At 59.5% G+C, this 57671-nt stretch carries 49 protein-coding genes, 1 tRNA gene and 3 pseudogenes; 31 read left to right on the top strand and 22 right to left on the bottom strand.

Annotation, left to right across the window (positions count from 1 at the left end):
• The 3 genes from AWB69_RS48860 to AWB69_RS48125 all read left to right on the top strand — a co-directional run.
• A partial coding sequence (locus AWB69_RS48860; protein WP_197500374.1) for a hypothetical protein occupies positions 1-373 on the top strand: 373 nt, incomplete at its 5' end.
• A gap of 16 nt (positions 374-389) precedes the next feature.
• Positions 390-3218, top strand: a complete 2829-nt coding sequence (locus AWB69_RS49765; RefSeq protein ID WP_062090966.1) for a DNA translocase FtsK — start codon at positions 390-392, stop codon at positions 3216-3218.
• 11 nt (positions 3219-3229) lie between these two features.
• Entirely contained in the window at positions 3230-3370 is a 141-nt protein-coding gene (locus tag AWB69_RS48125; RefSeq protein ID WP_156529039.1) for a hypothetical protein, read from the top strand.
• Positions 3371-3566: 196 nt separating this feature from the next.
• Here AWB69_RS48125 and AWB69_RS32705 read toward each other — a convergent pair whose 3' ends face one another.
• Positions 3567-4787, bottom strand: a complete 1221-nt coding sequence (locus AWB69_RS32705; protein WP_082913683.1) for a lactonase family protein — start codon at positions 4785-4787, stop codon at positions 3567-3569.
• Between the two features lie 284 nt (positions 4788-5071).
• Between AWB69_RS32705 and AWB69_RS46240 the strand changes: the two genes are divergently transcribed.
• Complete coding sequence (locus AWB69_RS46240; RefSeq protein ID WP_075583384.1) at positions 5072-5224, top strand: DUF3096 domain-containing protein; 153 nt, start codon at positions 5072-5074, stop codon at positions 5222-5224.
• A 183-nt stretch (positions 5225-5407) separates the two neighbouring features.
• Here AWB69_RS46240 and AWB69_RS32710 read toward each other — a convergent pair whose 3' ends face one another.
• Positions 5408-5656: a hypothetical protein gene (locus tag AWB69_RS32710; RefSeq protein ID WP_062090967.1), complete on the bottom strand. Its 249-nt coding sequence runs from the start codon at positions 5654-5656 to the stop codon at positions 5408-5410.
• Positions 5657-6039: 383 nt separating this feature from the next.
• Here AWB69_RS32710 and AWB69_RS32720 point away from each other — a divergent pair, with 383 nt between their 5' ends.
• The 3 genes from AWB69_RS32720 to AWB69_RS32730 all read left to right on the top strand — a co-directional run bounded on the left by AWB69_RS32720 (position 6040) and on the right by AWB69_RS32730 (position 9665).
• On the top strand, positions 6040-7905 hold the full coding sequence (locus tag AWB69_RS32720; RefSeq protein ID WP_062090969.1) for a glycoside hydrolase family 15 protein: 1866 nt from the start codon (positions 6040-6042) through the stop codon (positions 7903-7905).
• A gap of 279 nt (positions 7906-8184) precedes the next feature.
• A complete protein-coding gene (locus tag AWB69_RS50465; RefSeq protein WP_269447513.1) occupies positions 8185-8319 on the top strand; it encodes a hypothetical protein in 135 nt (44 codons plus the stop codon).
• A 74-nt stretch (positions 8320-8393) separates the two neighbouring features.
• Positions 8394-9665 carry a polyhydroxyalkanoate depolymerase gene (locus AWB69_RS32730; RefSeq protein ID WP_062090971.1) on the top strand — a complete coding sequence of 424 codons (1272 nt, stop codon included), beginning with the start codon at positions 8394-8396 and terminating at the stop codon, positions 9663-9665.
• Positions 9666-9800: 135 nt separating this feature from the next.
• Here the strand turns inward: AWB69_RS32730 and AWB69_RS32735 are convergent, their stop codons facing one another.
• Positions 9801-10433 carry a TetR/AcrR family transcriptional regulator gene (locus AWB69_RS32735; protein ID WP_062091008.1) on the bottom strand — a complete coding sequence of 211 codons (633 nt, stop codon included), beginning with the start codon at positions 10431-10433 and terminating at the stop codon, positions 9801-9803.
• 506 nt (positions 10434-10939) lie between these two features.
• Here AWB69_RS32735 and rsxB point away from each other — a divergent pair.
• From rsxB to AWB69_RS32755, 3 genes are all read left to right on the top strand, one after another.
• The gene (rsxB, locus tag AWB69_RS32745) at positions 10940-11857 is read left to right on the top strand and encodes an electron transport complex subunit RsxB (RefSeq protein ID WP_062091009.1); all 918 of its coding nucleotides are present in this window, start codon (positions 10940-10942) and stop codon (positions 11855-11857) included.
• 5 nt (positions 11858-11862) lie between these two features.
• Entirely contained in the window at positions 11863-12507 is a 645-nt protein-coding gene (nth, locus tag AWB69_RS32750; protein ID WP_062090973.1) for an endonuclease III, read from the top strand.
• Positions 12508-12585: 78 nt separating this feature from the next.
• Positions 12586-13017 carry a DUF1841 family protein gene (locus AWB69_RS32755; RefSeq protein ID WP_062090974.1) on the top strand — a complete coding sequence of 144 codons (432 nt, stop codon included), beginning with the start codon at positions 12586-12588 and terminating at the stop codon, positions 13015-13017.
• A gap of 107 nt (positions 13018-13124) precedes the next feature.
• Here AWB69_RS32755 and AWB69_RS32760 read toward each other — a convergent pair whose 3' ends face one another.
• Both AWB69_RS32760 and AWB69_RS32765 read right to left on the bottom strand, forming a co-directional pair.
• Positions 13125-13505 (bottom strand): c-type cytochrome, encoded by a 381-nt coding sequence (locus tag AWB69_RS32760; RefSeq protein ID WP_062090975.1) that lies wholly within the window; start codon positions 13503-13505, stop codon positions 13125-13127.
• Between the two features lie 79 nt (positions 13506-13584).
• Positions 13585-13950: a c-type cytochrome gene (locus tag AWB69_RS32765; protein WP_062090976.1), complete on the bottom strand. Its 366-nt coding sequence runs from the start codon at positions 13948-13950 to the stop codon at positions 13585-13587.
• A 418-nt stretch (positions 13951-14368) separates the two neighbouring features.
• Between AWB69_RS32765 and AWB69_RS32770 the strand changes: the two genes are divergently transcribed.
• The 5 genes from AWB69_RS32770 to AWB69_RS32790 all read left to right on the top strand — a co-directional run bounded on the left by AWB69_RS32770 (position 14369) and on the right by AWB69_RS32790 (position 19080).
• Positions 14369-15211, top strand: a complete 843-nt coding sequence (locus tag AWB69_RS32770) for an AAA family ATPase (RefSeq protein ID WP_062090977.1) — start codon at positions 14369-14371, stop codon at positions 15209-15211.
• A gap of 13 nt (positions 15212-15224) precedes the next feature.
• Positions 15225-15860: a GNAT family N-acetyltransferase gene (locus tag AWB69_RS32775; RefSeq protein ID WP_062090978.1), complete on the top strand. Its 636-nt coding sequence runs from the start codon at positions 15225-15227 to the stop codon at positions 15858-15860.
• A gap of 18 nt (positions 15861-15878) precedes the next feature.
• Positions 15879-17054 carry a vWA domain-containing protein gene (locus AWB69_RS32780; protein WP_062090979.1) on the top strand — a complete coding sequence of 392 codons (1176 nt, stop codon included), beginning with the start codon at positions 15879-15881 and terminating at the stop codon, positions 17052-17054.
• A gap of 486 nt (positions 17055-17540) precedes the next feature.
• Positions 17541-18494 (top strand): transaldolase, encoded by a 954-nt coding sequence (gene tal / locus AWB69_RS32785; protein WP_062090980.1) that lies wholly within the window; start codon positions 17541-17543, stop codon positions 18492-18494.
• Between the two features lie 169 nt (positions 18495-18663).
• Positions 18664-19080, top strand: a complete 417-nt coding sequence (locus tag AWB69_RS32790; RefSeq protein WP_062090981.1) for a VOC family protein — start codon at positions 18664-18666, stop codon at positions 19078-19080.
• A gap of 22 nt (positions 19081-19102) precedes the next feature.
• Here the strand turns inward: AWB69_RS32790 and AWB69_RS32795 are convergent, their stop codons facing one another.
• The 6 genes and pseudogenes from AWB69_RS32795 to AWB69_RS32820 form a co-directional block, all read right to left on the bottom strand.
• Complete coding sequence (locus AWB69_RS32795; RefSeq protein WP_062090982.1) at positions 19103-20212, bottom strand: FUSC family protein; 1110 nt, start codon at positions 20210-20212, stop codon at positions 19103-19105.
• 141 nt (positions 20213-20353) lie between these two features.
• Positions 20354-21904, bottom strand: coding sequence for a monocarboxylate uptake permease MctP (gene mctP, locus AWB69_RS32800; protein ID WP_062091010.1), 1551 nt, complete (start codon positions 21902-21904; stop codon positions 20354-20356).
• Positions 21904-22158, bottom strand: coding sequence for a DUF3311 domain-containing protein (locus AWB69_RS32805; RefSeq protein WP_062090983.1), 255 nt, complete (start codon positions 22156-22158; stop codon positions 21904-21906). The genes mctP and AWB69_RS32805 overlap by 1 nt, the downstream gene beginning before the upstream one ends.
• A gap of 226 nt (positions 22159-22384) precedes the next feature.
• Positions 22385-23308 carry a class I SAM-dependent methyltransferase gene (locus AWB69_RS32810; protein ID WP_062090984.1) on the bottom strand — a complete coding sequence of 308 codons (924 nt, stop codon included), beginning with the start codon at positions 23306-23308 and terminating at the stop codon, positions 22385-22387.
• Positions 23305-23778: a DNA-deoxyinosine glycosylase gene (locus AWB69_RS32815; protein ID WP_062090985.1), complete on the bottom strand. Its 474-nt coding sequence runs from the start codon at positions 23776-23778 to the stop codon at positions 23305-23307. Before AWB69_RS32815 ends, AWB69_RS32810 begins: the two co-directional genes overlap by 4 nt.
• Positions 23779-23789: 11 nt before the next feature.
• A pseudogene (locus AWB69_RS32820) lies at positions 23790-24341 on the bottom strand (chorismate--pyruvate lyase family protein); the annotation flags it as partial.
• Between the two features lie 148 nt (positions 24342-24489).
• Here AWB69_RS32820 and AWB69_RS32825 point away from each other — a divergent pair.
• Positions 24490-24747 carry a hypothetical protein gene (locus tag AWB69_RS32825; protein WP_062090986.1) on the top strand — a complete coding sequence of 86 codons (258 nt, stop codon included), beginning with the start codon at positions 24490-24492 and terminating at the stop codon, positions 24745-24747.
• Between the two features lie 96 nt (positions 24748-24843).
• Here the strand turns inward: AWB69_RS32825 and htpG are convergent, their stop codons facing one another.
• Positions 24844-26748: a molecular chaperone HtpG gene (gene htpG / locus AWB69_RS32830; protein WP_062091011.1), complete on the bottom strand. Its 1905-nt coding sequence runs from the start codon at positions 26746-26748 to the stop codon at positions 24844-24846.
• 214 nt (positions 26749-26962) lie between these two features.
• Positions 26963-28405, bottom strand: coding sequence for an aminotransferase-like domain-containing protein (locus AWB69_RS32835; protein ID WP_062090987.1), 1443 nt, complete (start codon positions 28403-28405; stop codon positions 26963-26965).
• A 323-nt stretch (positions 28406-28728) separates the two neighbouring features.
• Between AWB69_RS32835 and AWB69_RS32840 the strand changes: the two are divergent.
• From AWB69_RS32840 to AWB69_RS32855, 4 genes and pseudogenes are all read left to right on the top strand, one after another.
• A pseudogene (locus tag AWB69_RS32840) lies at positions 28729-29391 on the top strand (VOC family protein); the annotation flags it as partial.
• 395 nt (positions 29392-29786) lie between these two features.
• The gene (locus AWB69_RS32845; RefSeq protein WP_062090988.1) at positions 29787-30983 is read left to right on the top strand and encodes an aminotransferase-like domain-containing protein; all 1197 of its coding nucleotides are present in this window, start codon (positions 29787-29789) and stop codon (positions 30981-30983) included.
• Between the two features lie 85 nt (positions 30984-31068).
• On the top strand, positions 31069-31533 hold the full coding sequence (locus AWB69_RS32850) for a RidA family protein (protein ID WP_062090989.1): 465 nt from the start codon (positions 31069-31071) through the stop codon (positions 31531-31533).
• 586 nt (positions 31534-32119) lie between these two features.
• The gene (locus AWB69_RS32855; protein ID WP_082913680.1) at positions 32120-34525 is read left to right on the top strand and encodes a putative bifunctional diguanylate cyclase/phosphodiesterase; all 2406 of its coding nucleotides are present in this window, start codon (positions 32120-32122) and stop codon (positions 34523-34525) included.
• Positions 34526-34665: 140 nt separating this feature from the next.
• On the opposite strand, the gene AWB69_RS32860 is transcribed toward AWB69_RS32855, so the two are convergent.
• The 5 genes from AWB69_RS32860 to AWB69_RS32880 form a co-directional block, all read right to left on the bottom strand.
• Positions 34666-35124: a CopD family protein gene (locus tag AWB69_RS32860; RefSeq protein WP_062090990.1), complete on the bottom strand. Its 459-nt coding sequence runs from the start codon at positions 35122-35124 to the stop codon at positions 34666-34668.
• Between the two features lie 234 nt (positions 35125-35358).
• A complete protein-coding gene (gene parC, locus AWB69_RS32865) occupies positions 35359-37671 on the bottom strand; it encodes a DNA topoisomerase IV subunit A (RefSeq protein WP_062090991.1) in 2313 nt (770 codons plus the stop codon).
• Between the two features lie 49 nt (positions 37672-37720).
• Entirely contained in the window at positions 37721-39736 is a 2016-nt protein-coding gene (locus tag AWB69_RS32870; RefSeq protein ID WP_062090992.1) for a DNA topoisomerase IV subunit B, read from the bottom strand.
• Positions 39737-40046: 310 nt separating this feature from the next.
• Positions 40047-41981, bottom strand: coding sequence for an ATP-binding cassette domain-containing protein (locus tag AWB69_RS32875; protein ID WP_062090993.1), 1935 nt, complete (start codon positions 41979-41981; stop codon positions 40047-40049).
• A 189-nt stretch (positions 41982-42170) separates the two neighbouring features.
• On the bottom strand, positions 42171-42578 hold the full coding sequence (locus AWB69_RS32880) for a DUF4399 domain-containing protein (protein WP_062090994.1): 408 nt from the start codon (positions 42576-42578) through the stop codon (positions 42171-42173).
• 362 nt (positions 42579-42940) lie between these two features.
• Here AWB69_RS32880 and AWB69_RS46245 point away from each other — a divergent pair, with 362 nt between their 5' ends.
• Entirely contained in the window at positions 42941-43123 is a 183-nt protein-coding gene (locus AWB69_RS46245; protein WP_075644035.1) for a rubredoxin, read from the top strand.
• Between the two features lie 55 nt (positions 43124-43178).
• Here AWB69_RS46245 and AWB69_RS32885 read toward each other — a convergent pair whose 3' ends face one another.
• Together AWB69_RS32885 and AWB69_RS32890 are read right to left on the bottom strand one after the other, a co-directional pair.
• Positions 43179-43913, bottom strand: a complete 735-nt coding sequence (locus AWB69_RS32885) for a class I SAM-dependent methyltransferase (RefSeq protein WP_062090995.1) — start codon at positions 43911-43913, stop codon at positions 43179-43181.
• A 42-nt stretch (positions 43914-43955) separates the two neighbouring features.
• Positions 43956-44759 carry a bestrophin-like domain gene (locus tag AWB69_RS32890; protein ID WP_062090996.1) on the bottom strand — a complete coding sequence of 268 codons (804 nt, stop codon included), beginning with the start codon at positions 44757-44759 and terminating at the stop codon, positions 43956-43958.
• Between the two features lie 135 nt (positions 44760-44894).
• On the opposite strand from AWB69_RS32890, the gene AWB69_RS32895 reads away from it, so the two are divergent.
• The 3 genes from AWB69_RS32895 (at position 44895) to AWB69_RS32905 (ending at position 48905) form a co-directional block, all read left to right on the top strand.
• Positions 44895-45179: a hypothetical protein gene (locus AWB69_RS32895; RefSeq protein ID WP_062090997.1), complete on the top strand. Its 285-nt coding sequence runs from the start codon at positions 44895-44897 to the stop codon at positions 45177-45179.
• A gap of 463 nt (positions 45180-45642) precedes the next feature.
• Positions 45643-46842 (top strand): GGDEF domain-containing protein, encoded by a 1200-nt coding sequence (locus AWB69_RS32900; RefSeq protein WP_062090998.1) that lies wholly within the window; start codon positions 45643-45645, stop codon positions 46840-46842.
• A 755-nt stretch (positions 46843-47597) separates the two neighbouring features.
• Positions 47598-48905 carry an MFS transporter gene (locus tag AWB69_RS32905; protein WP_062090999.1) on the top strand — a complete coding sequence of 436 codons (1308 nt, stop codon included), beginning with the start codon at positions 47598-47600 and terminating at the stop codon, positions 48903-48905.
• Positions 48906-48941: 36 nt separating this feature from the next.
• Here AWB69_RS32905 and AWB69_RS32910 read toward each other — a convergent pair whose 3' ends face one another.
• A complete protein-coding gene (locus tag AWB69_RS32910) occupies positions 48942-49229 on the bottom strand; it encodes a helix-turn-helix transcriptional regulator (protein ID WP_082913681.1) in 288 nt (95 codons plus the stop codon).
• Positions 49230-49939: 710 nt separating this feature from the next.
• Between AWB69_RS32910 and AWB69_RS32915 the strand changes: the two genes are divergently transcribed.
• A complete protein-coding gene (locus AWB69_RS32915; protein WP_075644033.1) occupies positions 49940-51133 on the top strand; it encodes an acyltransferase family protein in 1194 nt (397 codons plus the stop codon).
• Between the two features lie 540 nt (positions 51134-51673).
• The gene (locus AWB69_RS32920; RefSeq protein ID WP_156529040.1) at positions 51674-52834 is read left to right on the top strand and encodes an FG-GAP repeat domain-containing protein; all 1161 of its coding nucleotides are present in this window, start codon (positions 51674-51676) and stop codon (positions 52832-52834) included.
• Positions 52835-53611: 777 nt separating this feature from the next.
• On the opposite strand, the pseudogene AWB69_RS50930 reads toward AWB69_RS32920, so the two are convergent.
• A pseudogene (locus AWB69_RS50930) lies at positions 53612-54099 on the bottom strand (site-specific integrase); the annotation flags it as partial.
• 229 nt (positions 54100-54328) lie between these two features.
• On the opposite strand from AWB69_RS50930, the gene AWB69_RS32935 reads away from it, so the two are divergent.
• The 5 genes from AWB69_RS32935 (at position 54329) to AWB69_RS46250 (ending at position 57438) form a co-directional block, all read left to right on the top strand.
• Positions 54329-54403, top strand: a tRNA-Arg gene (locus tag AWB69_RS32935).
• 169 nt (positions 54404-54572) lie between these two features.
• Positions 54573-55784: a tyrosine-type recombinase/integrase gene (locus AWB69_RS32940; protein ID WP_062091004.1), complete on the top strand. Its 1212-nt coding sequence runs from the start codon at positions 54573-54575 to the stop codon at positions 55782-55784.
• A gap of 252 nt (positions 55785-56036) precedes the next feature.
• Positions 56037-56717, top strand: a complete 681-nt coding sequence (locus AWB69_RS32945; RefSeq protein ID WP_231937313.1) for a hypothetical protein — start codon at positions 56037-56039, stop codon at positions 56715-56717.
• Positions 56718-56820: 103 nt separating this feature from the next.
• Positions 56821-56961, top strand: a complete 141-nt coding sequence (locus AWB69_RS48870; RefSeq protein WP_197500376.1) for a hypothetical protein — start codon at positions 56821-56823, stop codon at positions 56959-56961.
• 207 nt (positions 56962-57168) lie between these two features.
• Positions 57169-57438, top strand: a complete 270-nt coding sequence (locus tag AWB69_RS46250) for a helix-turn-helix transcriptional regulator (RefSeq protein ID WP_075644034.1) — start codon at positions 57169-57171, stop codon at positions 57436-57438.
• The last annotated feature ends 233 nt before the right edge of the window (positions 57439-57671 follow it).

The following is a 57671-nucleotide window of genomic DNA, read 5'->3' on the forward strand; positions in this document are numbered from 1 at the left end:
CGGGTTCGGCGGGTTCGGCGGGTTCGGCGGGTTCGGCGGGTTCGGCGGGTTCGGCGGGTTCGGCGGGTTCGGCGGGTACCGTACCGCCCAGTGTCGCTCCGACATCGACAACACGAGCAACCGGCCGCTCTGTCGATTCTGGCGTGCCACAGCGTTCAGATGTATCGCGTTCGTCACTGAACCAGAGCGCACCGGGCGCTGTCCGTTCGTCAGGTTCCTCCAGCGTTTCTCACGCCGCTTCGCACACTACATCGATGAACCCGGCCCGCGGCAAAGCAGTTCCTCCGGTGGTGTCGAGCGAATCTTTTTTTGCTTCGACAACATCGTCGGCGGCCGTTCCGGCCAAGCCCGCCGGTCCGCCGCCAGCACCTGAACATATCAAGGAAACGTTGCGCTCCATCGAGCAAAGCACGGCGCAATGGACCACGCGCGGAGGCGGTGTCGATGCCGCGCCGGAAGCGGGAGCGGTGCCTGACGCGAGTGGTGCTAACAACAGGCAAGGCGCGGCGGCGTTGAATGCTGCGGGTGCTTCGGGTGCTTCGGGTGCTTCGGGTGCTTCGGGTGCTTCGGGTGCGCTGGCCGCTTCGGCCAATTCTGCGGGCTCCGTTTTACCAGCGTCCGCGCCGATTACTACGTCAGTTGCATCGCCGGCGTCAGCGCTTGCACCGTCTGCCGTCTCGGCATCTTCGGTTGGCGTTGATCCCGTGAATCACGCAACCTCAAGCACGCCGATGCCGGGTGCATCGGATCTTGCGAAAAGCGCTATCGCCTCCGATTCGCCCCTGACACCGAACACAAACACGCCGTCACCGACAACACCAAGCCAGCCCGCCGCCTCGGCAAGCACGACGCAAAACGCGATCGCGCCCTCGCCGGTTGCGTCGACGGCCGCCCTGCCCGACCCCGCTTTGCCAACAGCGCACGACAACGGGGCCCAACAAGCGAGCGCAACCAACCCGGTCGCGGCGCACGTCGATGCCCGCTCGAACCCTGCATCGAACCCTGCATCGAACCAGCCGATGCTGCACGTCGATAACAACCGGCCTGCAGATCAAACGCCGAATCCCACGTGGCCGGCCAGCATTGATGGAACTGCTCCCCTGACCGCTTCCGGTGTGCCGAGCAATCCGTCGAACGGTTCATTTGCGCACCAGGAACCGGCAGCGCCGGAAGCATCGACGTCGCCACAAACGGCAGCAACGACGCCAACACCAACGCACACATCAACCCATCTCGCCGATCTGCCGCCTTGGGCTATTCGCGCGGGTCAAACGCACCCCGTGCAGACGGCGCGAGACATCGCTGCAACGACACCGTCATCGCCGGTATCGGCAAGCGCTGAAACGCCGTCCGCAGGTCAGGTCCAAACGCCGCCATGGCAAGCCGAGGCTGGCGCCGCGCGTCCGCCGTTCAGAGTCGTCGATACATACACCGCGCCGGACGAAGCCGAAGCAGAATCCGAGGCCGAAACCAACGTCGATGCCCACTCCAGCACCGGCACCGCGAACGGATACGCGACGCACGCCCAAACGCAAACGCCATGGCAAACCGCGCCCGAAGCACAACACGAACCCGAGCCGAGCCCGGACCACGCCTCGAACGTCGTCCACTTCCCGCGCGCGGGTTCGACCCTTACCCCTATCCCTGCCCCTGAAACCACCCCGCCGCAACCCGATCCCCGCCCGCCGGTGCGCGGTTTCATCGCGACCGAATTCGAGTTCCACGCGCCTGCGGCGTCGGCCGTCGATCTCCCCGGCCTCGATCTCCTCGAACCCGCGTCCGACGAAGTCGAACCCGTCTCCGAACAACATCTCGCTGAAACGGGCCAGTTGATCGAACAGCGCCTGCAGGAATTCAAGGTGCCGGTCACGGTGGTCGGTGCATCGGCGGGACCGGTCATCACGCGCTTCGAAGTCGAGCCGGCGCTCGGCGTGCGCGGCAGCCAGATCGTCGGCCTGATGAAGGACCTGTCGCGCGGGCTCGGACTCACGTCCATCCGCGTGGTCGAAACCATTCCCGGCAAGACCTGCATGGGGCTCGAACTGCCGAACGCCAAACGGCAGATGATCCGGCTCTCCGAAATCCTGGAAGCCGATGTCTATCGCGACTCGAAGTCGTTCCTCACGATCGCGATGGGCAAGGACATCATCGGCAATCCGGTCGTGACCGACCTCGCGCGCGCGCCGCACATGCTGGTGGCGGGCACGACGGGTTCCGGCAAATCCGTCGCCATCAACGCAATGATCCTGTCGCTGCTCTTCAAGGCGAAACCGGAAGATGTGCGCCTGATCATGATCGACCCGAAGATGCTGGAACTGTCTGTGTACGAAGGCATCCCGCATTTGCTCGCGCCGGTGGTCACCGACATGAAGCTGGCCGCGAACGCGCTGAACTGGTGTGTCGGGGAAATGGAGAAACGCTACAAGCTGATGTCGGCGGTGGGCGTGCGTAACCTGCAGGGTTTCAACCAGAAAATTCGCAATGCCGAAGCTGCCGGCAAGAAGCTGACGAACCCGTTTTCGCTCACGCCCGACGCCCCCGAACCACTCGCCAAACTGCCGATGATCGTGGTCGTGATCGACGAGCTTGCCGACCTGATGATGGTTGCCGGCAAGCAGATCGAGCAGTTGATCGCGCGGCTGGCGCAAAAGGCGCGCGCGGCCGGCATTCACCTGATTCTCGCGACGCAGCGGCCGTCGGTGGACGTGATCACCGGCCTGATCAAGGCGAACATTCCGACGCGAGTGGCGTTTCAGGTGTCTTCGAAGATTGATTCGCGCACGATCCTCGACCAGATGGGCGCGGAGTCCCTGCTCGGCGCCGGCGACATGTTGTTCCTGCCGCCCGGCACCGGTTATCCGCAACGCGTGCATGGCGCGTTTGTCGCGGACGAGGAAGTGCACAGTGTCGTGGAGTATCTGAAGCAATTCGGCGAACCGGAGTACGAGGAAGGGATCTTGTCAGGACCGACGCCCGAAGGCGGTACGCCGGACCTGTTCGGCGATACGCCGGATGCCGAAGCCGATCCGCTCTATGACGAAGCGGTATCGTTTGTGTTGCGCACGCGCCGGGCTTCGATTTCGTCGGTGCAGCGGCAATTGCGCATTGGCTATAACCGCGCGGCGCGGTTGGTCGAACAGATGGAAACAGCGGGCCTGGTTTCACCGATGGGCACAAACGGGAACCGCGAAGTGCTCGCACCGGGACCGGCAGACTAAGCGATTATCAGATGACCGATGCTCAGGCGGGGTTGCAAAACCAAGCCTGGACATCGACCGCACTACGTCACCACAACCGCAAGCGCCGCAACAAATACAGCGTGAAGCCCGCACAAATGACCATCACGCCCATCACGATCAAGAACGAATAGTGGTACAGGCGCGTCCTGCTGCGTACTGACGGCGGTGGAATCAGACTCGCTGCTTAATGCAGACGTCATGTTCAACGTTGAATTCCTTCCATACCGGGACGATCCCGGCCTTACCAATTAGACCAACACCGTGATACTTAAGGAAACTGTGCGGGCCGCGAACCACTGACGGCCTGCACAGTTGCGGAAACCATCTTCAGGATGGCGAAACGAACTTGAAATCGACCGGTGAACCGATCTCCAGGCGCTTCGGATCGGACGCGAGTTCGCCCGTGTCCGGATTGCGCCGGAAAAAGTAGACGCTGTCGCTGTCCTGATTGCCGACGATCAACCAGCGTCCGGTCGGATCGATGGCGAATTCGCGCGGCGTCTTGCCGAGCGTCGAGTTGCGGGCGAGCAGCTTGAGGTGACCATTCGACGGATCCACGGCGTAGGTCAGGATTTCGTTCGCATCGCCGCGATTGGTGGCATACAGGAAGCGGCCATCCGGCGACAGATGGATCGCGCCGCCGCCCACCTTGCCTTTGAAGCCGGGCTTGGTCATGGGCAGGGTTTGTCTTAGCGTGAGCTTGCCGTCGTCATAGTCATACACCGACACCGACGCATTCATTTCGGTCGTGAGATAGGCATGTTTGCCGGCCTGATCGAAGATCAGGTGGCGCGGCCCGGAACCCGGTTTCACGAGCGTATAACGCGACTCGGTAGGCCCGAATAACCCGCGGCTGCCGTCCGGGGTGTACCGGTACGAATAGATCTTGTCGGCCCCCAGGTCCTGCGTGAACAGGTAACGGCCATCGGGCGAAAACACCGTGGAATGCACGTGCGAATTGTCCTGGCGCCCTTTCACGGGGCCACCGCCGTCGTGATGCACGGTAAGCACGGACGGATCGACGCGATCGCCTTCCAGCGGAAACACGGCGAAGCTGCCGCCCGGATTCGATGCCACCGAGTAGTTCGCGGTCAGCAGATAACGGCCATCCGGCGATAGGGCGAGATACGCTGGATCGTTGCCATCGGAGGAGACACGGTTCACGAAGGTGAGTTGTCCGCTCGGCGGATCGAAGCGGAATGCGCTGATGCCGCCACGTTGCGAAGCAGGACCGTTGTCCCCCGGCAGTTCGTTGACCGCGTAGACATGCTGCCGATCGTGGCTCACCACGAGATACGACGGATTCACCGCCTGTGCGGATGAAAGGCGCGTGATCGCACCGGTGCCCGCATCGAACCGGTACACATAAATACCCTCGCTCTTGCCGCTGCCGGTGTACGTGCCCACGAGCAAGTCGAATACGCCGTTACCGGATGCACCGGAAGCATTCGTCGACGCCCCCGCAGCCGCGCCCGCACCTTGCGCGAAGGCCTGAACAGCCGCGAGCGACAACACGGCAGCAACGCCCGCTGCAGCACCTTTTGACATCAATCGCGACCGCCGGGACGGCTTGAAATGATCTGACGCGATGGGGCGGCACGATGTTTGCGTGGGTGCAAGGCTCCGGATACGGAGCGTGGAAGTCAACCGCGCAAAACTCGTCACACGAGGGAAATGAGTGAAATCCGTCAAATGCATACCGCCTCCTGATCATTCGTTATTACGGCTTGTTTCAGGTCATGTGAGACGTGGGCAGCGCCCGATTGTCGCCTGTCACTGCTTCGGCGCATGATGCAGACCCATTCCCATCAAAATACCAACAAGGAGTCACCATGAATATCCATCTGAGCCTCGGACCGCTGGTCGCGCTGATAGCAGGCATTCTGATCCTGATTGTGCCGCGCCTGCTCAACTTCATTGTCGCGATTTACCTGATCATCATCGGACTGATCGGCGTGTTCGGACTGAGCGCGACACATTTCTGACAGCCGTCGAGCGCGGCGCATCCCTCGGCCCCTCCGGCCATCCGGGATGCGTTTCGTAAGACGCGGCTATTGGAGTGAGGTTCCGAAAGACGAGCAAGCGCCGAACGCGGGGCCGCGATTCACGTTTCCCGCGTTCCAGGAATGCTCTGAAGTCTGACGAAGGCGCGGCGAGCTGCGGCGCAATCAGTTATTGGCGAGCTGGTCGAGCCGCATGCGGCCCTGCAGCGACAAGCCGCCTACAGCGGTATGTCCGTCGGCCTCGCGATACCGCGTGAAACAGGCGCGTTCGATCAGGAACGACGCAGCGGTTTCCATCCCGTTGCGGGACAAGCCGAGATTCTTGTAATTGAGATCCAGGAACGTGTTTTGATCGGCGATACGGCTCGCAGCCGACAGGATGGCGATGCAATCGGCTCTCGACGGATTCAGCATGGCTTTCACTTTCGATGTCCTCGAAACGTTAAGCAAGCAGGAAGCGCGTGACGTGCATCAACAGGTCCTGTGCCGGGAACCCGCATGGCTATCTTGGGTGAATCGAATCGTCAGGCGCGAAGTTTCATTCTATGCATTTGTCACACGTTTTTTCAACCTTCATTCGATTGCCGTTTTTGCAAGGCGCCCCGGGTTCGGCGTGAAGCGTTGAAACGTGGGGCTGAACGTGGAGCTGAAACGGCGGACAGACATGCATGCAAGACGCGGAACACGAATGCGCTTCATAATCGAACGCTCGAACGCCCGAAGGACCGGAACAGCCTGGCCTCCCCCAACCACGCGGCGCCTGCACTGCGGCCGCATCGACATCATTTCCCTAGCCTATGCCCGCATTGATTGAGGACTACGCCCTGGTCGGCGACGGCCACACCGCCGCCCTGATTTCGAAAGAAGGTTCCATCGACTGGCTGTGCTGGCCGCGCTTCGATTCAGGCGCGTGTTTTGCCGCCCTGCTGGGCACGCCCGAAAACGGCCGCTGGCTGATCACGCCCGACCTGCCCGACGGCGCAGCGCCCCCTGTGATCACCCGCCGGTATCGTGGCGACACGCTGATCCTGGAAACCGATTTCGAAACGCCCGACGGCCGGGTTTCGCTCATCGACTTCATGCCGGTCCGGGACAGCGCGTCCGACCTCGTGCGGATCGTGGTCGGACGACGCGGCGCCGTGAAGATGAAAATGGAACTGGTGCTGCGCTTCGATTACGGCTCATCCATTCCCTGGGTCAGCCGCCTCCCCGACGACAGCGGCATCCGCGCAATAGCCGGTCCCGATCTGTGCGTGTTGCGCACGCCTATCGAGCTCACCGGCGAGAACATGCGCACCGTCGGCGAATTCACCGTGAGCGAAGGCGAGCGCGTGCCCTTCTCGCTCGTGTATTCGCAATCGCACTTGCGCCTGCCTCCCGCGCTCGATCCCCATACGCAGTTCGCACGCACCGAGAACTTCTGGCTGGAATGGTCGGGACGCAGCAAGCTTGACGGCCGCTGGGGTCCGGCCATCCGCCGCTCGCTGATTACGCTCAAGGCGCTCGCCTACGAACCGACGGGCGGTATTGTCGCCGCGCCGACCACGTCGTTACCGGAGCAGCTCGGAGGTACGCGCAACTGGGATTACCGTTACTGCTGGTTGCGCGACGCCACCATCACCCTGCTCGCATTGATGCGCAGCGGTTACTACGATGAAGCGCGTGCATGGCGCGCATGGCTCGGCCGCGTGATGGCCGGGTCGCCGGATCAGGTGCAGATCATGTACGGCATTGCGGGCGAGCGGCGCTTGCCGGAATGGGAGGTCGAATGGCTGGCGGGTTATGAAAACTCGAAGCCCGTGCGGATTGGCAACGGCGCGGTCAACCAGTTGCAACTCGATGTCTACGGCGAAGTGATGAACGCGCTGCATCTCGCTCGCGTGGGCGGCCTGCAAGGCGATGACACCGTGTGGTCGATCCAGCGCGCCATGCTCAATCATCTCGACACCGTCTGGCAGGAAGCCGACGAAGGCATCTGGGAAACGCGCGGCGGGCGTCAGCAATTCACGTTTTCGAAGGTCATGGCCTGGGTGGCCTACGACCGCGCGATCAAATCGGCGGAACAGTTCGACCTCGAAGGCCCGCTCGACCACTGGCGCAACATGCGCACCACCATTCACGCGGACGTGTGCGAGAAAAGCTGGAATCCGTCGATGAACTCGTTCGTCCAGACCTACGGTGGCGACGATCTCGACGCCAGCTTGCTGCTGATTCCGCTGCTCGGCTTTCTTCCGCCGGAAGATCCGCGGGTGATTGCAACGGTCCACGCCATCGAGCGCGATCTCACGCATGACGGGCTGGTCAAGCGCTACCACACGGCGGAAGTATCGGATGGCCTGCCACCTGGGGAGGGCACGTTCCTCGCCTGCAGCTTCTGGCTGGTCGACAACCTGGCGTTGCAAGGCCGCCACGATGAAGCGTATGCCATGTTCGAGCGTCTGCTCGGTCTCGCGAACGACGTCGGCCTGCTGGCCGAGGAATATGACACGGTCGCGAAACGTCTGGTTGGTAACTTCCCGCAGGCGTTTTCGCATGTCGCGCTGGTTCATACCGGCATGAACCTGATGCGCCACGAACAAGGCATGGCGAAGGTGACGGGCCAGCCTGCGTCGCCTCAGGACAAACCCTCGGACGCAATGTTAACAAAAGAAAGCGAAACGTAATGTTATTCGCACGATTGACGGGGATTACCGATTTTTTAGCAAAATTCACGCTGAATAGCGGTAAAGAGCACGTATGTTGCGTTGCACAAAAGCCTATTCTTGGCTATGATCAAAGAGGCTTTCCCGACCGGTCGTTCGGCGAATTGAAATTGTGAATGGGGTCTGGTTTCACGGCTTAGCCGGCATGTGTTTCGTGTGCTGTTCCATGTTCAGCCCAGAAGGCGCAACGCCGGCTTTGCCCACCCTGCCCCCATTCCCCGTGAACGCTTGTGACCGCTCATGACCGCCCGTGAAGCAAATAAGCAACAACCAGACAGCGAAGTAGCTACGAATAACTGCCAGCACCAGCATTGCGGTGCAATCGACGAACTGCACGCCGAGCCGGGAACCAGCGAAATCCTGACCCCGGCATGACGCCACCGCCGATAGAGGCCAACCGCCGGACACGCTCACTAACGTGGGCGGAACCGGTTTTACACAGGTCAGACATGCTCTATCAATTCCACGAATTTCAGCGGGCCATGTTGAGCCCCCTTACGGCATGGGCAGAGGCGGCGTCGAAGTCGTTCACGAATCCTTCCAGTCCCCTCGCGTATGTACCCGGTTCCACCCGGCTCGCCGCCGGCTACGAATTGATGTATCGCCTCGGCAAGGACTACGAAAAGCCCGAGTTCGAGCTGCATCAGATCGAGAAGAACGGTCATGCCATTCCTATCGTCGAGCAGATCGTGCTGGAAAAGCCCTTCTGCCGGCTGATCCGCTTCAAGCGTTTCTCGGATGACAGCGCTACCGTCACCGAACTCAAGACCGAACCTATCGTGCTGGTCTGCGCCCCGCTGTCGGGCCACCACTCCACGCTGCTGCGCGACACGGTGAAAACGTTGCTGCACGATCACAAGGTCTACCTGACCGACTGGCTCGACGCCCGCATGGTGCCGCTGGAAGACGGCTCGTTCCATCTCGACGACTACGTGGAGTACATCCAGGAATTCATCCGCCATATTGGCGCGAAGGATCTGCACGTGATCTCGGTGTGCCAGCCCACCGTGCCGGTGCTCGCCGCCATCTCGCTGATGGCCAGCCGCGGCGAAGACACGCCCCGCACCATGACCATGATGGGCGGGCCTATTGATGCGCGCCGCAGCCCCACGTCGGTCAACTCGCTCGCCAGCGAACATTCATACGAATGGTTCGAGAACAACGTGATCTACACGGTGCCGGCGAACTATCCGGGTGTAGGCCGCAAGGTGTATCCGGGCTTTCTGCAGCATGCCGGTTTTGTCGCCATGAACCCGGAGCGGCACGTGACGGCTCATTGGGACTTCTATCAGAACCTGATGCGCGGCGACGACGAAGATGCGGAACAACATCGCCGTTTCTACGACGAATACAACGCCGTGCTCGACATGGACGCTGATTACTACCTCGAAACGATTCGCATTGTGTTTCAGGAGTTCCGCTTGGCCGAAGGCACGTGGGACGTCAATGGCGAACGCGTGCGTCCACAGGATATCCAGGACACGGCTCTGCTGACCATTGAAGGCGAACTCGACGACATTTCCGGCAGCGGCCAGACCCGCGCGGCGCATGACCTGTGCACCGGTATTCCGGCGAAGAACAAACGCCACTACATGGCGGAGAAAGCCGGCCACTACGGCATTTTCTCGGGACGCCGCTGGCGCACGATGGTGTATCCGCAACTGCGCGAATTCATTCTCGCGCACGACAAGGCGCCGAAGAAGGAAGCTGTCCCGGCTTGATCACGGTCTGATCCGGATAGCGCCTGAAATTAATTGGCATGACAAAACACGCTGCGTTTTACGCGGCGTGTTTCATTTGCGGGCTCCTCTGCGGCAAGGAAGCTGCGGGGAGGCCGCAAGGAGGCCGGACAACCGTCAGCGCCGCAGCAAATACGCGAGCAGCAGTTCCGTATTCATCTTGATGATTTCATCGCGTTCGGCGTCGCGGCTGAAGTCGAGTCCGAACGTGGCTTCGAGCGTGAATCGATTCGATACGATGTAATAGCCAAGGCCCGACAAGGTCACGTAAAAGCGCAGCGGGTCGACGTTATTGCGAAATAGTCCGGCGTGCTGACCACGTTCGAGAATCTTCGCGAGCGTGGCGACCACCGGCGATATCAACTCCCGAATACGCGTGGAACCCTTTATATAGCGGGCTTCGTGCAGATTTTCGTTATTGATGAGCCGCAAGAGTTCGGGATGCTCACGATAATAATTCCAGATGAAATGCGCCAGCTGCGTCATGGCTTCGACGGGCGCAACACCGTCGAGGTCCAGCGTCTTTTCGGCGTCCGTGAGCGCGGCGAATGCATGTTCGAGCACGGCGGTGAACAACTGCTCCTTGCTGCCGAAATAATAGTAGAGCATTCGCTCGTTGGTTTCGGCACGGCGTGCAATTTGGTCGACACGTGCGCCGAACAAGCCACCCGCAGCAAATTCCTCTGCGGCGGCCAGCAGGATGCGACGGCGTGTACCCTCGGGATCTCTTTTGATTTTTGGCTGGTTCATGGTGGCTTTGTGATCGACAAACCGCGTTATCTGGATAGCGTCACGCGTTCCCGTGTCCTCAGGAAGCATGCGATGGATCGGTTACGCCAACGTGAGTGGGGAATACCGTCCTGCAGTCAATCGAAAGCGATTTGATTATGTGCACATCGTTGGCATGTTGGCAATTGGGAATGATTGGGAACAGATTGAAATTCAGCGATAATGCCGCTTCCCGTGCAACGGTCGGAAACGCTCGAACGTGACGTCAAAAATGAGCGCGAACCTGAGCGGTCGACATGTCCCCACGTGCCGTCGCCGAAGGTCACCGCGGTCGCCGCGGTCACCCACGGTCGCCGAATGCGGATCGTACGGATAGCGCCCAATGGTCAAGCGTCTGTTTGCCTGACCCGCGGGCCCGGCCAAGGCCGGATGAGCGGCCCGTTCGTGTTGCATGCATTCGCGCCTGGCTTGTGAGCCGGTTCGCGCCGCCCTCCCCACGCTGTTAGCAAGCCGTTAATGTGACCGTAGTGACTGCAACCTCTTCCAAGACTCTCGCCGACCAGATCGAAGACCGGCTGCCCCAGACGCAATGCACCAAATGCGGCTATCCCGCATGCCGGCCGTATGCGGAAGCAATTGCCGCAGGCGATGCAAACATCAACCAGTGCCCGCCGGGTGGCCAGGAAGGCGTGGTTCGCCTGGCCACCTTGCTAGGCATGCCCGTCATTCCGTTGAACCCGGATAACGGTGTGGAACGGCCACGGCCGCTTGCGATCATCGATGAAAATCTTTGCATCGGCTGCACGCTTTGCATACAGGCATGTCCGGTCGATGCAATAGTTGGTGCAGCGAAGCAGATGCACACGATCATCCCCGAGCTCTGCACCGGCTGCGACCTGTGCGTGCCGCCCTGCCCGGTCGATTGCATCGCGATGGTCCCGGTCACCGGCCACCAGACCGGCTGGGACGCGTGGAGCCAGCAGGAAGCCGACGCGGCGCGCAAACGGCACGACCGGCGCCTGGCGCGCCTCGCGCGTGAACGCGACGCGGCCGAAGCGCGCAAGGCGGCGCGCGTGGCCGGGTCGTCGGCTACTGAACCTGGTACTGAGCCTGGCAACGAGTCCGGTACTCAGTCGTCTAGTCAACCGGATAGATCGGTTGAATCAGGAACGGAGCAACCCGCCGCCGCGGTCGACGACGCGCAGGCAAAAAAGCGCGCCATCATCCAGGCCGCGATGGACCGTGCGCGCCAGAAGAAAGAAGAGCTGGCCAGACTCGGCGCAGGACCGAAAAACACCGACGCGGTCAGCCCGGAGGTTCAGGCACAGATCGATGCCGCCGAAGCCCGGCGACGCCGTCTCGGCATGACTAGCACAGGTGAAGAGAAAAGTTCGACGCCTGCCATTGACCCCGACCGTGAACCTGGTAGCGATAACAAGACCTGAACACGATGAACCCTAAAAAACGCCATGCGATCTTCGAGACGCTGCAAAGCCTGAATCCGCATCCGACCACCGAACTCGAGCATGAATCGCCGTTCGAATTGCTGATCTCGGTGATGCTGTCGGCACAAGCCACCGATGTCTCAGTGAACAAGGCCATGCGGCGCATGTACCCGGTCGCGAACACGCCGGCCAAGGTACTGGCGCTCGGCGAAGAAGGCGTGACGGAGTACATCAAGACCATCGGATTGTTCCGGACGAAGGCGAAGAACGTGATTGCCACGTGCAGGATCCTGGTGGAGCAATACGGAGGCGAGGTGCCGGACGATCGCGAGGCGCTCGAAGCGCTGCCGGGCGTGGGACGCAAGACGGCCAACGTGATCCTGAACACGGCGTTCGGCCATCCGACCATCGCTGTGGACACGCATATCTTCCGGGTGTCGAATCGCACCGGGCTTGCGCCGGGCAAGGACGTGCGCGCAGTCGAAACGGCGCTGGAAAAATTCGTCCCCGACGAATTCAAACAGGACGCGCATCACTGGCTGATCCTCCACGGCCGTTATGTATGCCGGGCGCGCGTGCCGGAATGCTGGCATTGCGCGATCGAGCCGCTGTGCGAGTACCGGCCGAAGACGCCGGCGCCTATCGAGTAAAAGCGGCGGCCGGAACGCAAGCAGGCGAGAGACGCCGATGCAGCTTAAAATGGCCCTCTGAAAACGACCGCTACAACCATGTTCAACCCCAGCCGCGACGAAGTTCGCCAATTTTTCACCGACACCTGGCGCAAGCAGCGCGAGGGCGGCGTCCTGACACCGCTTGAGAGCATTGCCGCGGATTGGATCGGCGAGCATCCTGAATACCAGCAAGAACTCGCCGATCCCGACGTGACCCATGCAGACTATTCGCCGGATCAGGGCAAGAGCAACCCGTTCCTGCATTTATCGATGCATCTCGCCATTACCGAGCAACTGTCCATCGATCAACCGCCCGGCATCCGGCGCGCGCATGAGCGGCTGGTCGGACGCCTGGGTTCGACGCACGACGCTCAGCACGCGATCATGGAATGCCTTGGGCAGATCATCTGGGAATCACAGCGCAACAACACGCCGCCGGACACCGACGCGTACCTTGCGCTGATCGAACAGCGGGCATCACGAGACTGAAGGATTAAAGGCTGAGTCAAAAACGAAAACACCCCGCGGGTAGCCACCGGCGGGGTGTTTTTTTAGCGCACACAAGACAGCGGCAGACAACCGCAATCGGGCGATGCTTACTTCTTCACGACCAGATCGCCTTGCAACGATTCGATATAGGCCGAGATATCCTTCAGGTCGCTTTGCGACAAGCTTTGCACCTGCGCGGCCATGATCGGGTTATTGCGCCCGAAATTCGGATTGCCGTTGCCCATCTGGTACTGGCGCAGCGCCCAGTAGAGATAGTCGGCGTGCTGGCCTGCGAGCTTCGGATATTCCGCGCTCACCGGCTTGTTCAGGTTCGGGCCGTGGCAGGCCGCGCAATTGTGGGCCTCGGTGAGCACCTTGCCATTGCTTGCATCGGCTGCATGCGCCGGCTGCATGGCCAGAACGCCGATCGCGCCGATCAGCGCGGCTGCCGTGCATGCTGTCTTCAACACTGTGTCGAGTGCCTTCATGAATTCTCCTATCCGCGATTAGTGATTACCGGGTGATGGGCGCCTAAGATCCGCCAACCAGATGCAGGCGCAACGCGGATCACTTGTCGGGATTGTTCTTCGAAGAGGGGGTTTGCGCGGCGTAATACGCAGCAATGTCTGCTATATCCTGATCGGACAGCGTGGCCGCTATGCCATGCATCGTCTCGAAATGGCGGTCGCCCTTCTTGTAGGCATGCAACGCGTTCTCGATATAACGCGCGCTCTGGCCGCCGAGCATGGGAACCCGGTACACCTCGGGATACGCGGTGCGGTAACCGGGAATGCCGTGGCACCCGATACACATCGCAACTTTGCCCTGGGCTGCCTTCGCGTTGCCCACGACATCGGCGGATGCCTGTGTCGCGAAGCCGGCAAGCCCCGACAGCGCTGCGATCACGGCACATTTGCCGACGAATTTATTCATAGCTTCTAACCTGGCATGAGGGGAAATCCGGCACCTTGGACGCCTGGCGTTCCGGGACTTTCTCGGGACTGGTCAAACGAACGCGCTCTGAATCGTACCTTGGAGCACTGCTCCGCGCGGATTCTCGCAGATTCGCGCGAGTTCGTTCACCAGCCACGCGGGCCAAAAAAATCGCGCTAATTGTACCGCGCGACCTACCCTGCGTCCACCGGCCGCAGCGGGGCCGGCCCCATTGCGCAAGGCCGCCGCGCCTGGGGTCCCGGGAGACTGCGACAATCTGTCCGATAGACATTTGCTTCTTCCTCGGCAGCAATGGCCCGGTCGAGCGCGGGATGCGTGCGATCGGGCGTTCCCGGGGCGCCGCCGCCAAAACTCTTCTGACTTATACTGCAATTTTTCCTTCTCCGAGGGACGCGTCATGCGTTTTGAAGGTTCATCGCAGTATGTCGCCACCGACGATCTCAAGCTCGCCGTCAACGCCGCCATCACCCTGCAGCGCCCGCTCCTGATCAAGGGCGAGCCCGGCACCGGCAAGACCATGCTGGCCGAGGAAGTCGCCGCCGCGCTCGGCATGCCGCTCCTGCAATGGCACATCAAGTCGACCACGAAGGCCCAGCAAGGCCTCTACGAGTACGACGCGGTGTCGCGCCTGCGCGATTCCCAGCTCGGCGACGAACGCGTGAAGGACATCCGCAATTACATCGTCAAGGGTGTGCTGTGGCAGGCATTCGACGCCGATGAACCCGGTGTGCTGCTGATCGACGAAATCGACAAAGCGGACATCGAATTCCCGAACGACCTGCTGCGCGAACTCGACCGGATGGAGTTCTACGTCTACGAGACCCACGAACTGGTGAAGGCGAAACACCGGCCGCTGGTGATCATCACGTCGAACAACGAGAAAGAGCTGCCCGACGCGTTCCTGCGCCGCTGCTTTTTCCACTACATCAAATTCCCCGAACCCACGACGATGAAGCAGATCGTCGAGGTGCACTTCCCCGGCATCAAGCAGGAACTGCTCGCCGCCGCGATGCAAAGTTTCTTCGAGTTGCGCAACGTGTCGGGCCTGAAGAAGAAACCGTCGACATCGGAACTGCTCGACTGGCTGAAGCTGCTGCTGGCCGAGGACATTGGTCCGGAGGCGCTGCGTTCCACCGACCAGAAACAGGTCATTCCACCGCTGCACGGCGCATTGCTCAAGAACGAACAGGACCTGAGCCTGTTCGAGCGCCTGCTGTTCATGAACCGCAACAACCGCTGAAAGGGCTGCCCGCATGAGCTGCTGGATCGAACCGGTTACGCTCGAAGGCACGTATGTGAGACTCGTGCCGCTCGAGCGTGAGCACCAGGACGCACTTGCCGACGCCGCCGCGGACGGCGAGTTGTGGAAGCTCTGGTACACGAGCGTGCCCTCGCCCGACACCATCTCCGCATGGATGGACACGGCGCTTGCCATGCGCGATTCACAAGGCGCGCAACCGTTCACGATCATCGACGTGACGACGGGTGACGTAGTCGGCAGCACGCGTTATATGAATGTTGAACCGGCGCATCGGCGGCTTGAAATCGGCAACACCTGGTATGCAAAACGCGTGCAGCGCACCGCAATCAACACCGAAGCCAAGCTGCTCTTGCTCTCGCATGCGTTCGACACGCTGAAGACCATCGCCGTCGAGTTCCGGACCCACTTCATGAATCGTCAATCGCGAGCGGCTATTGCGCGGCTGGGGGCGAAGGAAGACGGGATCCTGCGCAATCACCAGATCGGCCGGGACGGCATTTACCGCGACACGGTGGTGTTTTCGATTATTGAGTCCGAATGGCCAGCCGTGCGCGCAAATCTGCGTGCCAAACTTGAAACGCGGCACGAATCCCGGCTCGAATCCCGGCTCATTACGCGGCTCGACTGATTGGGCAAGGAGCCCGGCATGCTGATCGACTTTTTCTACTCCCTGCGCAGTGCCAAGCTACCCGTTTCAGTGAAGGAATACCTGACACTGCTTGAAGCGCTCAAGGCCCAGGTAATCGGACCGTCTATCGACGAGTTCTATTTTCTCGCGCGCATGACGCTGATCAAGGACGAAAAATATTTCGATAAATTCGATCAGGCGTTCGGCACGTATTTCCACGGTATCGCAGCGCTCGATGAAGACGCGTTCGACGTACCGCTCGAATGGCTCAAGAAACGACTGGAACGGGATTTCACGCCCGAGGAAAAACGCCAGATAGAAGCGCTTGGTGGTATCGATAAATTGATGGAACGCCTGAAGCAGCTTCTCGATGAACAAAAGGAGCGGCACGAAGGCGGCAGCAAGTGGATCGGGTCAGGTGGCACGTCGCCGTTCGGCAACGGCGGTTTTAACCCGGAAGGGATTCGGATTGGCGGAGATTCCGCCGGGAATAGAACAGCCGTTAAGGTTTGGGACGAGCGCGCCTATAAGGATTACGACGACCAGGTCGAGATCGGGACACGCAATATCAAAGTGGCATTGCGCCGCTTGCGGCGTTTCGCGCGTGAAGGCGCTGCTGAAGAACTCGATCTTCCGGACACCATTCGCAGCACCGCCGCCAATGCGGGCTGGCTGGATCTGAAGATGGTGCCGGAGCGCCACAACAACGTGAAAGTGCTGATGCTGCTGGATGTAGGCGGATCAATGGACGACCACATCAAGCGCGTTGAAGAGCTGTTTTCCGCGGCGAAATCAGAGTTCAAACATCTGGAGTTTTATTACTTCCACAACTGCGTCTATGACTATCTGTGGAAGAATAATCGGCGGCGACATGGCGAGCGCACCGCCACGTTTGATGTGCTGCACAAATTTTCGCCGGATACGAAGCTGATATTTGTCGGCGATGCCACCATGAGTCCGTATGAAGTCGTTCAACCAGGCGGCTCCGTTGAATATAACAATGCCGAGGCCGGCGCGGTTTGGTTAAGGCGGCTCGCCGATCAGTTTCCCCATTTTGCGTGGCTCAACCCCGAGCCGGAAAGGCTGTGGGAATACCGGCAATCGGTATCGATCATTCGTCAGGTGCTCGGCGGGCGAATGTTCGGGCTGACGCTTGGCGGGCTCGAAAGCGCAATGCGGGCGCTGTCTAAATAATCGGCGCGTGGGCTCGTGGCGAGTGTCGTCACACAGATTGTGCTCAACGGGCGGCGGGCGTAGATTGATTGCATCGACGCGAAATGTTCACGCGAAAAACGTGTAATGGACGGGTTGACGCTGCGCACAGGTGTCGTAACACGTATCGCGATAGGCATCAGGATTGCGCCGGATGTCTGCCTATCCGTGCAGCGAACACCCGCCGTCGCGGCGAACCGCTCAACGGGTGAACTCTCGACGCCACCCTCCGTCGAAACGAACTGCACACCGTATGCAATGCAGCAGTTCCGCGGCCGGGCGCAGGAAACGCGACCGCGAACCATGCCGTACCCTGCGCCAAATGGCGTGGCAGGAATAGAATGGCAAACTAGGGCGAGCCGCTCGCTAGCAGCTTTGGCGCAGCATCGGCACCGGCGGCCTCGCAAAACCTTTCACCCGCGGGCACTCCGCATCTTTGACAACGGCACAACGCGCCGAAAACCAGATATGACCTCCGCTCTCGACCAGCTCAAGCAATACACGACCGTTGTCGCCGACACCGGCAACTTCCAGCAACTCGACGAGTTCAAACCGCAAGACGCGACCACGAACCCCTCGTTGATCCTGAAGGCCGTCCAGAATGACTCTTACAAGCCGCTGCTCGAGAAGACCGTCAAGGACCACGCAAGCAAGCCGATGAGCCAGATCATCGACCAGTTGCTGATCGCGTTCGGCAAGGAAATCCTGAAGATCGTCCCGGGTCGTGTCTCAACGGAAGTCGACGCCCGCCTGTCGTTCGACATCAAGGGTTCGATCGCCAAGGGCCGCGACATCATCAAGCTGTATGAAGACTCGGGCATTGACCGCAAGCGCATCCTGGTCAAGCTGGCGTCAACGTGGGAAGGCATCCGGGCAATGGAAACGCTGCAGAAGGAAGGCATCCACTGCAACATGACGCTGCTGTTCTCGACCGCGCAAGCCGCAGCCGCAGCGGACGCCGGTGCGCAGTTGATCTCCCCGTTCGTGGGCCGGATCTACGACTGGTACAAGAAGTCGGCCGGTGCGGATTGGGACGAAGTCAAGATGGGCGGCGCAAACGATCCGGGCGTCCAGTCGGTGCGCAAGATCTATGCGTACTACAAGAAGTTCGGCTACAAGACCGAAGTGATGGGCGCGAGCTTCCGTACGGTCAACCAGATCACGGAACTGGCCGGCTGCGACCTGCTCACCATCAGCCCGGACCTGCTGAAAAAGCTCGCCGATAGCAACGACAAGGTCGAGCGCAAGCTGTCGCCGGAAGCGGTCGCGAACGACCCGGTGAGCAAGATCGAAATCGATGAGTCGAGCTTCCGCTTCCTCGTCAACGACGACGCCATGGCAACCGAAAAACTCGCTGAAGGCATCCGTGCGTTCGCGGCCGACGCCGTCAAGCTCGAAAAACTGATCGAAGCGCTGAAATAATTTCGCGTTCGCAACATCTGCATTGCGCGTCTGAAAACGGGCGTCGGCGTTATTGCGCCGACGCCTTTTTTTATGCGGATCGAGGCTGCGGGATGCGTTTTTAGCCCCCGGGCGTGGGCTAGACTTTTGGCACGGGCGGCGGGGCTGCCCGATAAACCAGGAGTTGCCAATGCGTCTCGAACCCTATTTGTTCTTCAACGGCCGCACCGAAGAAGCACTCGCGTTCTACCAAAAAGCGCTAGGCGCGCAAACACTGTCCGTCCTGCATTTCAAGGACTCTCCCGAAGGCGTCACCACCACGCCCGAATGGCTGGACAAGGTCATGCACGCCACCTTCCGGATAGGGTCGAGCGTCATCATGGCGTCCGACGGCGTGAACGCTGCTCCCCAGGTTTTTTCAGGTTTCAGTATTTCGATAGTCGCCGACGACGTCGCTGCGGGCCAAAGAATGTTTGACGCATTGAGCGTGGGCGGCGAAGTGCGGATGCCCTGGCAACCGACGTTCTGGAGCAGCGGTTTTGGCATGGTCTCCGATAAATTCGGCATGCCTTGGATGGTGACCGTGATGGGCGACATGGAGGGCTGACGCCGCCTTCGCCTGCATCGCTTTATCGATGAAACGGCTGCGCGCCCTCGATGTTCCATTGCCGCTCGATCTCGATCAGCCGCACGCGCAGCCGGTCGACCTGTTCCGCCAGCCGTTGCGCGAGCCAGTAGGGTCCCTGCAGGTCAGGTGCAAGGCCCGCCGCGACATTCGCCGTCTGTTCAAGTCGCGCCGCTGCTGCGGCAGACCCCGTCGCGGCATGCAGCAAACCCACACGCCCAAAACGCAACGCGCGGGCGATCAGCAGCAACGTGTGCCGAACCGCGCGCTCGTCCGTGTGAGCGCTCCCGGTGAATCCGGGCGCGCCGGGCGGCATGGCCGCCGCCATCATTTCGAGCGCGGTGAGAAGCGAGCGGTGCTGGCGCTGGATGTCGTCGAGTACGGCAGCCGGCACATTGATTTCCTTCGCCACCGACGCCAGCAAGGAGCGCGAACTCACCAGCCGCGCGTTCATCGTGAGGAAGTGCTTGGTCAGGGTGTCGGTGGGTATTGGCCGCCCTTCCATGATCGCGCCGTAGATCTGCGCGCTTTCTCGCATGTTGTCGGCGAGCCGGTAGCGCCATGAATAGGTGGCGTATTGGGGCAGCACGAACGAAAACCCAAGCGCGATGACAATCCCGATCAGCACCGTCAAGGTGCGCCACAAGCCGACTTCAATAGACAGGTCGCCGTGTCCCGCGACGATGATCGTGGTAATGGCCGTCAGCAACGCGATATATCCCGGCTTGCCGATGGCGTGATACGCGCATACGCCAGCTATCACCGCCAGCAGCACGTACGTGACCATGGTCGAATGGGTGGCCGACTGCAGCAGGATCAGCCCAAGCCCGAGCGACGCCCCAAGCAGCGTGCCCAGCGCGCGCTCCGCGGCCTTCTTGCGGATATTGCCGTGATGCTGCAAGCCGCCGATCACCACCAGCAAGGTTACCGACGACCATTCGCCATGCGGAATATTGATACCCGAGGTCAGCGCGATCGACGCGAGCATGGCCAGCGCCACGCGCGCCCCGTGCAAGTATTTGGCGTAGCGATAACGAAAATACGGCGAGCCCAGCACATGCAGTAAGCGCCGTGCCTGGCTGCGGTGGGGCCTGGTCGTATCGGTCGAGGACATGCGGTTCCGGTGAGTTTGACGGACAAACGGCTGATGAAACCGGGCGCGCAAAGACAAAACGCCCGCAACATCATCCGTTACGGGCGTTTTACCAGCTTTCGGGACACAACGGGGTTGGATCCCCGCTTTTTCCCCTTTGGATCAGGTTTCCGCGACGTCCAGGTAATCCTCGGGACTCGTATGGTCATGCGAACGCTTCAGACCGATCACGCGCACCAGGATACTCACCACGATCGATACCACCAGGTTGACAACCAGCGCCCAGACCGCGGCGTAACCGGGGATCGCATAGCCGAACAGGTGGATCGTGAAGATGGAGCCCGCCAGTTTCAGCGAGACCGCCATCCACGTACCCGTCGCAATACCGGCAGCCCAGCCGAGCAGCAGGCCACGGTGATCCAGGACCCGCGTGTAAAGCCCGAGCACCAGCGCCGGTAGCGTCTGGATGATCCAGATCCCGCCGAGCAGTTGCAACTGGATGGCGTAGGTCAGCGGCAGCGCAAGAATGAACACGACGGCACCCACCTTCACCAGCAGCGACATCAGCTTCGCGACATTGGTCTCCTGCTCCGGCGACATGTTCCTGTTCACGAACTCCTTATGCACGTTGCGCGTGTACAGGTTGGCCGCTGCGATCGACATGATGGCAGCCGGAACCAGCGCGCCAATCCCGATAGCCGCAAACGCCACGCCCACGAACCACGACGGGAAGAAGTGCAGGAACAGCGCCGGGACCGCGAAGTTCGAACCGTACGCCTTGAAGTACGGAGCGAATTCCGGCATGTCCTTCACGCCCGATGCCAGCGCCATGTAGCCCAGCAACGCGAGCAGCCCGAGCACCAGCGAGTACGCCGGCAGCAGCGCCATGTTGCGGCGGATCGTGTTGCCCGACTTCGACGACAGCACCGCGGTCACCGAGTGCGGATACAGGAACAGCGCAAGCGCCGACCCGACCGCCAATGTTGCATAAGCGCTATAGCCGTTCAGGCTCGATGCATCCGGTGCCTTCAGCAGGATCTTTGCCGGATCGACATGGCTGAAGATCGCGCCGAAACCGCCGAGCTGCGCCGGGATGATGATCATTGCCGCGATGATCGTGATGTAGATCAGCACGTCCTTCACGACCGCGATCATGGCCGGCGCGCGCAGGCCTGACGTGTACGTGTAGGCCGCCAGGATCGCGAACGCGATGATCAGCGGCAGGTCGCCGATGAAGCCCGTTGTATCGAAGCCGAGCGCGCCGATCACCACTTCAATGCCCACGAGTTGCAACGCGATGTACGGCATGGTCGCGATGATCCCCGTCACGGCAATGGCCAGCGCCAGCATGCGGCTGTTGTAGCGGGCGTGCACGAAGTCGGCGGCGGTCACGTAGCCGAACTTCTTCGAGATCGCCCACAGCTTCGGGAACACCACGAAAGCGAACGGATAGATCAGGATGGTGTACGGCAACGCGAAGAAGCCGGTAGCGCCGGCGCCGAACACCAGCGCGGGAACCGCGACGAACGTGTATGCCGTATATAAGTCGCCACCCAACAGGAACCACGTGACGATCGTGCCGAAGCGACGGCCGCCGAGACCCCATTCATCGAGTTGGCCCAGATCGGCCTTGCGCCAGTGAGCGGCGACAAAACCCAGGATCGTCACGCCGATAAAAAACAGGACGAAGACGAAGGTTGCGGTGGAATTCATCATCGCGGGCTCCCCGGCGTGAGCTTGGGAACGTCGTGGATAGGCTTGGTCTTCACATAGACCACCGCCGTAATGACCGCGCTGATCAGCACCCAGAGCAACTGGTACCAGTAGAAAAACGGAAAGCCCCAGAGCACCGGTTCAATCTTGTTGTAAAACGGCACCCAGACAACGCCGATCCAGGGAAGAACCAGCAGCCAGAGCCACTGCTTGTTGCGGACTTGACCCGTGGCGGCCACCGCTTCTTGAGCCATGACGGCCTCCTCTTTTCTCTTGAAATATGCTTCCAGACTGTTGCTCTGCGCGGATCTCGCGGCAAAGCTCAGTCTAATAGCGCCCCGAAATAACACGTGGAGTATATGGACGCATAAAAGTGGGTCAAGCAGGGCGAACCCGAACCGTAATGAACGCCGAAAGCACCATGTAATATCTTCTTTATTGCGTGGCTCGGCTCGGCGCGGGTTCGTTCCTCGTCAGCGACTAGATCGAAAAGCTCGCTGCATTGTCCCCGCCTGCGCTGATCGACAGGCCCTTCACCCATTGACGCGCCGGCAACTTCAATTCCTTCTCGATCAGCTTCGCGCGCTGTTCAAGCTGCGCGTACGGCACGTCGAGTGCAGGACCCGCGAACGCGATGGCAATGCGGTTGCCGTCGTGAACTTCGGGCAGCGCGATCACGCGGCCATCGAAGGCTTCGTTCAGGCGCTTCATGTTGCGCACGAAGCTTGGGTGGTCGCCGAACAGGTTGACCGTCACCACGCCCGCCGGCGCAGTCAGGCAGGCACGGCACGCACGATAGAACGAGGTGCTATCGAGCACGGGGCCGCGCGCGGTGGCATCGTAGACATCGATCTGCAAGGCGCCGATGGTGCCGTGATTCGCACGGTCGTTGACGAAGTCATACGCGTCCTGCTCGTGGACGGTGAGACGCGCGTCGTCGTTGGGCAGCTCGAACATCGTACGCGCCGCTATCACGACGGAGGGGTTCAGCTCGACCGCTTCCACCTTCGCGCGCTTCAAAAACGCATGCGCGAACTTGGTCAACGCGGCCGAACCGAGACCGAGTTGCACAATGCGCTTCGGCGTTTCGATGAACAACAGCCACGCCATCATCTGCTGGGCGTATTCAAGCTCGAGATGATTCGGCTTCTTCAGGCGCATTGCGCCTTGCACCCACTCGGTGCCGAAATGCAGGAAACGCACACCGTCCTCTTCCGAGAACGTCACCGGCGCGAAGCGCGGTTTGCGGGGGACATCGATGCGCGGCGCGTCGTCGAGATCGTCATCGCGTTCGCGCTTGAGGCGCTTGTCCTGCTTCTTCAGTTGCTTGTCGTGTTTCTTGTCTTGGCGCTTGCCGCCGAACGCGCGCGCTTCAGCCGACGCACGTTTGATTAATTGGGTCATTTGAGGATGTCGCGCCAGATGCGCAATTTTTGATCGAACGAGAGGATAGCATTCGCCGGACTCGACGACGGCAGGACCAGGGTTTCGTAGCCGGCCGCGCGGATCACGGGCTCGAAACGCCCCGAGGTCTTGCCGTTGAAGCAGAGCTTTTTCAGCCGCGGCGCATGAAGGCGAAATGAAGCGAAGTCGTTGGGGTTGGCGTTGCGGATCGCTGTGTCCAGGCTGCCTTCGCGTTCGCACGCGGCAAGCACGTCCCACAAGCCAATGCCGTGTTTCAGGAGCCTGAGCACGCGGTCGTCGTAGGGAAGCTCGTTCAACGGCTCTTCGATCACTGTGCCCACCAGCCGCCAGAACTGGTTACGCGGATGCGCGTAGTACTGCGTCGCCACCAGCGACGCCACGCCGGGAAAGCTGCCAAGGATCAGCGTATGGGTGTTTTCATCGGCGACGGGCGGAAAGCCTTTCAGCATGCATCGCCACGCGCGAGAAACGACCATAGGGCCGGCATGAAACACTCGCTGACCATGAGCGGTGCGCCCAGTCTCACGAACACCGAACGGCGCGCGACAAAGGCATGCGGTTTTTCATGCGGTATTTGCCTGGCTGCAAGCCGGTATAGCGGATCGCGTGCGTCGATCCTTCGGCTCGTGAGCGGCGAACGCCACACGCTGCTGTCGCTATATAACAACTCGGCGAGCGGCCGCGTTCTCAAGCGCCGCATTGCCTGCCACACGCCCGAACTGACATCGAGCGGCACCACGCTGTGCGCGGCGACGAACGGCACGCGATTCACATTCAGCACGACTTCGCGGACCCATACCGGCGTGCGCGGCGTGATGTCCAGCGCGGCGGCTTCGTCGCGCCACGGCTGACCGACCGCCTCACGCGTGACATGGACGGTGACATCGCCCAGTTCACGCAAATGCGCGGTCAGCGAACCGCCGCGCGTGAGCCAGTCTTTCTGATCAGCGGAGAAAGTGGGAAGCGGGCGCTCGCGCCACGCATGAGTACCGGCAAGAGGAGCTTTTGGCATGCCCGGGATTATAAAACCAGACACGTAAATAGGAGGATTCGTATAGATGTCGGCAGACACTCACAGGAGACTGGCGAACCGGTCGGGGTATGACCGGTGCTCGCGGCGGCTTCGCGACGAGCTATCAATAAGTCATGAGAGGACACACATGCCGGTCAATACGAAACAAACATCGAAGGCAGTCGCCACGCTGGCGTCGCATACGCTGCACGACCCGAAGGCGTCGGTGATTGCCAAGAGCCTTGCTGCCTCGGCGTTATCGCAAACGCATACGAAGAACCAAACGGGCGCCCAGATGGAACATAAGGCCGGGCAGGTTCTTCACAGCGATAAATATTCAAAGGACACCAAGACGCTGGCGGGATCGGTCGTCGCGCAGGCGAACAAGGAACGCCGGGCCAAATAAACCGCAACGCCGCGTAGCTCATGTCGCGTCTGCAATAAAAAAACGCGCTGCCGGTTTCCCGGCAGCGCGTTTTGCTCGCTTCTTGCGAACGCTGACTTATCGCGCCAGCAACAACGCGTTTGTCCGCTTCACAAAGCTTGCCGGATCTTCCAGCGTGCCGCCTTCGGCCAGCATCGCCTGATCGAACAGCAGATGGCACCAGTCGCCGAAATTCGCATCGTCAGCGTGAAGCTGCTTGACCAGCGGATGCTCCGGATTCACTTCCAGGATCGGCTGCATCTGCGGCGCTTGCTGACCGGCCTGCTTCAGCATGCGTTGCAAGTAACCGCTCATGTCGCCGTCATCAGCGACGAGACACGTCGGCGAATCGGTCAGGCGGAACGTCAGGCGCACATCCTTCGCCTTGCCTTCCAGCGCCGCCTTCATGCTTTCCACGAGCGGCTTCAATTCTTCGCCAACCTTCTCCTGCGCCTGCTTTTCCTCGTCGTTCAGCGCGCCGAGATCCAGGTCGCCGCGCGCCACGCTTTGCAGCGGCTTGCCATCGAATTCGTTGAGGAACGACAACATCCATTCATCGACGCGATCCGTCAGCAGCAGCACTTCCACACCCTTCTTGCGGAACACTTCCAGATGCGGGCTGTTCTTTGCGGCCTGCCACGTATCAGCGGTGACGTAATAGATCTTCGTCTGTTCGGGCTTCATGCGCGCCACATAGTCGGCGAGCGCCACCGTCTGCTCCGACGAATCCGTCTGCGTTGAAGCAAAGCGCACGAGCTTGGCAATCCGTTCGCGATTGCCGTAATCCTCGCCAATACCTTCCTTGAACACCTGTCCGAACTCTTTCCAGAAGCTGGCGTATTTGGCTTTCTCGGTCTCATCCGTCGCTTCGGCTGACGACGATGCCACCTCTTCCAGCATCGACAGAACGCGCTTGGTCACGCCTTCGCGAATGGCCTTCACATCGCGGCTTTCCTGCAGGATTTCACGCGATACATTCAGCGGCAGATCAGCCGAATCGACCACGCCCTTCACGAAGCGTAGATACGCGGGCACGAGTTGTTCCGCGTCGTCCATGATGAACACGCGCTTCACATACAGCTTCAAACCACCGCGATGATCGCGGTTCCACATATCGAACGGCGCGTGCTTCGGCACATACAGCAACTGCGTGTATTCGCTACGGCCTTCCACCCGGTTATGGGTCCACGCGAGCGGATCGTCCTGGTCGTGTGAAAGGTGGTGATAGAACTGCTTGTATTGCTCGTCGGTGATGTCACTCTTCGAACGCGTCCACAACGCACTCGCCTGGTTCACCGTCTCGTCTTCGTCCTTCGTGACCATCTCGGACTTCTCCGCATCCCACTCTTCCTTCTTCATCAGGATGGGCAATGCGACGTGATCCGAGTACTTCTGGATGATCGACTTCAGCTTGTGCGTGGAGAGGAATTCGTCTTCTTCCGGACGCAGATGCAGCGTGATGCTCGAACCGCGTTGCGCGCGCTCGATCTGCTCGACCACGAAATCGCCCTCGCCCGCGCTTTCCCAGCGCACGCCTTCGCTTGCCGGCAAACCGGCGCGACGCGTTTCAACCGTGATCTTGTCCGCGACGATAAAACCCGAGTAAAACCCCACGCCGAACTGGCCGATCAGCGCAGCGTCCTTTTGCTGGTCGCCGGATAGCTTCGAGAAAAATTCCTTCGTGCCCGAGCGCGCAATCGTGCCGAGATGGGAGATCGCTTCGTCGCGGCTCATGCCAATGCCGTTGTCGTCGATCGTTACGGTGCGAGCGGCCTTGTCGTACGAGATGCGGATGCGCAGATCCGGATCGTTCTCGTACAGCGCACTGTTTTCAATAGCTTCGAAGCGCAACTTGTCCGCCGCGTCCGATGCATTCGAAATCAGCTCGCGCAGGAAAATTTCCTTGTTGCTGTAGAGCGAATGGATCATCAGATGCAGAAGTTGTTTCACTTCTGCCTGAAAGCTCATGGTTTCTTGTGCCATGGTCGGTTCCTCTGGTTGTGTCGAATGTTGACGGTTTTTTTCAGCGGCCGCGATACAGCCGGACGGTGCGCCCGGACAGCGCATGAGCGTCATGGCCTCCTGCCGGAACGCACCGCGCGAATTCTGCGGAACATGAGGTCGCCCGCGATAATTTCAAGGGGCCGACGAGATCCACAGCGCCGCCTGATTGCGTTTGAGGGTGCTGCGGGCAGGTCTACCCGACGCGATCCGAGTAACCGGCCAGCATCGCGGGCAGGCCCGGATCGGCGCAGTTCGCGATGTTGAAGCGCATCCACGTGCTGGGCAGTTGATGCGGAGAAAACAGGCTGCCGGGCGTCAGCAAAAAGCCGGCTTCGTGTCCGGCAGCGGCGAGCCCTTCGGAATCCACGCCGGTGTCGGCCCATAAAAACATGCCGGCCGATGGCACCAGATACGGCTTGTAGCCGACTTTTTCGAGCATCCGGACGGTTTTCTCCCGGACCCCGTCCAGTTTCGCACGCAGCCTTTCCACGTGACGCCGGTAGTGGCCGTCGGTGAGCACTTTATACAGCACGCGCTCATTGAGTTCGGGGCTCGTCATGCCGACCAGCATTTTCTGATCGGCGATTGCATTCGCCACCTCCGGCGCCGCCGCGACATAACCCACGCGCAGGTTCGGCGCGAGCGTCTTCGAGTAGCTGTTGAGGAAAATCACGCGCTTCAACTGATCCAGGCTCGCGAGGCGCGTCGCGGGAAAATTGGTCGGGCAAAGATCGCCGTAGATATCGTCTTCCACGACGATGAAATCGTAGGTTTCAGCGAGTTGCAGGATCCGAAACGCCTGCGCCGCGGTCAGCGACGTGCCGGTCGGATTCTGCAGCACGGAATTGATCACGAGCATCTTCGGGCGCCAGGTCTGGACCATGGATTCGAGCGCATCGAGATCCGGGCCGTCCGGCGCGTACGGCATGCCGACCAGCCGTGCGCCCTGGGCCACGAAGCGGCCGAACATCTGGAACCAGGCGGGGTCGCCGACTATCACCGTGTCGCCAGGTTGCACGAAGACCCGCGCAATCAGATCGATAGCCTGCGTGACGCCGGACACCATCACGATCTGGTCCGTCGACGCGCCAATCTCAAGCTCCTCCAGCCGTGTCTGAATTTGCTGGCGCAGCGGCAGAAAGCCCTGCGGCGTGCCAAAGCCGAGCAGTTGCGCGCCGCTTTGCCGGCTCAAGGCGCGAAACGCGCCGGTCAGCAACTCGCCGTTCAGCCAGCTAGCCGGGAGGTAGCCGATGCCTGGCCCTTTCGCCGGACTCGACGTGTGCAGCATGTTGCGCAGCAGCCAGACCACGTCGATCGTGCTGGGCACCGGCGCGCGCTCGGTGGCCAAGGTCGGGTGGACGTGGGAATCGTTGGAACTGGTCCGGTCGCGCACAAAAAACCCGGAGCCGCGCCGCGAGTCGAGATAACCATGCGCGACCAGCCGTTCATACGCCTCGACCACCGTGAACCGGGACACGCCCTTGTCGACCGCGAGTTTGCGGATGGATGGCATGCGCATGCCCGGACGGAACACGCGCTCATCAATACGACGCCGGCCCCATTGCACCAACTGGTCGACGAGCGTGAGTTGCGGCGCGCCGTGCGGCGCGGGAATCTGGTCGAGCGGAACGGACATGTCAGGTTCCATCGGGGTTGAATGCGTTCGATGACTGTACAGAAGAGTATCGGATGAATTGTACCGTTACTGTTACGGTCGTTGCCGATACATTTCAGACTGGGGCGATAGCTAAAGTTGGCGGTATTTGTCCGCGTTTCGCGCGTTTTCAGCGCCACCAGGGCGGTTCGGCTGGGCGGTTCAGTCTCTTCGGGCCAGGCGCCAATTACCCGGCCGGATGGCTAACGCAGAGCTAACGCGGCGGCACAGGCGGGCGGAACGGGTATGCTGACGAGCTCAGCCGGCGTTGTCCGGGCAATTTTCCTTCAAGCTATTCGTGCACTATGACCGCTCATCCGCTGCAACTCGACCACCTCGTTATCGCCGCCCGCACGCTGGAAGAAGGCGCGGACTTTATCGCCGCGAAACTGGGAATCGAGATGAGCGGAGGCGGCGCGCATCCGCTCATGCGCACGCATAACCGCCTGCTGAACTTGTGGGGCGGCGCATATCTCGAGGTGATCGCCGTCGACCCGGACGCAGCGGCCGTGGAAACACCGCGCCCTCGCCTGTTTGCGCTCGACGACCCCGTGCAGCAAAAACGTCTTGAAGCCGGTCCGCAACTCGTGCACTGGGTCGCGCGGGTGAACCGCCCGAAAGTGCTGACGCGTTGGCAGGCCCAATATCCGGAGCGCATCCCGGCCGTGGTACCCATGACGCGAGGGGCGAACGCGTGGGATCTCACCATTCCCGCCGACGGTACTTTTCCAGCGTGGCAAGGCGCCGGCGACGGGCTCCTGCCGTCGCTGATCCAGTGGGACACGCCGCAGCATCCGAGCGAATCGCTGCCGGAAACGGGCATCGCGCTGAAGTCGTTGACGGGGTTTCATCCGCGCGCACACCTGATCTCCGAGCAACTGGCATGGCTGGGTGTGGCGCATCTGATGCGGGTCGAGGTGACGGCGGGCGCGCCGGTACTCGTCGCGGAGTTCGAGTTGCCGGATGGATCAATCGTTACGCTGGGGGAATCGGCGGAATCGATCGACGCGGAGAAGCAAGCAGAGGCCGCGCCAGCCAAACCGGCCCGCAAGCGCGCAAAGAGCAGGAAGACCGGGGACGCAGACGCGGCGAATGACTCGGACCCCGCGCCCGAGGACACGCTCGAGGCCGAGCCGGCGCAAGGCGAATCCGTGCAGGTAGACACGCCTTAGAACATCCGGCGGCGGGCACGCCATAATAAGTGCCCGCAATGTTCATCGATTGCGCTGAATTGCAGTGAATCGCGCTTTTCGAGCCAGATGCAGAAACGCAGCGCGCAGTATCTTTTTCGAAGCACCGTGCAGCATTTATTTTTCAACCCGCAGACGCAATAGACCGCTGACCGAGACCAACCGAGGACCCCATGAATCAAGCCGACCTTCAAGCCAAGCCGTGGCAACTTTCCGAACGTGCGAGAAAGCTCACCAGTTCGGCCATTCGCGAAATCCTGAAGGTCACCGAGCGGCCCGAGGTCATTTCGTTCGCGGGTGGATTGCCGTCGCCGGCTACGTTTCCGGTCGAGGAAATGCGCGTGGCGTGCGACCGCATCCTGCGTGACAGCCCCGCCGCCGCGCTGCAATACAGCGCCACCGAAGGTTACCTGCCGCTGCGTGAATGGGTCGCGCAACGCTACTCGGTCAACGGCGCGTCGATCCGGCCGTCGCAGGTGCTGATCACGACAGGCTCGCAACAAGCACTCGACCTGCTCGGCAAAGTGCTGATCGACCCGGCCAGCCGCGTACTGGTCGAAACGCCCACGTATCTCGGCGCCCTGCAGTCGTTTTCCATGTACGAGCCTAACTACGTGCAAGTCCCTACGGATGAACACGGCTTGATCGTGTCCTCGCTTGACGCCACGCTCACAGCCGGTGCTCGCCTGTTGTACGCGCAGCCGAATTTCCAGAATCCGACTGGCCGTCGCCTCTCGCTCGAGCGCCGCACCGCGCTGGCTGCGTTCGCACAGGGCGCCGGCTTCCCGGTGGTCGAGGACGATCCCTACGGCGCGCTGGACTACGCGGGCGCACCGCTGCCTACCATGTTGTCGATGGCGCCCGATCACATCGTCCACCTGGGTTCTTTCTCAAAGGTCCTGTCGCCCGGCATGCGCGTGGGTTACATCATTGCGCCCGAGGAACTGCACTTCAAGCTGGTTCAGGCGAAGCAGGCAACCGACCTGCATACGCCGAGCCTCACGCAGCGCATCGTGCACGAAGTCGTCAAGGACGGCTTTCTCGAGACGCATATCCCGAAGATCCGCGCGCTGTATCGCGATCAATGCGCGGCCATGCTGGCATCGCTCGAACAACACATGCCGGCGGGCGTTGAATGGAACCGTCCGGAAGGCGGCATGTTCGTGTGGGTGAAGCTGCCGAAACACATCGATACAATGAAACTGCTTGAGCAATCCATCGAGCAGCACGTCGCGTTCGTGCCCGGCGGCCCGTTCTTCGCGAATGAAGCGGAGCACAACACGCTGCGGCTGTCGTTCGTCACCGTGCCGCCGGCGAAAATCGACGAAGGTGTCGCCAAGCTCGGCGCGCTGGTCCGCGCGCTGGTCTGATCTCGTTGCAAGGCGGGCGCGCGAGGGCGGAACGACCGCCCCGGTGCGCTCTCGCGTCATCCTCTCCATCTTTAGGGAACATCCCATGGCCCAATTGAACGTCTACGACAAGCTGAAGGAACTCGGCATCGAATTGCCTACGGCCGGCGCCCCCGCCGCCGCCTACGTGATGAGCGCGCAAAGCGGCAACACGGTCTACCTGTCCGGTCACATTGCGAAGAAGGACGGCAAGGTGTGGGCGGGCAAACTGGGCGCCACGCTCACCACGGAAGAAGGCCGCGCCGCCGCACGCTCGATCGCTATCGACCTGATCGCAACGCTGCACGCGCATGTAGGCGACCTGAACCGGGTGACGCGGATTGTGAAGGTAATGAGCCTCGTTAACTCCACGTTCGAGTTCACCGAACAGCATCTGGTCACCAATGGCGCGTCTGAGTTGATCGCCGATATTTTCGGTGAGCGCGGCAAACACGCACGCTCGGCATTTGGCGTGGCGCAAATTCCCCTCGGCGCTTGCGTCGAAATCGAATTGATTGCCGAAGTGGGCTGAAATCGCTGCTTTAAACGCTTAAGACGCATAAATAGCTGCAACAAATTTTAGTCTTGTTCTTAATCCCGATGCCACCTGGCATCGGGATACAAAATACCGCACTTCGTTGGTTTAAATTCACATTGGCGAAACAACTGCCGCCCGGCCAGAACCGCTCCAGACAAGCGCTTCAGCCTATCCGTGTATACCTCGATACCTCACTTCGCCGCCGCGCTTCCTTAAATGGGTCGCCTTCAGTAATATCTAATCCGGTTGTCATTGGTATTATCTGACTCAGCCGCCATTATGGAAATCAGCCTCACGCGGGGGAGGCTGGATAACCAGCGGCTATCGGTCAACCCGGTCAACGCCGGGCAGAGTTCTAAAAACAGTATTACTAAAACCGTCGTAAGCGAAATGCAAGCACGCTTGATTGCAAACAGCGCCTGCAAACGAATTCGAACGATGGCTGGATTCACCGGAAAACGGCAATAATGCCCCGCCTCACCGGCATTGGACGCGCTGCAGTAATGCCGACACCCATTTGTGTTGTTCCGGACGCACTATCGGCGCAACCCGTCACAGGGTCCATGGACTGACCAAACCCATGAATCGATCACGGCCCAAAGCGCCACGCGACATGAAACAGGCGGATTTTCCGCGACGGCGCCGCGCATTGTTTGCCATTCCGGCGCTGGGCGCGCTCGTGCTCGTCCTGCTGTGGACGGTAATCTTTGCGCGCCTGTCGGTGGAACGCGACGCCGCGACACACGCGTCCATGGCGTCGGCGGCCATTCTTTCGTCCGCGCTCGAGCAGCACACCATCAAGGCGATTCACCAGGTCGACCAGATCACGCGTTTCGTCAAGTACGAGTTCGAGAAGACACCTGGACAGTTCAATCTGGCGAGCACGGTTGAAAAAGGCGTGGTGCAGAGCGACACCCTCGTGCAGGTCGCGTTGATCGATGAACACGGCATGCTGATCGCGTCCACATCGGGCGCCACGCCGAAACCCGTCGATCTTTCCGATCGCGAACATTTTCGCGTTCACGCTCTTTCGAACGACGATCTGCTCTACATCAGCAAACCTGTCCTCGGCCGCGTCTCGCGGCAGTGGACACTGCAAATCACCCGCCGCCTGAATCACCCCGACGGGTCGTTCGCCGGCGTCGTGGTGGTATCGGAAGACCCCAGCTACTTCACGAGCGACTTCTACAACGTGGCGTCGATCGGACGCGACGGCGTGGTCGCCGTGATTTCGGACAACGGCTCGGTGCTCGCGCGCAGCACCGGCGTAGGCGCAGCCTCGGCGCTTGGCAAACCGGACGGCCACCCGATAAAAACAGCCGAGAGCAGCGGCAACCGTCAAGGAGCGTTCACCGCAAGCGGCGTGTACCCGACCTCGGACCACGCATCCGGCATCTATGTCGATCCCATCGACAACGTCACGCGCATCGTTTCATATCGGCATATAGACGGTTATCCGCTCGGCGTGCTGGTCGGCCTGTCGCAGGCTGAGGAATTCACCGACTTCAATCACACGCGGCGCGTTTATCTGCTGATGGCGACCTTCATCTCGCTCGCCATGCTCGGCTTCTTCGCGGTGGCGACCGGGTTGATCGGCAAGCTACTCGGGCGCGAGCGCGAGATGACGCATCTGGTCGAATATGATTTGCTGACTGGCCTGCGCAACCGCTACTCCACACTGCAAATGCTGCGCCACGACGTCGCGAAGCAGGAGAATGTAGGCCATCTTGCACTGCTTTTCATCGATCTCGATAACTTCAAGACCGTCAACGATACCCTCGGCCATAACGCCGGCGACATCGTGCTGCAAATGACAGCGTCGCGGCTGGCGGAAACGGTCAGTGACAACGGCATGCTGTCGCGCATTGGCGGCGATGAATTCGTCGTGGTGGTCAAGGGCGCCGACGTCGAGCGGCAAGCGGTCGAACTGGCTGAAGCAGTTTCGCATATGTTCGCAACGCCGTTCGATGTGCGCGGCAGCGCCTTCGTGCTGCACGCGAGCATTGGCATTGCGTTGTATTCGGTTTCGAGCGAAAGCGAAATCGACTTGTTGAAAAAAGCCGATCTGGCAATGTACAGCGCGAAGGACGCGGGCAAGAACTGCTATCAGTTCTATTCGCCGCAGTTGTCACACCGCGCGGATCATTTGATGAAGTGGGAGCAGCAATTACGGGTTGCGCTGGCTCAGAATCAATTGTTTCTCGCGTATCAGCCGAAGATCGACCTGACCCGCCGATGTATCACGGGCTTCGAGGCACTGGCACGATGGAATCATCCGCAACACGGGCTGATTCCTGCCAATGAGTTCATTCCGGTCGCGGAATCGACGGGGTTGATCGTGCCTATTGGCGACTTCGTGATTCATACAGCCTGCCGGCAATTGGCCATTTGGCAGAGCCAAGGGTATGACGGGTTGTCGCTTGCGGTGAATATCTCCGCAGTGCAGTTCTGGCGTGGCGATTTGCTTGAGACGGTTGCGGTCGCCATTCGCGAAAGCGGTATTGCGCCGGGGAAACTCGAACTCGAGATTACTGAAACCGTGATGATGGAGTTTCCGGATATCGTCGCGGAAAAGATTTCAGCCTTGAAGCGGCTGGGCGTCCGGATCGCACTCGACGATTTCGGCACGGGATATTCGTCGTTGTCGTATCTGAACCGTTTTGCCGTCGATACGCTCAAGGTCGACCGGTCATTTATCCAGGCTATTCCACACGATCGCAGCGTCTGCGTGATGGTTTCTGCAATCGTTAATCTCGCGCGGTCGTTGGGACTCACGGTCGTGGTTGAAGGGACCGAAACCGAGGAGCAGATCGCGTGGTTGTCGCGGCTTGGACCTATTGAGGCGCAGGGATTTCTCTTTTCCCGTGCCGTTCCTGCCGAGGGAGTGCAGGCCCTGCTCGATCGGTTTGGCGTCTGCGGCCTGGGACTCATGGCTGACGTTGCGGCAATGCCGTTTGGCGAAGCGCCTTCCAATGCCATCGATTGAACGTGCGGTTCGTCGTTGATTCAGCATGTACGGCTTTCTGCCAACGCAATGCTGCCCGGCCAAGTGAATCCCCGATTGCGTTTTCGTAAGGTCTGACGCCGAGCCGCCAATATCACCTGCACTGGTCATCCGGCAGCGCGCTACATTCCCCTCGACAACACCGCGGCACCCACCGTCACCACGCCCAGCACAATATTGACCAGCACCAGCCTTCTGATGGTGCCCACCGCCCTCGCGCCGTCCGGCCAGTTTTGCGATTGCACTGCGCGGCGGATTTTCGGGAATACACCAAACCGGATATGGCCGAAGATCAGCATCATCACAATGCCAAGACCCGCCATGATGTGTAAAGGCAGCGCCGCGTGAGCCCCGCCGAATTGCGTCAGTAAAAAGCCGCCCGTCAGCAATATCACCAACACCGATGCCGCCACCCAGTTAAAAAACCGGGCAAATACCGATTCCCATAACGGCAACCTCAATTGCGGCGATAAATCCGCTATTGCCGGCCGAAGACAGAAGTGAGCAAAAATCATTCCGCCAATCCACACCGCCACTCCGAGCAAATGCAGGAACAACGCTACTTCAATCGCTTTATTCATTGATGTTCCTAAATGCAGATGAATCACCGGTTACCGCTGTCGAGCCAAACACTTAGTCACCCCAAGCATTTATCCGCCACTTCGCCCGCCGTCTCCGTTTTCAAGTTTTGACAAGGGTCGGGCGTTCGACTCAGCTAAACGGAGCCAGTTCAAGTATTTTCCAGATAAACAAACGCCCCGGGCCGGCTGAGCCAACCCGAGGCGCGTTATGACTCGTCGCTTATGCGTCGCTTATCAGCCTTCGAACACCGGCCGCAATTCAGTCACCTTGATGGTGGACTCGGGGGCACGGCCCTTGCGCGCCCGCTTGCCTACGTGCGCTTCCAGAGCCGCGCCCGCAAGTTTCTCGTCGCGCGCCTTGCCGCCCCGGCCCGTGCCGATCAGCACCAGGCCACGTGCGTCGATAGCAAGCGCCTGCCGCAACGTCTCCTTAGGATCGAGCGCGATCAAAATGACGCCACGGCCGCCGCCCGACAAGGTCTTCATCTCATCAATGTCGAATACCAGCAGGCGCCCGTTGCTCGACAAGCACGCGACCTGGGTCGCGCCCGGCAAAACCGGCATGGGCGTAAGCGGCGCCGCGCCTTCGTCGATAGTCATGAACGACTTGCCCGCCTTCACCCGGCTCACCATGTCGCCGAGCTTGGCCATGAAACCAAAGCCGTTACTCGACGCCAGCAGCAACGGTTGCTCAGCCGACGCGGCGAAGTAATGCAGCAAATGCGATCCCGCCTCGAGCTCGATCAGCGACGTGACCGGCACGCCGTCACCCCGGCCGCCCGGCAGTATCGCGACAGGCACGGAGTACACGCGCCCGTTGCTGCCCCACGCGATCAGCATGTCGGGCGTACGCGCCTGGAAGGCAGCATAAATGCCGTCACCCGCCTTGAACTGGAAGCTGGCCGGATCGAGGCCGTGGCCCTTCAACGCCCGCACCCAGCCCTTCTGCGACACCACCACCGTCACCGGATCATCAATCACGCGTGCCTCGAACATCGCCCGCTTTTCCGGCTGGATCAGCGTGCGGCGGTCGTCGCCATATTGCTTGGCGTCGGCTTCGATTTCCTTGATCAGCAGGCGCTTCATGGCCGCGTCGCTGTTCAGCAGCTCTTCGAGCTTTTCCTTCTCGCTGCGCAATTCCTTCAGCTCCTGCTCGATCTTGATTGCTTCGAGCCGCGCGAGTTGGCGCAAACGGATTTCGAGGATGTCGTCGGCCTGACGTTCGCTGAGACTGAACCTGTCCATCAACGCCTGCTTCGGCTCGTCGGCTTCGCGGATGACGCGGATCACTTCGTCGATATTCAGGAAGACGATCATCCGCCCTTCAAGAATATGGATCCGGTCGTTCACCTTCCCCAGCCGATGCTGCGTGCGGCGCGTGACGGTCGCGAACCGGAAGCCCACCCATTCTTGCAGGATGTCCCGAATGCTCTTCTGACGCGGCCGGCCGTCCGCACCGATCATCACGAGGTTGATCGATGCATTCGATTCCAGGCTCGTGTGCGCGAGCAGCGAATTCACGAACTCCGTCTGGTCGATACGGCTCGACTTCGGCTCGAACACAAGCCGCACCGGCGCGTCCCGGCCGGATTCGTCGCGGACCGTGTCGAGCAACGCGAGCAGCGTCTGCTTGGTCTGCAACTGATCGGGACTCAGCGCCTTCTTGCCAAGCTTGATCTTCGGGTTCGTCAGTTCCTCGATTTCCTCGAGCACCCTCTGGCCCGACGTGCTCGGCGGCAATTCGGTGATGACGAGTTGCCACTGACCACGCGCCATCTCCTCGATCTTCCAGCGCGCCCGCACCTTCAGGCTGCCGCGTCCGCTTTCATAAGCCGCCGCAATCTCGGCCTGACTCGAAATGATCTGCCCGCCGCCGGGGAAATCCGGACCGGGAATCAGTTCGGCCAATCGCGCGTGATCGATCTTCGGATCGCGGATCATGGCGACCGCGGCAGCCGCGACCTCACGCAGATTGTGCGAGGGAATCTCGGTCGCCATGCCCACGGCAATACCCGACGCGCCGTTGAGCAACAAGAACGGCAGGCGTGCGGGCAGGAGCTTCGGCTCCTGGAACGAACCGTCGTAGTTCGGCATGAAATCGACCGTGCCCATGTCGATTTCATCCAGCAGCAATTTCGCGATAGGAGTAAGACGCGCTTCCGTGTACCGCATGGCCGCAGCCCCGTCACCGTCGCGCGAGCCGAAGTTGCCCTGCCCGTCGATCAACGGATAGCGCATTGAAAACGCCTGAGCGAGACGGACGAGCGCGTCGTACGCCGACTGGTCGCCGTGCGGATGGTATTTACCCAGCACGTCACCCACCACGCGCGCCGATTTCACCGGCTTGGCCGTGTTGGCGAGGCCCATCTCGTTCATCGCGAACAGGATGCGGCGCTGCACGGGCTTCTGCCCGTCGGAAACATCGGGGAGCGCCCGGCCTTTGACCACGCTCACTGCATAGTCGAGATACGCACGCTCGGCGTAATCGCCAAGCGTCAGTTTTTCGCCTTCAGGCGCGGCTTCTTGGTCCGCGAAGAGATCGTCCATCAGATTTCCAGTGTTATGCGTTGACGAAGTTCAGGGGGTGCATGCAGCGTCAGATGTCGGCTTCGACTTCGTTGCCCTTCTCCTCGAGCCAGCTGCGCCGCGACGCCGCTTCGCCCTTGCCCATCAGCATCGTCATGCGTGTGACCGTGTCTTCAAAACCGAGATCACCCACTTGAACCGGCAGCAACCGCCGCGTGTCCGGGTTCATCGTGGTGTCCCACAATTGCTCCGCGCTCATTTCGCCCAGGCCCTTGAAGCGGCTGATCGACCATTGGGTTTCCCGAACGCCGTCCTTCCTCAGCTTGTCCAGAATCGCCTCGAGCTCGCCTTCATCGAGTGCATAGAGCTTTTGCGCCGGCTTCTTGCCACGCGCGGGGGCATCGACGCGAAACAGCGGCGGCCGCGCGATGCACACATTGCCCTGCTCGATCAGTTGCGGGAAGTGCTTGAAGAACAACGTGAGGAGCAGGACCTGGATATGCGAGCCGTCCACGTCCGCGTCCGACAGGATGCAGATCTTGCCGTAACGCAGGTTAGAGAGATCGGCCTTCTGGTCCGGGCTGTCCGGACTATGCGGATCCACGCCGATGGCCACTGCGATATCGTGCACTTCATTGTTCGCAAACAGCCGGTCGCGCTCGGTTTCCCACGTGTTCAACACCTTGCCGCGCAACGGCAGGATGGCCTGGAATTCCTTGTCGCGGCCCATCTTCGCCGAGCCGCCCGCCGAGTCACCCTCAACGAGGAAGAGCTCGTTGCGCGAGACATCCGTGGATTCGCAGTCGGTCAGTTTGCCGGGCAGCACCGCCACGCCCGAGCTCTTGCGCTTTTCTATCTTCTGCCCGGCGCGCGTGCGCGCCTGGGCCTGCCGGATCACCAGTTCCGCGAGCTTCTTGCCATACTCCACATGCTGGTTCAGCCACAGTTCGAGCGCGGGCCGCGTAAAGGACGACACCAGTTTCACCGCGTCACGGCTGTTGAGGCGTTCCTTGATCTGGCCTTGGAACTGCGGATCGAGCACTTTCGCCGACAACACGAACGACACCCGCGCGAACACGTCTTCCGCCAACAGCTTCACGCCCTTGGGCTGAAGGTTGTGGAGTTCGACAAAGCTCTTGACCGCCTGGAACAAACCGTCGCGCAATCCGGATTCGTGCGTGCCGCCGGCGGGCGTCGGGATCAGGTTGACGTACGACTCGCGCAACAACGGTCCTTCTTCGCTCCACGCCACGACCCACGTTGCGCCCTCGCCTTCGGCGAAGGTTTCCTCGGTCGACTTTGCATTGCCCGCGAAACGCTCGCCTTCGAACAAGGGGATCAACAGGTCGCTACCGCCCATGCCTTCGAGCAGGTAACCCCGTAATCCATCCTCGTATTTCCAGCTTTGGCGTTCGCCGGTTTTTTCGTTGATAAGCACGACTTCCACGCCCGGCAGCAACACCGCCTTCGAACGCAAGAGCCGCTGCAACTCACCGACCGGCAGATTCGGCGAATCGAAATACTTGGGATTGGCCCAGGCGGTGACACGGGTTCCGGACTTCTTTTCGCCGCGGTTCATGGCACGGGTTTCGATGGACTTCACCACATCGCCGTTCGCAAAACCGAGTTCTGCGACCTTGCCGTCGCGCCACACGGTCACGTCCAACCGCGTAGACAGCGCGTTTGTCACCGACACGCCCACGCCGTGCAGGCCACCCGAAAACGTGTACGCGCCGCCGGCTGCCTTGTCGAACTTGCCACCCGCGTGCAGTCGCGTGAACACTATCTCGACGACCGGCACGCCTTCTTCCGGATGCATGCCGAACGGAATGCCGCGTCCATCGTCTTCGACAGACACCGAATGGTCAGCATGCAGCGTGACCGTGATCTGCTTGCCGTAGCCGCCGAGCGCCTCGTCCGAGGCGTTGTCGATGACTTCCTGAATGATGTGCAGCGGATTTTCGGTGCGGGTGTACATGCCGGGCCGTTGCTTGACCGGCTCGAGGCCCTTGAGCACCTTGATCGATGCTTCGCTGTATCCGCTGTTCTTGCCGCTGTCGGCGGTACTCGGTTTTTTTGTGGACATGTCTGGACGTGGGTCCGGCGGTCCGGGCGGCCGCAACTTGATGGCAGCGGCCACGCCGGACAACCGGCGAATGCGTGAACATAGCAGGCCAACCCGGCCAACCGCGCCTGAGCCGGCCGCGCCGGATTGCGCGTGATTAACTCGAAAACGCGACGGCCTCTCGCCTGACTACAGCGTTTCACTACAAGGTGTCACCACGGTGTAACCGCAGAGATCCTTGTCCGCTAGGCCGTGCGCCCGAAAACGCGACGTATTTTACTGTTTCCGATAAATTTTTCGATATGGGGAAGACGCTGGCCCGAAGGCCGGCTTACTTGCGCTTCGCTTCCAGTTCTTCCCAGCGTTCGAGCGCGACCAGCAATTCCTCGTCGATAGCCGCGTGCCGTTCGCTCAGCCGTGTCCCTTCTTTCGGATCTTTCGCGAACACCGAACCGTCTTCGAGCTTGGCCGCAATCGACTTTTGCTCGGCTTCGAGTGCCGCGATCTGCGCAGGCAACGCTTCCAGCTCGCGCACTTCCTTGTACGGCAGTTTGGTCGAGCGCTGCGAATTGCGCCCGCCGCCGCTGTCTTTCGGGCCGTCTTCCTTCTTCGCCTGCTTGGCCGTGTCACGGGCGGCGTCCAGAGCGATTCTCTCCGAACGTTCGCGCTGGATCTGCCAGTCGGTGAAGCCGCCCACGTATTCACGCCACTTGCCGCCGCCTTCGGATGCGAAGACCGAAGTCACCACGTTGTCCAGGAACTGGCGGTCGTGGCTCACCAGCAGAACGGTGCCGTCGTAGTCGGTGAGCAGTTCTTCGAGCAACTCAAGCGTCTGGATGTCCAGGTCGTTGGTCGGCTCGTCCAGCACCAGCACATTCGCCGGCCGCGCGAACAGGCGCGCGAGCAACAGCCGGTTGCGTTCCCCTCCCGACAGCGAGCGCACAGGCGAACGCGCGCGCTCCGGTGCGAACAGGAAGTCGCCGAGATAGCTCATCACATGCTTCTTCACGCCGTTCACTTCGACCCACTCGCTGCCTGGGCTGATGGTGTCGGCGAGGGTCTTGTCGAGGTCGAGCTGCGCGCGCATCTGGTCGAAATACGCCACCTGCGTGTTCGTGCCGGTGCGCACGGTGCCTTCGTCGGGGGCGAGTTCGCCCAGGATCATCTTGAGCAGCGTGGTCTTGCCCGCGCCGTTCGGACCGATGAACCCGAACTTGTCGCCGCGCATGACGGTGGCCGTGAAGTTGTCGACAATCGTTCGATCGCCGTATTTCTTCGTCACGTCGGTCAGTTCCGACACGATCTTGCCCGAACGCTCGCCCTGGCCTACGTCCAGCTTCACGTTGCCTTGTACATTGCGGCGTTCGGCACGCTCGTTGCGCATTTCCACCAGCCGCGCGATACGGCCGACGCTGCGCGTGCGCCGCGCCTCCACGCCCTTGCGAATCCACACTTCTTCCTGCGCCAGCAGCTTGTCGAACTTGGCGGCTTCCACCTGCTCGATTTCGAGTTGCTGCGCCTTGCGCGTCTGGTAGGCGGTGTAGTTACCCGGGTACGACAGCAGGCGTCCGCGATCCAGATCCACAATTCTGGTCGCGACCTTGTCGAGAAAAGCCCGGTCGTGGGTGATGAACAGCAAGCCCGTGCGCAACGTCACCAGCATTTCTTCCAGCCAGCGAATGCCGTCGAAGTCGAGGTGGTTGGTCGGCTCGTCCAGAAGCAGCACGTCCGGTTGCACGACCAGCGCACGCGCCAGCGCCACGCGCTTTTTCATGCCACCCGAGAGCGCGCCCGAACGGATGTCGCCGTCAAGGCCGATCTGCTGCAGCGTGGTCGCCACGCGTGTTTGCCAGTTCCAGGCGTCGTGCAGGTCGAGCGAGGACTGCAGCGCGTTCATGCTGTGCAGCAGCTCGTCGTGCTCGGGACCTTCGGGGGTATCGGCGAGTTTGTGCGCCACGACGTCATATTCGTCGAGCAGTTCCCGTTCATGCGACAGGCCGGACGCGACGACGTCGAACACCGACGCCTCCAGGTCGAACTCGGGCTCCTGCGGCACGTACACGGTGGTGAGCTCGTTTTGCCGCGTGATAAGGCCGTCGTCCGGCTTGGTGAGCCCGGCAATGATCTTCAGCAGCGACGACTTGCCGGCGCCGTTACGGCCGATCAGACCGACGCGTTCGCCCGCTTCGAGTGAAAAGTCAGCGTGATCGAGCAACGCAACGTGGCCGAACGCGAGTTGCGCGTTCGAAATTGAATAAAGCGACATGGGAGGCAGCCGGAAAAGTGCAAATACTGGAAGCGGCCATTGTACCGGTCTTGACCGGCGCGCTCGGAGGCCCTATGTCTTCAGGACAAGGCAACGTACCAAATTTGAGATGGTCAGGAACAAAAAAACGCGGCCGCGCCGCGTTTTTGAGATTCGCACAAAGATTGGTGCGAGCCTGCGCGATGCTCGTTATTGCACGTGGATCTTGATTGTCTGGCTCATTTCTGGTCCGAATGACTGGTGGGCGCCGTCGCCGAACTGCAGGGTCAGCGTGTGATCGCCGGGGGGCAGCTTCACGTCTGCCTCCGTCTGCGCCTTGCCGAAATGCAGCGATTTATCGTTCATTGGAATCACGAGACCCTTTTGCATCGGGCCTGCGTCGATCAGCACATGATGGTGGCCTTTCTTCGGATCCATATCACCGGCCGGTGCGAGCCCCATGCCTTCCAGGCCGAAGACCATATGCACCGGGCTTGTGACGGTTGCGCCGTCTTTCGGTTCGACGAAAAATACCCGGGCTTGCTGCGCGTGCGCAGCGACCGCCACGAGGAAAACGCTCGACAACACCGCTCCCGACAACAGTTTCTTGAACATCATTTTTTTGCCCCCAGAAGAATGCAACTGCCGGATCAACGATCCGGCAGGCCAAAACGGTTTCGTGCTTTCGTGCGATAGGCATGGCGAACGACACCGCGCGACCGGCCGGACGACATGCGAGAGACTCAAAAACCGCCGGGGAGAGAATACACCGCGCATGCGAAATCACGCAGATTCGTGCCTGCGCCCTGCCCCGGGCAGTCAATTCACTTTGAGGAACCCATCCTGACATTCCGGTACTATGCGGATCGCCGGACGTTTAGGCGGCCGCACGCGGCGTATGCCCGAATCCGAATTTTCGGGGATACGCCGTTAGTTGATTATTTAACGATGTTTTGTCGAACGAGAAGAAAGAGTCTGTCGTGAGTGAAGTTTTAGAATATAAAAGCTGGGTTTGCCTGATTTGTGGCTGGATATACAACGAAGAGGATGGTTTGCCGGAAGAAGGCATTGCGGCCGGAACCCGTTTCGCCGATATCCCCGACACGTGGCGCTGCCCATTATGCGACGTGGGTAAAGACGATTTCGTGGCAGTCGAGTTCTGATCCGGCTGTCGCTTGGGTCGTTCATCGGGTCGTTTCAGTCTGATTTCGCGCCGCTTCAGCGCGCGACCACGATCAGTTCCCGGCTCGCGGCAGATACCGCCGCCCCGTCCCAATCGCCCTGCCATGTAACGTGATGGAACCCGGCCGACTCGAGTTGGGCGGTGAGTTCATCCTGGGTGCGAAAGCGCAGTTCGCTGGCGGACGTCAACGTCTCGCCTGTCGCCTTGAATCGATAATACGTGTTGAAGCGAATGCCCGACTCCGGGCTTCCGCTCACGTCGTCTTGCCAAACCTCCACCTCGCCGATCCCGTCCATATTGATCAGCCTGCGCGATTGCGCCGGCGTCCACGATTCCCACGCCCGCGCGGCCGGATTGCGGCTCTCGAACGCCAGTGTGCCGCCGTGGCGCAGCGCATAGCGGGCGGCTTTGAGCGTATCGAGGAACGACGTGTCGTCGACAAAAACCTGCGCGACATGGCCCGTCATCACCAGCAGATCGGCGGGCGGCAGCAACGCGAGCGCGCGGGCGTCGCCTTCAATCCACTGAACATGCTCACCTTCCGGCCTGTGCCGCGCCACGTGCAGCATCTCGGGCGCGGGATCGACGGCAATCACGCGATGCCCGCGCGATGCCAGTTCGCACGCGAGCAAGCCCGTTCCGCAACCGAGATCGATTACGCGCTGCTTGCCTGCGGCCAGCGCGAGGTAGAAGGCTGTATCGGCGGCGAAGGGGTTCAGGGTGTCGTATAGCGCGACGAGGCGCGGATCGGTGTAGAGCGTGGATGGCATCAGATAGTCGGCAGGGGATTCAAGCGTCGGGCGTTCAGTGTTTCAGCGGTTGAGGTAAGAGAGCGCGTCGCGCATGGGCTGGCTTGGCACGAGGATGGAGCCCGTGAACGGTGTGTTGAGATCGAGGATCACGAGCACCGTGGACGCTATCGATAACGCCCCGAGTGTAAGCGTCACCATCGCCAGTGCGTTGCGCGGCGCGATCAGGCCAAAGCAAAGGAAGATGACGAGAAGCCAGAAGACCAGAATCCGGTCGAACGGCGACGAAGCCGAACCACGCGCCTCCTCCACGATTTTCCAGCGTTGCTGGATTAGCTGGTCGAACCGGCCAAGCGCTTCTTCAGCGAGTTTCTGGTGGAACGCATCGACGGGCTGCAACTCGCGGGCATATCGTTGCGCCCGTTCAAGCATGGCGCCCAGTACGCGGCTGTCGAGATTATCGGTGCCGTAGCCCGGCACCAGCGTTTTCTGATAATAGTCCCCGGCCGGCGGCGGTTCCTGCGACCAGGTGGACGCGATCGCGGCCGCCGTATAGGCGCGCAGGATCTGCCGGGGGACGTCGGCGTCCGTGCCGTACTCGCGCAGGCTGTTGTCGAGTTGGATCAGCTCGGCGGCGTAGGTACGGATGTCGGCGGTGGTGGTATCGAATACGGTTTTCGACGATGCCGTCAGCAAACCCAGCACGAGCGCTGCGAACGTGACCAGCATGCCGACCACCAGTTTCAGCAACTGCACGGTTTCATGCGCCTTGTGCTCCTCAGGCAGCAAGGGGCGCACGATCACGCCAAGCCCGGTGGCCGCGAGCAGACACAAGAACACGACAGCAGCGGTTTCGAGTTCGGTCATGACGGAGGACCAGGGGACGTTTGCATTATGGGATGAAGTGGCGGGTTATTCCAGACGATAGGATTCAAGTTGACCTGATCGTCAAGCGACAACCATAATCCGCAGTTGTGCTTGTTAAACAGCCGGCGAGAAATCATGAAAAAGACAAAATACTGGGCGGCGGGGTTTGCACTGGCAGCTAGCAGTTGTGCGTTCGCAAACATCGCCGAGGATAACCTTGTTCGCAGCGCAGCACCTGCGAATGACCGCGTCATGGGCAACGAGTGCACGGACCGCTCGATCAAACCGTTCGCGCGGCCAAAAGACAGCGCGCTATCGGACGATATGTTGCGGGCGGCGTTGATCCTGGTTTCTGGTTTTGCTAGCGGTAGTAATCGTGGGGCCGAGACTGGCGTGTGCGGAGAGCGGTCGACGCGTTAGCGTGCTGCTTGGCAGGTCCCTCGGCCGCCGTTGCATGGCGTCACTGGGTTTTATGACGTGAATCGCCCTACCCCACCGACCTCCCCCGCCTCGTTGCAGCGATTCCGGAGCAGAGCTCATTCAAGCTATCGGACGAACGCTCTCTTCCCTGCATGACCCTGCTTATCGGCTATGGAAGTTGCTAACAGCCAGAGCCGCCCTCGGATCCGCGTCCCGCCAGCAGACCTCGACCGGCGTACAAGAAGCCAGCCCCGTTGCTTCCAACCGTACGCGCAACATGCCGCGCCGACAACGAGCGCGCGCTATCGTTCAGTATTTTTATGAAGATTGGGTGCCAGAGCGTATCATCACAGCCGCGAGCGTCATCGTTCAGCACTTTGTGCAACGCGGAAACGAGAGTGACAGGCGCTCTACCCATTCGGCTCGCACGAATCTTTTCAGTCACACGTCCTACTGAAAACATATGTTCAGTCCCGTCGCACTTTACGTTGTCGGAATCATGTCCGGCGCGATCAGCGTAGCCGTATTCGGCTCGCTGGTGCGGTCCGGGATACCCGGGTTGTTTCGCTGGATCGCTGCAAACGTCCTGATTGTGGCCGCATTGATTGCGCTGGCCCTGGATGACACTTCGCCCGCACCACTCACCATTGTGGTCGCCAGTTCGCTATTCGCCGGGGCCGCATTCCTTGTACTGCAAGGTTGCCGATTATTCTTCGGCCTTCGACCTTCGCGGCTCCATGAGGTCGTGGCGTTAACAATGCTGGTGATTGGCGTTGTCTACTGGACCTATCTTTCGCCAAACGAAGTTCCCCGGGTTGTCCTGATGTCCAGCTTTCTCGCCTACGTTCGTCTGTCGGTGGGTTGGATAACCTACACCCGGAGACCGCGGCATCGACCCGGATACAGCTACCAATTCGTAGCAATTGTCGCCGCGCTCGGCGGGCTCGTTCACGTTGCTCGCGGGCTCGCCGCCGCCGTCGGCTGGGAACATCACACGCGGTTTCTCGAGCCAACACCGTTGACCGTTGCGTTTCTTGCGCTTGGCATTGTCACCCTGCCCTGTCTCTCGATCGGTGCGCTCATGCTTGCCTATGACCGCATGGCGGAGAGGATGGAGCGGTTGGCCGCTATCGATGAATTGACCGGTGCGCTCGTGCGGCGCGAGTTCATGGCTCAGGCCCAGTTGCATTTGGAGCGTGCAAACCGCACCCAGTCCCGGTTCGCCGTTGCAATCCTCGACATCGACAACTTCAAAACCGTGAATGATAGTCACGGCCACGCGGCCGGCGACCGGGCGCTCGCGCTCTTTGCCTCGATCGTGGCGCAAGGTATCCGCCGGGGAGACATTTTCGGGCGGCTCGGCGGGGAAGAGTTTGCAATCCTGTTCCCTGAAACATCGCGGGCGGACGCGCTCATTTTGGTGAACAGTGTGCGGTTGCATCTGGCCACTTCTACGTTGGCCGTACCTTGTGGGGAAGTGACGTGCACGTTCAGTGCCGGCGTGGATGAATATCAACCTGGCGAGACGCTGGCGAATTTGATAGCACGATCAGATGCGGCGCTGTATTCGGCGAAGGCCATGGGACGGAATCGGGTTGTAAGCGCGGTGGATATTGGTGATGAGCCAGTGGGGGCTACTAAGGACGCGCCGAAACCGACTTGAGGGGGTGTTTGGTGGTGGTATGTTGGTCTGGGGATTATGCTTTGGCATTCGCGCGACTGTGTCGGGGTCGCGTCTTTGGGTTTAAACGTCGTTGATATGCTCTGCTCGCTGCGCCGGATCTGTGCTTGCAAGCGTCCGCCGACGGGTAGGATTGAAGCCATGGTTCTTGCTTGAAATCGTTGTACGGGAAAGTCGAGAAAACCAGGATTCGCGGTGTGTCGCGGTGCTTCATTTCGGAAGAAGCGAATTGACCGGAAGCGCAAGCTGGGTAAGGCTAGAGCCTTGATCTACAAGGCATCAACGCATCGATACTAGGCGTGACGGCAACGTTTCAACCGATCGGGCAATGAGCTGCAAAGCTGCAATCAAGGTCGCACTCGAAATGGTATTCGGCCGGTTCCTTGCGCTTTCGCGGTCGGCCAACTTCAGCGACCCGAAGCCGCCAATCGGACGAAATTTACAACGGTCCGTTTCAAGGCCACTACCAGTCTTTGCCCGACGACTTCGGTGTAGTGTGGATTAGGGCTTTGCACCCTCTTTCGACATTCGCTTTGTCAAGGCGTAAACGTTAGCGAATATCCTCATCTGGCAACACAGCGACTGTCGCCATGTAACGGGCTGGACTCCCGGAGCGAGAGCCATGTGTGCGCAGTCGATCAGCGAACAAGCGTACGTGGTATCGTGCGACGCGTCGCGTAGTCAGAATGCGTTTTCAACGTGAAACTCATGCGTCGTTATTGACGACCTTAAAAAAAATGTTCACGCTTCCCGTCGCGACATGCGACAAGCCGTCCGGCAATCAAGAAAATTCCCGCGAGCTTCTCAAAACCGTTGTCGCAGCATCGCTTGTGACTGGCCTCGAAATGTTCGATTTCACCGTTTTCGGATTCTTCGCGATGATGATCGGAGACCAGTTCTTCCCCGCGAAAGATCCGATGACTTCGTTATTGTGGGCAGTCGGCACATTCGGCGTCGGCTTTTTCATGCGACCCCTTGGCGCGATGATGATCGGCGCTTACGCGGACCGCGTGGGACGCCGCGCAGCGATGACGAGGACCAGCTGGATGATGGCACTGGGGACGGCCGCGCTCGGCCTGTGCCCGCCGTTTGCCAGCATAGGTGTGATCGCGCCGATCGTTGTCATCGCCGGTCGATCGCTGCAGGGTTTTGCCGTCGGCGGCGACATCGGCGTTGCCGCGACCTTCGTGATGGAGGCAGGGCCGGTGTCCCGTCGCGGCTATCTGGTCAGCTGGCAGCTCACTAGCCAGGGCGCGGCTGCGTTGCTGGGCGCAACCTTGGGCGTGCTACTCACCAGCACAGTGTCACCAGCCGCTCTTGCTTCCTGGGGCTGGCGGATCCCATTCCTGATCGGTCTGCTGATCGCGCCAGTCGGTCTCTACGTTCGCCGCCGGCTTCGCGATGATCCGATTTCCACCAACACTGTTAGAAATGCCGACACACCGCTCGCCGAACTGCGCCACAAACATGGGACGACGATTCTGCTGGCGATGCTGATGATGATGGGGCAAACCATACCGGTCTATGCGATCGTCTACTACATGCCTAGCTATGCGACTCGCGTGATGCACCTGCACGCCGTCATCGGATATATGGCGTCCGCGTTGTCTGCGCTGCTGCTGGTCGTCATTCCGCCGCTGTCCGGTCGTCTCATAGACCGTCTACCTCGCCGCAAGCCACTGGCCCTCATCGCATCCGGATGTACGGCGCTTCTGGTTTATCCGGTCTTTCTGATGATTACCCGTGCGACCAGCGCGCTGCCTGTCCTGTGTGCCGTCGCGTTCATTAGCACAATGGTCGCGCTCGGCGCCGGCGCCGTCACCCTGCTTGTGCTTGAAGCGCTTCCTGCGCGCGTGCGCGCCAGCGGCATGGCCGTTTCGCATGCACTGCACGTCGCGTTGTTCGGCGGGACCGCTCAATTCATCGTGACGGGATTGATCAAATGGACCGGCGATCCCATGTCTGCTGCCTGGTATGTGGCGCCGGCGTGTGCGGTGAGCTTTTGTGCGCTGATGTTGTTCAAGGAACAGCGATTCCAAATCTGAACCGCCGCCGCGCACGCACTGAGCCTATCGCCGCGCCTAAACCGCCTTGCCGGCTAAAGCCCGAAAATCCTGCGGCGCCATGTCGCAGGCCCGCCGGAAGGCCCGCGTGAAATCAGACGCGCTTTTGAAGCCGAGTCCGTAGGCAATCTCTATCACCGCCAGATGCGGATGCCGGATCAGATCATCGGCCGCATGGCGTAGCCTCAGGTGGCGGATATAAGCACCAACGCCGCCTTCATGCTGAAACAGGCGATATACCGTCGGGCGAGGAAATTGAAGCGCATGCAGCACGCTTTCGGGAGAGAATTCATCGTCGGTCAGCACCCGATCCGTACCGGCGCCTCAGTTAGTTTCTGGTAATGTCAGCGCTGCACCGATGCTGTTGAAAAACTCGCAGCACGTTGTTGCCGTATCGCAGGCAAGAAAATCGACCTCTCAATCGGCCTACAAACGACCCGCTCACGGGCATTGGTCAGGGGCAAGAGGACCCCTGAAAACCACGCGAGAAGACGGTCAGCTACTTCTTCAAAAGCATCCACCCGAAGCAGCCGTTCGGCCCACGACGAGCGCGGACTTAACGGGAGTGGCGGTCTCTACAGAGCACTACAGCACCACCTTATCTGTGTGACATCCGTCACAGCGTTAATTCAGACAGCCGTATACCCTAAATACGGAGATTGCGCATTCCAAAATCTGTGTGCTCTGCGGATTGCGCGAGATCAATGCATGTGGGATGCAGTTCCACGGTCAGAAAGACAGACATGTATTTTAGAAAATTGCTCGCTGATACCTTAAATTTATCGAGATTATTCTTGATTATCTGGAAATGCAGGGCAGTGAGCAGAGTGATTCACTCAATGGATTTATATTCAACCATAGAGACCTCTCCCGAAGGGAGTTGAGTCAGTTTTCCCCCATTCAAATCTTTGATTACGCAAGCCTGAGGTTGCATGACATTATTTTATGAACGACGTTTCTAACGATCTGATAAAAATATCATCAAGGCGCCAAAGGTAATAATGGATACGTGCAGCATGGATTTGGTTGAGTCAGATACAAAAGCTCCAGTGCGGCGCCAAGCCGCGGGTTCCGGGCATATTGGGTCATTGGATTGCCTCCGTGGTGTTAGTGCTTTACTGGTAATGCTGTATCACTATCGCGAGTTACTGAACGACTATATCCCACACATTGGCAATACTTTGTTTGAGAACGGCCGCATTGGAGTGGATATCTTCTTTATCCTCTCGGGTTTTGTTATGTACACCACGACGCAAGGCACAAATAATCAACGCGTCTTGCCATTTCTGGTCAAGCGCGCCTTTCGTGTGGTCCCGTTAGCTTGGCTACTTATCATCATACTGTTTGTCGCTGGCGGTTGCCTTGAAAAGCACGCCTTTATGCTCAGCATGCTTTTCGTTCCGTTGGCAAACGAAAATGCACCATTTTATGGCTACAACATTTTGTCGGCAGCTTGGACATTGAGCTACGAACTTTGGTTTTACGTGATGTTCGCCATTGGCATGTTGATGTCTAAATCGTTCCGTGGGCTGGCGACTTCGGTAGTATTGATTGGCTGTGTATTTGGCATCCAGAAGCTGGGGCACTTCCCGTTGAACTTCGACGCCTACCTGACACCAATTTATGCCGGGAAATTGCTGGTTCCGGCACTGATCAGTCAATTGGGCAACCCGCTGTTTCTCGAGTTTTTGCTGGGAATCTTCCTTGCGTATTTGTATGCCAATTTCAGGAAAACCTGGCTCAACCTCAATTCAAAGTTCAGGATATGGGTGTACCTCTTCTTGGCTGCCTATTTCTTGTCGCATTTCTTTTCAGGCTATGCAATGGGGCATGGTCTGACGAGAGAAGGGTTTCCCGCTTTGGCAATTTTCAGTCTGTACTTGTGCACTGATTTTGATAAATCCTTATCCCGAGCAAAGGCGCTGATCCGCGGGCCGGGTGATTTATTCGCTTTCTTGGGGCGTATCTCTTTCAGCCTGTATATCATTCATGACCCACTACATCAATATATTGAAGCTATCCCGGTGCTGGATTCGCTCTATCGGCTGACAGGCGGGATTGGAAAGTTTGTTACCCTCTGCACCTTTTCCATCGTAATAGCGTATGCCCTGTATCTACTAGTGGAACGGCCAACGCAGTGGCTCGGTAAATTCGTAGCTAGCCGTCTTCCTTCACTCGCCCGGTCTGAGCGTCTGTCACCGATGGTCTAACAGTCGTTCGCCAGCGGAGCTCAATGCCTAAAAGTTGGCCGAACCGGCCCGACGTTGAACTGGCGGAACGGGCCACCAGTGATCGGTCCGCGTCGGGCAAAAGTCGACCCTTTATGCGGGTCACTGACTCTTCTGGAAAGCGGTCGCTTATATTGCTGATCCTTTTCCGATCGGTTTTAGAGCGTCCATTATATTGCATCTCCGTTGATATGTAACTTCAACGGTCCTTCGAACTAAGCCATCAGCGACAAAACTCTTAAGGCCTCTCTATCGAATATTTCAGGAACCTCAATTTTAAAAAAACATCGTTCCCGGGAAATCCGTGAAATCGTATGTGCGTTGAACAATCAAGTATTTAACAGCGCACGGTTTACAATCTCACCAACGGCCTACTGAATCTCGTGCTTCCGAGGGTAATGTGGTGTTGTTATCGGCGAAAAATAAAAGTGATCATATGCGAGTATTTTTACTCGCCATATGTTGAAACCAAATAATTAAATCAACAAAGAGTGAATTGTCAATAATTCACGAGGAGAAAATGTGAAACGTTTGTTATCCCTTATTTTGGCCGCAACTCTTGCTGCTTGCGGTGGTGGCGGTAGCCCGAGCACCAGTGCAAGTACCCCGGCGACGCCTGTTGTTCCAGCATCAACGCCCGCCGCTCCCATTGCTGTGCAAGCTACGTCGTATCTGAACAAGGTGACAGCTGCTGCCGCCCTTGGCCCGCAAGCGCTCCCTTCCGAAGTTGCAGTCGGCAATGCGGTAGCATTCGGAGACTTCTTTCAAGATGGTTCGTATTCGATGGTCACTCATACACTCGAATACAATCCCCAAGATGCGTCAACTGCCAATAAATTCGGTCACATTCACTTTTACAAGAAAGTGAATGGAAGCTGGGGCGATCATACTAGCGACATCCTAGCCAACAATGTTGGCTGCTTGCATCCCCGCAAAGCAGTGGTAGCTGACTTCAACGGTGACGGTAAGCCTGACGTGTTATTTGCATGTCACGGCTTTGACGCTTCGCCTTACCCGGGAGAACAAATGCACCTGTTGTTGAGCCAGCCGAATGGCTCGTACAACAACGTGATTTTACCGTTCACTGGTTACTTTCACGGTGCCGCAGCAGCTGACTTTAGCGGTAAGGGGTTTGCTGACATTGCAGTCGTGGATCCTATTATTGCCGGCACACCGTACTTCTTGACGAACAACGGTGACGGCACTTTCACGAAGAATACGACGCGATTAACTTGTGCTGCTTGCTTGCATACGCAAATTTATTCGGCTGAATTCATCGACTTTAGCAACACCGGCCGACAGGATCTGTTCCTCGCTGGGTCAATCGATGATGGCACTGGGCACGTGCCAAATCCGTTCACACCGACGATCTTCAAGAACAACGGTGACAACACGTATTCGCAAACGAATGAAACTGTGTTGCCGACAAATCCGTACTATCAAACAACGTTGGATATTTTATCAGTGAATGGAGCGATCTACACAAACAATGTGCATCTCACGTTCGACTCGGCAGTGTATGGCTACAGCGACATTGAGAAGATCCAAGGCAATGCGACAACGCAAATCTGGTCCAACGCTGCTCCACTGCCCAATGGTTGGACGTGGCTCAACTGGATCATTCCTTATCAAGGAAAAATCGACAGCATGGATTCAGTTTACGGCGTTTCAGTTGCGCAATAAAGCTAGCCGAGAGTTAGCTTGTACAAGTAAGCCAATTTTTTAATACTCAGTTGAAAGAAAAGCCCAGCGATTGCTGGGCTTTTTCATTAGCGTGCCTCCAGACGTATCTTCCAGGCCGAATTTGGCTTGATAAAAGCTTATCTGTCGCCTCGTGCGAAGCAAGGATGCTATAGCGCAACCGCCCATTATTAGAATTCCGGTACGCTCCAGGTCATTCAGGCGCTTCACGAACGTAGCCGTGAATTCCGGGTACATTTGCGCAACTATCACGATGCTATCCAAGCGACCCTATTCGCCGACGAACTCATAGACCGATACGTTCTTCGGTCCCGGGCCCGGAATGGGGACTTCCTGCAATGCAGGGAGTGTCATGACGCCACGCCCGGCAAGGCGCTCAAGGTCACCTTCTCATTATCCGGATGCCTACCGATCATGTCCGCGGTCTGCAGGCTGTTCATCTTGGCAGAGCTTTCGTCGCCACTCGGGAGCGGTGAAATCGTAAGTGCATGGCGAGACCGCGCTATCAGTGCGAGATTCAGCGCGAGACTCCGCCGCCGTCAATCTCCAGCTCGGCACGCACGTGGGCGAGCGCCTCTTCGATATCGATCAGGGGAGCGGTTCGAGCACGAGTGGCGGGAGCTGCGCATCCACTAGGCGAGCCAGTTCCTGGACGTCGTCGTCCAGGCGGTCGGCCGCCATCTGGATCTTCTGCTCGCTCGTGGCCCGAAAGATGACCGCGGCGACCAGCGGCTTGCGCGGCTTCTTCTCCTCGATCAGCAGATGGTGCAGGGTCGGACGAGCGACAGCGATCGCATCCGGCAAAACGAGGTCGAGCAGTGAAGCCATATGACGCATCACCGTGCCGAGCTTCGAGACGTCCATTTCGATGGTGTAACCGCCTGCGCCGGGTTTCCCATCGACGCCACGCTTTCGGTCATTGGCAAACTTGACGATCTGTTGCGTCGTCAGTCGAGAGACCAAGTGACTTTAGAAAGCATCGTCCAGACGCTGAAGGATGTAGTCTTCGTTCGACTTCGATTTGACCGGACGGCCGGACTCGGCACGCGCCTCGCGATATTTCTCGATCAGCACCCCGACCGTGACTGTCTCCGCTTCGACGGTGTTACGCCCTTTGTCGATCGCGGCCTCCTGTTCGCGTGCCCATGCTTGGGCCGCGCCCTTCGTTTTGACGTCTTTGCTATACTCTGCCCGCTACGTCGGATCTGAGCACGCCACTTCTCACCGACCGGCAAGATTAAAGCCATGATTTACCCCGAATCGTTTATCCAGTAAGGCTGAGCGATCTGGCACTGCTACGGATTGCTACAAAAGGTGTTTTGTAGCAATCCGTAGCAGCACGGCGGGTAGTAAATCAGGGTTCACAGTGCGTCACGGCGCTTCATTTAGGAAGAAGCGAATTAGCCGGAAACGCATACGGGATAAGGCTGGAGCCTTTGTTCACAAGGTTTCGGTATACTCATTGAAAATATCCATCTCCCCGTAGTTCAATGGATAGAACAAGTGCCTCCTAAGCGCTAGATGCAGGTTCGATTCCTGCCGGGGGGACCATCTCAGTTCCCAGCAGTGCCCAGCGAATACCAAAAAGCCCCGTACTGCCTTGCGCTGCGGGGCTTTTTGCTGCCATCATTGCCCAATGATGCCCAGCGGTAGCCAGATTTTTTGGGGGTATCAGTGCGGATATACCGAGATACCCCAAAACCGATACCCCCAAAACAGCATGCCCAAACGCGCCGATCCTTTGACGGACTTGAAAGTCCGCCGTGCGAAGCCGACAGACAAGCCCTACCGGCTTCCCGATGGCAAAGGCTTGTATCTACAGGTCATGCCGAACGGCGCTCGCTATTGGCGAATGAAGTATCGTTTCGACGAAAAGGAGAAGCTTGCTTCGTTCGGGGTTTATCCAGAGGTCACGCTTGCTGAGGCTCGTGAGAAGTGCCTTGCCGCACGCCGCCTATTGGCTGGGGGTGCCGATCCCGGTGAATCAAAAAAAGAACTGAAACGCGCACGCGTCATGCAGGCAGCGTCATCCTTCGAGGCGGTGGCTCGCGAGTGGTTCGACAACCAGAAAGGCGGATGGACGGAAATCTACGCTGGCAAGGTAATCAACTCCCTCGAAGTAGATGTGTTTCCGCGAATTGGTATGAAACCGATTGCCGATATCGAAGCGCCGCACATGCTGGAAATCGTCCGGCTCGTCGAAGCACGCGGCGTACGAGAAACTGCCAAACGCATTCTGCAACGCTCCAGGGCAGTCTTTCAGTACGGTATCATGACCGGCCGATGCTCACGTAATCCCGCCGCCGACATTGACGCCGAGACTGTGCTGAAGCGTGGTCCAGGTGTAAAGCACATGGCTCGCGTGAAGGTGCTGGAAATCCCCCAATTGATGCGAGACATCGCCGGATACGAAGGCGAGTTGGTTACCCGCCTTGCCCTGCAATTTATGGCGCTCACGTTCACACGCACGACTGAAATGATCCAGGCGGAATGGACGGAGATCGACGAGCGCAAAGCTGAATGGCGCATCCCTGCCGAGCGCATGAAGATGCGAGACCCACACATCGTGCCGCTCTCGCGTCCGGCGCTTGAAATCGTGACGACACTGCGATCGTTCAACGGTGAAGAGCGATACATATTCTCCAGCGTCGAAAGCAGGACGCATGGTCATATCTCGAATAACACGATGCTCTATGCGCTCTATCGCATGGGGTACAAATCTCGCATGACGGGCCACGGCTTCCGGGGTTTGGCGGCCACGGTGTTGCGCGAGTTGGGATACAGCCGCGAAGTCGTCGATGTGCAGCTCGCTCACGCCGAACGCAATCAGGTCACAGCGGCATACGTGCACGCCGAGTATCTGCCAGAGAGGCGAGAGATGATGCAGCGCTGGGCGGACTATCTGGACCAGGCACAAAATCAAATCGATTAATTCGCAGGGCCTATGCTCGGTTCGTCACCATGCCAGCGATCGAATAGCTCTCGCCTTCGACCCGCCGCAATGCGGCCAACCGCGAACCGGTAAAGTTTCTTGAAATACAGCCGAAATACACGATGTCCCGCACAGTCTGGTCGGGTTTCAAAAAATGACGATCGCACCGGCCGATCATGACTATGCTGGCTCAACGGGGGAATTATGTGGAAAGGTGACTGGCGATGGCTGGCTGCGATTGCAGTGCTGTCCGTGGTTCCAGCGGTGCACGCTGCCGAAGATCCCTCGATTGCATGCTTCGGAACGATATCAAGTAATCCGGCCGTCGAGCCGTTGCAAGGGAAAGTAGTGCTCCAGCTTGGCAACCATCCAGATTTGTCGATGCTGGCGAACGGGCATCGCCCTACCAAATCCGAAAAAGAGGCAATCGCTGCATGGGTGAATGAAGGCGAACGCTGCTTCGATCTCGGACGTACGTATCGTGCGTCGGCCTATGCTCCCGTGATTGCCGCTTTGATCGACGAAAGCATGCATACCTTGGAAGCGCTTGTTTCCAAGCTTTACGCCGGAAAGCTAACGTACGCCGAGTTCAACGAGCGACGCCAACAAAACGACGATGCGTTTCGGGAACGAATAGCAGCGGCGCAGCAGACTATTCAGTCCGAACACGCGAGGGACCAATCGAACCAGCAAGCGCAGCAGGCGTCCGTAGAAGCTCAGCAACGCGCCGCTGCGGCCCAGGAAGCTGCGGTATCGGCCCAGCAAGAAGCTGATGCGCAGGCGGCGCAAGATCGGCGGCGCGCTCTGGCTTTGCAGGCATTAGCGAACATCAGGCCTGTCTATACGCCTCCACCGCCAAGGGTACCGCAGACACAAACGACAAACTGCTATACGTACGGTCGGAACACCAACTGCACATCGACGGGATATTGAGGGCGATAGGCAAGCTAGCCGCCCAGATGCGATGGCGACCAGAAATCGCGAATTGTAATCACTCGCTGCTAGCATCCCCTTCCCCCTAACTGAACGAAGACCCATGAAAAAGACCCTTCTTGCCCTGGTCGCTGCCGCCCTCACCCTCGGCGCACTTTCACCTGCATTCGCCGCAGACGATCACCACCACCGCGTCTGCCACAAGGTTAAGGTTCACGGACACTGGCAAAACCGCTGCCACTGATCGAACAACGTTTTCAGTGCTAGCCCCGCCATCGTGCGGGGCTTTTTATTTTCTACCGCCGAGTACGTCACGCCATTCCGTCAACCCGGCACACACTAACCCATGCTCCAGAGATGGTCTTTTTTGGCATCATTTTTCGGAGGCTGTCAGACTTCCCATCAACGCCGATTTACGCCAAATGACGGCCATGTACACGGGGAGTTTGGAATGGAAAGCAGTGCGGTTGCAGCGATAGCGGTACACCTTCGGCCTGCGCCGAGAAAGCGTGATTCTCTTCCCCAGGACGGATTCAGCCGGTGGAGTGAGTTGCGGCGCTTTATCCCGTTGTCTCGTGAGACGGTGCGTCTACGGGAAATCGCCGGTAGGTTTCCCAAGCGTGTGCATCTGACCGAACGCTGCACTGCATGGTCGAACGCCGAGATTCATAAATGGCTTGCCGATCCGGTCGGCTACCGTGCAGGGAGCGGCAATGCTTAAAGGCTCGAAATGGATCATTGGGGCGATTGCTTTACCGCGTGCAGGCCGCTTTCAAGCTTTTAGATTTCGTATGCTTGCAACCATCCAAGCTTTCGCATCGCGTCCTCTATCACGGGACGCCATTCGTCTGGGCATGGCTTTACTCCGGGTCCGCTTCGTCGCGATCGCAGGGGAAGCCCATTTTTCTCCTTCACATCTGCGATCCAGCAAAACTGCATCACACGGTTGTGCGT

The organism is Caballeronia udeis (assembly GCF_001544555.2).
Lineage (GTDB): Bacteria > Pseudomonadota > Gammaproteobacteria > Burkholderiales > Burkholderiaceae > Caballeronia > Caballeronia udeis.

Bases quoted from the DNA above. Each gene is read 5' to 3' on its own strand.
- AWB69_RS48125 (WP_156529039.1), top strand. From the start codon at position 3,230: ATGACCGATGCTCAGGCGGGGTTGCAAAACCAAGCCTGGACATCGACC.
- AWB69_RS32705 (WP_082913683.1), bottom strand. From the start codon at position 4,787: ATGTCAAAAGGTGCTGCAGCGGGCGTTGCTGCCGTGTTGTCGCTCGCG.
- AWB69_RS46240 (WP_075583384.1), top strand. From the start codon at position 5,072: ATGAATATCCATCTGAGCCTCGGACCGCTGGTCGCGCTGATAGCAGGC.
- AWB69_RS32710 (WP_062090967.1), bottom strand. From the start codon at position 5,656: ATGCTGAATCCGTCGAGAGCCGATTGCATCGCCATCCTGTCGGCTGCG.
- AWB69_RS32720 (WP_062090969.1), top strand. From the start codon at position 6,040: ATGCCCGCATTGATTGAGGACTACGCCCTGGTCGGCGACGGCCACACC.
- AWB69_RS50465 (WP_269447513.1), top strand. From the start codon at position 8,185: ATGACCGCCCGTGAAGCAAATAAGCAACAACCAGACAGCGAAGTAGCT.
- AWB69_RS32730 (WP_062090971.1), top strand. From the start codon at position 8,394: ATGCTCTATCAATTCCACGAATTTCAGCGGGCCATGTTGAGCCCCCTT.
- AWB69_RS32735 (WP_062091008.1), bottom strand. From the start codon at position 10,433: ATGAACCAGCCAAAAATCAAAAGAGATCCCGAGGGTACACGCCGTCGC.
- nth (WP_062090973.1), top strand. From the start codon at position 11,863: ATGAACCCTAAAAAACGCCATGCGATCTTCGAGACGCTGCAAAGCCTG.
- AWB69_RS32755 (WP_062090974.1), top strand. From the start codon at position 12,586: ATGTTCAACCCCAGCCGCGACGAAGTTCGCCAATTTTTCACCGACACC.
- AWB69_RS32760 (WP_062090975.1), bottom strand. From the start codon at position 13,505: ATGAAGGCACTCGACACAGTGTTGAAGACAGCATGCACGGCAGCCGCG.
- AWB69_RS32765 (WP_062090976.1), bottom strand. From the start codon at position 13,950: ATGAATAAATTCGTCGGCAAATGTGCCGTGATCGCAGCGCTGTCGGGG.
- AWB69_RS32770 (WP_062090977.1), top strand. From the start codon at position 14,369: ATGCGTTTTGAAGGTTCATCGCAGTATGTCGCCACCGACGATCTCAAG.
- AWB69_RS32775 (WP_062090978.1), top strand. From the start codon at position 15,225: ATGAGCTGCTGGATCGAACCGGTTACGCTCGAAGGCACGTATGTGAGA.
- AWB69_RS32780 (WP_062090979.1), top strand. From the start codon at position 15,879: ATGCTGATCGACTTTTTCTACTCCCTGCGCAGTGCCAAGCTACCCGTT.
- tal (WP_062090980.1), top strand. From the start codon at position 17,541: ATGACCTCCGCTCTCGACCAGCTCAAGCAATACACGACCGTTGTCGCC.
- AWB69_RS32790 (WP_062090981.1), top strand. From the start codon at position 18,664: ATGCGTCTCGAACCCTATTTGTTCTTCAACGGCCGCACCGAAGAAGCA.
- AWB69_RS32795 (WP_062090982.1), bottom strand. From the start codon at position 20,212: ATGTCCTCGACCGATACGACCAGGCCCCACCGCAGCCAGGCACGGCGC.
- mctP (WP_062091010.1), bottom strand. From the start codon at position 21,904: ATGAATTCCACCGCAACCTTCGTCTTCGTCCTGTTTTTTATCGGCGTG.
- AWB69_RS32805 (WP_062090983.1), bottom strand. From the start codon at position 22,158: ATGGCTCAAGAAGCGGTGGCCGCCACGGGTCAAGTCCGCAACAAGCAG.
- AWB69_RS32810 (WP_062090984.1), bottom strand. From the start codon at position 23,308: ATGACCCAATTAATCAAACGTGCGTCGGCTGAAGCGCGCGCGTTCGGC.
- AWB69_RS32815 (WP_062090985.1), bottom strand. From the start codon at position 23,778: ATGCTGAAAGGCTTTCCGCCCGTCGCCGATGAAAACACCCATACGCTG.
- AWB69_RS32825 (WP_062090986.1), top strand. From the start codon at position 24,490: ATGCCGGTCAATACGAAACAAACATCGAAGGCAGTCGCCACGCTGGCG.
- htpG (WP_062091011.1), bottom strand. From the start codon at position 26,748: ATGGCACAAGAAACCATGAGCTTTCAGGCAGAAGTGAAACAACTTCTG.
- AWB69_RS32835 (WP_062090987.1), bottom strand. From the start codon at position 28,405: ATGTCCGTTCCGCTCGACCAGATTCCCGCGCCGCACGGCGCGCCGCAA.
- AWB69_RS32845 (WP_062090988.1), top strand. From the start codon at position 29,787: ATGAATCAAGCCGACCTTCAAGCCAAGCCGTGGCAACTTTCCGAACGT.
- AWB69_RS32850 (WP_062090989.1), top strand. From the start codon at position 31,069: ATGGCCCAATTGAACGTCTACGACAAGCTGAAGGAACTCGGCATCGAA.
- AWB69_RS32855 (WP_082913680.1), top strand. From the start codon at position 32,120: ATGAATCGATCACGGCCCAAAGCGCCACGCGACATGAAACAGGCGGAT.
- AWB69_RS32860 (WP_062090990.1), bottom strand. From the start codon at position 35,124: ATGAATAAAGCGATTGAAGTAGCGTTGTTCCTGCATTTGCTCGGAGTG.
- parC (WP_062090991.1), bottom strand. From the start codon at position 37,671: ATGGACGATCTCTTCGCGGACCAAGAAGCCGCGCCTGAAGGCGAAAAA.
- AWB69_RS32870 (WP_062090992.1), bottom strand. From the start codon at position 39,736: ATGTCCACAAAAAAACCGAGTACCGCCGACAGCGGCAAGAACAGCGGA.
- AWB69_RS32875 (WP_062090993.1), bottom strand. From the start codon at position 41,981: ATGTCGCTTTATTCAATTTCGAACGCGCAACTCGCGTTCGGCCACGTT.
- AWB69_RS32880 (WP_062090994.1), bottom strand. From the start codon at position 42,578: ATGATGTTCAAGAAACTGTTGTCGGGAGCGGTGTTGTCGAGCGTTTTC.
- AWB69_RS32885 (WP_062090995.1), bottom strand. From the start codon at position 43,913: ATGCCATCCACGCTCTACACCGATCCGCGCCTCGTCGCGCTATACGAC.
- AWB69_RS32890 (WP_062090996.1), bottom strand. From the start codon at position 44,759: ATGACCGAACTCGAAACCGCTGCTGTCGTGTTCTTGTGTCTGCTCGCG.
- AWB69_RS32895 (WP_062090997.1), top strand. From the start codon at position 44,895: ATGAAAAAGACAAAATACTGGGCGGCGGGGTTTGCACTGGCAGCTAGC.
- AWB69_RS32900 (WP_062090998.1), top strand. From the start codon at position 45,643: ATGTTCAGTCCCGTCGCACTTTACGTTGTCGGAATCATGTCCGGCGCG.
- AWB69_RS32905 (WP_062090999.1), top strand. From the start codon at position 47,598: ATGTTCACGCTTCCCGTCGCGACATGCGACAAGCCGTCCGGCAATCAA.
- AWB69_RS32915 (WP_075644033.1), top strand. From the start codon at position 49,940: ATGGATTTGGTTGAGTCAGATACAAAAGCTCCAGTGCGGCGCCAAGCC.
- AWB69_RS32940 (WP_062091004.1), top strand. From the start codon at position 54,573: ATGCCCAAACGCGCCGATCCTTTGACGGACTTGAAAGTCCGCCGTGCG.
- AWB69_RS48870 (WP_197500376.1), top strand. From the start codon at position 56,821: ATGAAAAAGACCCTTCTTGCCCTGGTCGCTGCCGCCCTCACCCTCGGC.
- AWB69_RS46250 (WP_075644034.1), top strand. From the start codon at position 57,169: ATGGAAAGCAGTGCGGTTGCAGCGATAGCGGTACACCTTCGGCCTGCG.